The organism is Streptomyces sp. NPDC054849, assembly GCF_053610945.1.
The window spans coordinates 1-48,310 of sequence record NZ_JBSGZI010000060.1; the positions used below are offsets into that span (position 1 = coordinate 1).

Sequence of the window (48,310 nt, forward strand, 5' to 3'; positions counted from 1 at the left end):
GGCCGGCACCCCGCAGACGGGGTGCCGGCCCTCCGGCGTCAGCTCAGGCCCTGTCTGCGCCGCCGCACGCAGATGCCCCAGGGGATCAGCAGCATCGCCGAGAAGATGATGCCGGCGAGCAGGAGTTGCGCCTGGTCCTGTGGGATCTCCCCCTGGCTGGTCCGGATCACGAAGAGGGCGCTCAGCGCGGTGACGCCGCCCGACAGCAGTGCGGGAATGCCGAGGATCCACAGCAGGGCGGTGAACCAGCCGCGTCTGGGGGGCTCGGCCGGCTTCCGCTCGGCGGGCCGGGGGATGCGGGCCGGGTCGCGGGGCTGCATGCGGATCACGGAGGCGGGCGGGACGCCGGCGTCCAGCGGGGCCAGTTCGGCCGCCGTGATCCCGTACAGGGTCGGTTCCACGGTGAGGTTGAAGCCGTCGTGGCCGACGAGGTGGCGGGCGCCGTCGGGGTAGGCCTGCATCAGGGAGCACGTGGCGTACCGGACGGTGGTGCGACAGCCGGGGCCCGTCAGGCTGATGCCGTCGTCCGCCACGAGCACGGCGAAGCGGGGGTCCTCCAGCGAGGAGTAGCGCCGCCCGGTGACCAGGTCGGGGGACTGGGCGGGCGCGGGCGTGAGGCCGGCCCAGTCCAGCGCCCGGCCCGGTACCTGGACCAGGGCGTTCGCCCACAGCTCCCGTGCGGCGGCCTGGAGGTCGACGACGGTGACCGCCTCGATCTCGGCTCTGGCCTCGGCGACGGTGAGGTGCCGGTGGCGCAGCAACAGGTCCATGGCCTGCGCCGGGAGGTTGGCCGCGGCGGGCTCGGGGATGTCGAACCGGGCCAGCGCGGAGGCCCGTACGGACTTCAGGTCCGCCTCGTCGATGCGGCCGGCCCGCACCTTCGCGAGGACGTCCACGAAGGCGCCGACCATCGCGTCCTGCTTCTCCGGGAGGGCGTCGGCGTACGCGATGACGGTCGCGGAGCCGGTGTCGCGCGGGCTGTACTCGGCGGCCGCGGTGTACGAGTAGCCCCCCTTCTGGCGCAGCGCGCGGAACAGTTCCCTGCCCAGGATCTCGGTGAGCAGGTGAGCCGCGGTCGAACGGGCCACGACCGAGGTCAGCACGAGCCCGCCGGGCTCGCCCTGGAAGTACGCCGGGGTGGCGGGCAGGGCGGAGCTCGGCTCGGGGGTGGGATGCCACCTGCCGGTGGGGAGGGTGAGGTCGAGGCCTTCGGGGAGGGTGTCGCTGGTGATCCACAGGACCGCGTTCTCGGCGGTGAACCGGTCGGCGGCCCAGTCGCGGACGTCATGGACGGTGATCTTGTGGAGGCCGGCCTCGGTGTAGTCGGTGAGGCCGTGGGTGCGGGAGCCGTAGCGCCACAGGGCCATGCCGTGGCCCGGGCCGTGTCCGCGGCCCGCGGCCTCCGTGCGCAGGATCTCCTTCTCGGTCTCCAGCCGGTCCATGGGGAGATCGCGCAGGGCCGCGCAGACACCGTTGAGGTACTCGACCACGTCGGCAGGGGTGCCGGTGACGTGGAAGTGGGTGTACGTGGCGGCGGTGGCGCCGTTGTAGTGCAGGTCGCCGAGGCCGTGCCGGTGCAGGGCGAGGTGTTCGACGAGGTGGGTGATCCCGCTGGTGGCGAGGGTCTCGTCGGCGCGGCCCACGCGGAACAACAGACCCGCGGTGACGGGGCCGGAGCGCGGGGCCAGAAGGGTCCGGATGCCGTTCACGGTGGTGTGCGTGACGCCGTCGGGATCGGTGCCGGCGGTGCCCGCGGTAGTGGCCGCGGTGCGGGTCGCGGAGGTGGCCGTGGTGCTGGTCGCGGTGGTGGTCGCGGGGGTGTCCATGTCGTTGTCGTCCATGTCCGGGCCTCTCAGCCCTTGGCGAGCGCGGTCTTGCGGTGGCGGACGAATTCGGCCTCGTGATCGCCGTTGCCGAGGTAGCCCCACGGGAACTCGCTGGCGCGGTCGCCGAGGGCCCGGAAGTGCGGGGCCGCATCGGCGGGGCGGCCGGCGGCGCTGTGGGCTGCGGCAAAGGCGCTGTGGGCGTTGACCGCGTGGTGGGCGTCGGCCCGGAACGCGGGGTGGAGGACGGACCGCGCGGCGGCGTCGAGCAGTCGGGCGCGGTTGTCCGGTTCGCGCAGATAGCTTTCCGCGACGCGGGTGCCCTGCTTCTCCGCCAGCTCCAGGTACTGCTCCATCTGGGCGATCGCGGTCAGGGCCCCGCCGGGGCCGCCGGCCGGTGAGCTCTTCAGGCACTCCTCGGCGAACCCGTGCGCGGCCTCCCAGGTGCCGCCCCACTTGGGGCAGATCTGCTGGAGCAGCTGTGACTGGCCGCTGTAGTGGTGCGGGTGGTGCTCGGCGAGCCGGTCGTAGCGGCGGCGGGTCTCGCCGAGGCCCAGTTCGAGCCCGCGCGCGGTGATGACGCGCAGGTACCAGGCCAGGGCGTACTCGGGGTACTCGGCGAAGACGTCGATGAGCAGGATCTCGGCGCGCCGCAGGTACGTGTGGAAGTCCTGGAACTGCTGCTTCGACACGTGCTGGGCGCGGTGGCCCGAACGGATGCCCCAGCCGATCTGGATCAGCCGGTCTGCGAACAGCGTTCGTGGCAGCGGATCAACGGTGCGGCGCTCTGCGGCCCCCTGGAGGAAGCCCTCCGAGCCGGCGGTCTCCGCGACGGTCCGGCAGGCGAGGGCGCGGTCGTCCTCGTCGGAGAGCGTGGCGAATCCGGCGGCGGTGGTGTCCCAGTCCTTGCGCCGCACTGCGTTGCGCAGTGCGGCCAAGGAGGGGATGCGGTCGGCGGGTTCGAACACGGGCCGACCGGGAGGTGGGAGAGCTGGCACGGGCGGATCATATGATCGGCGGCGGATCTGGCCGACAGGGGGTTCCCGCCGCCCTCCGGGTCGGTCGTGCCTGATCAGCGCCTCGTGGGCCGTGCCGGACGCCCACCGGGTGGCTTCTGCCGCGCTCAGAGGCGGTGGGCCGCGCCCGCCGGGCTGGCGCCGCGGGTGTCCAGGAGCAGCTGGGCCTTCACGGCCAGGCCTTGCAGGTCGTACGTGCGGTGGTGCTGCAGCAGGATGGTCAGGTCGGCGTTCGCGGCGGCCTCGTACAGCGATTCGGCGCGGGGGACCGGCTGGTCCCTGACGCGCCAGCCCGTGATGTACGGGTCGTGGTAGCTGATGAGCGCCCCCAGGTCGAGGAGGCGGCTGGCGATCTCGCGGGCCGGGGAGCCCTCCTGGTCGGCGAGGTCGGGCTTGTAGGTGACCCCGAGGAGCAGGACCCGGGCGCCGCGGGCGGACTTGCCGTGCTCGTTCAGCAGGGTGGCGGAGCGCTGGATGACGTACTGCGGCATCCGGTTGTTGATCTCCTGCGCCAGGCCGACCATGCGCAGGGGGTGCCCGGGGGTGCGGGTGGTGTGCGGGAGGTAGTTCGGGTCGAGGGGGACGCCGTGGCCGCCGACCCCGGGGCCGGGGCGGAAGGCCTGGAATCCGTACGGCTTGGTCTCGGCGCAGCGGATGACGTCCCACAGGTCGACACCGAGGTCGTGGCAGAGCACGGCCATCTCGTTCATGAGGGCGATGTTGACGTGGCGGTAGTTGGTTTCGAGGAGCTGGACGGTCTCGGCCTCGCGCAGGCCGCGGGCGCGGACCACCTTCTCGGTGAGGCGGGCGTAGAAGGCGTGCGCGGACTCCGTGCAGGCGGGGGTGAGGCCGCCGATCACCTTGGGGGTGTTGGAGATGCCGTGCGTCCGGTTGCCGGGGTCGTGGCGGCTGGGGGAGTAGGCCAGGTGGAAGTCCCGGCCCGCCCGCAGCCCGGAGCCCGCTTCGAGGATCGGGCGGAGGTAGCCCTCGGTGACGCCGGGGTGGGCGGCCGATTCGAGGATCACGGTGGTGTGGGGGCGCAGCCGGGCGGCGAGCGCGCGGCCCGCCTCGCCGACGGCGGAGAGGTCCAGTGCGCGATCGGCGCCGAGCTGGGTGGGGGCGCAGATGACGGCCGTGCGGACCCGGCCGAGCTCGGCGGGGTTGGTGGTGACCCGGAAGCCGGCCGCCGACATGCGGCGGATCTCGGCGGCGGTGAGGGTGGAGTCCGTGACCGGACCGCTGTCGTAGCCGACCGTCTCGATCCCGGCGGCTACGGCCGCCTGGGCGAGAGGGAGGCCGAGATGGCCGAGTCCGATGACGGCGAGATCTGCGGGCATGGGGGTGCCGTCCCTTCCCTGACATGAGGGGGCTGCCGCGCAAGTCCTCCGGGGGGACAGGGGAGCTGGCGCAATGTCAGACTAGGCATATATATGACGGATATGTCGCATTCCGGGGTGATCGCCACCGTTGTGTTGTCCACAGGCGGTGGCTGATGTGGGTGCGGGCGGTCAGAATCGTGGGACGGGGGCATGTGAGCGGGATCTCACCCGCACCAACGGGAGGCAGCCGTGAGGACAGCGACACTGGGGCCGGTGCAGCGGGCCGAGGCCCTCGCCCAGATGGCCGAGCGGGAACTGGACGTGCTCGTGGTGGGCGCGGGCGTGGTCGGCGCAGGCACCGCGCTCGACGCGGCGACCCGGGGCCTGTCGACCGGTCTGGTGGAGGCGCGGGACTGGGCTTCGGGCACCTCCAGCCGGTCGAGCAAGCTGATCCACGGCGGCCTGCGGTACCTGGAGATGCTGGACTTCGCCCTCGTGCGGGAGGCGCTGAAGGAGCGCGGCCTGCTGCTGGAGCGCCTCGCCCCCCACCTGGTGAGGCCGGTGCCGTTCCTGTACCCGCTGCAGCACAAGGGCTGGGAGCGGTTGTACGCCGGCTCGGGCGTCGCGCTGTACGACGCCATGTCGGTCTCCAGCGGACACGGGCGCGGCCTGCCGGTGCACCGTCACCTGTCGCGCAAGCGCGCGCTGCGGGTCGCGCCGGCGCTGCGCAAGGACGCGCTGGTGGGGGCCCTGCAGTACTACGACGCCCAGATGGACGACGCGCGGTACGTCACCACGCTGGTGCGGACGGCCGCGGCGTACGGGGCGCACTGCGCCAACCGGGCGAGGGTCATCGGCTTCCTGCGTGAGGGTGAGCGGGTGGTCGGCGCGCGCGTGCAGGACGTGGAGGGCGGCGGTGAGTACGCCATTCGCGCGAAGCAGGTGGTGAATGCGACGGGGGTGTGGACGGACGACACCCAGGCGCTGATCGGGGAGCGCGGACAGTTCCACGTCCGGGCCTCCAAGGGCATCCACCTGGTCGTGCCGAAGGACCGGATCCATTCGAGCACGGGGCTGATCCTGCGGACCGAGAAGTCGGTGCTGTTCGTCATCCCGTGGGGCCGGCACTGGATCGTGGGGACCACGGACACCGACTGGGACCTGGACAAGGCCCACCCGGCGGCGTCGAGCGCGGACATCGACTACCTGCTGGAGCACGTGAACACGGTGCTGGCGGTGCCGCTGACGCGCGACGACGTCCAGGGTGTGTACGCGGGCCTGCGGCCGCTGCTGGCCGGGGAGTCGGACGCGACGAGCAAGCTGTCACGCGAGCACACGGTCGCTCACCCGGTTCCGGGGCTGGTGGTCGTCGCGGGCGGCAAGTACACGACGTACCGGGTCATGGCCAAGGACGCGGTCGACGAGGCGGTGCACGGGCTGGACCAGCGGGTGGCGGAGTGCGTGACGGAGGACGTGCCGCTGGTGGGGGCGGAGGGGTACCGGGCGCTGTGGAACGGGCGGGCGAGGATGGCGGCCCGGACGGGGCTTCATGTGGTGCGGGTGGAGCACCTGTTGAACCGGTTCGGCTCGCTGGCGGAGGAACTGCTCGACCTGATGGCCGCCGATCCGGGTCTGCGGGAGCCGGTGTCCGGGGCGGACGACTACCTGCGGGCGGAGATCGTGTACGCGGCCTCGCACGAGGGGGCGCGGCACCTGGACGACGTGCTGACGCGGCGGACGCGGATCTCGATCGAGACCTTCGACCGGGGGACGCGGTCGGCCCGGGAATGCGCGGAGTTGATGGCTCCGGTGCTGGAGTGGGACAAGCAGCAGATCGAGAAAGAGGTGGAGCACTACGAGAAGCGGGTCCAGGCGGAGCGGGAATCCCAGCGTCAGCCGGACGACCAGACGGCGGACGCGGCGCGGCTGGGGGCGCCCGACATCGTTCCGTTGTAACTCCGGGATCCGGAAGGGGGAACCGCGGACCCGGGGCGCCCGTCCGTTGCGGAGTGAGGAACAATGAGGGTTCCGCCGGGGTGGGTTACAGCACGCCCCGGCCGCCGGGTCGCTCAGCCGCTGGGGCAGGCGGAGCAGCGGCACGATCGCAGAGGGGACGCATGTCGAAGCCGGAGCACACCGAGTCACCTGCCGGGGCGCCTGCGGCGAAGCCTGACGATGCGACTGCGCCTGCGGCGAAGCCCGGGGCTGCGAAGCCGGGCTCGGGCAAGGGCGCGCCTGCGGCGAAGCCGGGCTTGAGCAAGGGCGCACCCGCGGTCAAGGCTGACGCGGCGAAGCCTGTGGCGAAGTCCGAGTCTGAGGATGCGGAGCCTGCGGTTGCCGTCGAGCCCGAGGACGCGAAGCCTGGGGCTGCGAAGCCGGGCTCGGGCAAGGGCGCGCCTGCGGCGAAGCCGGGCTTGAGCAAGGGCGCGCCCGCGGTGAAGGCTGACGAGGCGAAGGCTGGAGCCGAGCCTGCGGCTGCCGTCGAGCCCGAGGACGCGAAGCCCGGTGCTGAGGATGCGAAGGCTGCGGCTATGAAGCCGGGGCCGGGTGAGGCCGCGTCTGCGGGGGGGCCCGAGGACGCCATGTCCCCGGCCGCCGCGAAGCCCGTATTGAGCAAGGCCCAGCCTGTGGCGACGCCTGTGGCCGAGCCTGCGCCCGTGGCGAAGGCCGTCGTCAATCCCGTGGTCGAGAAGGCGGACGCCATGGCGGCCGCAGTCAAGGCCGCCGCCGCGAAGGCGGCCGCGGACGGGCAGGACGAGGGACGGTTGCTGGCCGGCCGGTACCGGCTGGGGGCTGTGCTCGGCAAGGGCGGTATGGGCACCGTCTGGCGGGCACAGGACGAGACCCTCGGCCGGACGGTCGCCGTGAAGGAGCTGCGCTTCAGCAGCGGGGTCGACGAGGACGAGAAGCGCCGCCTCATCACCCGCACCCTCCGCGAGGCCAAGGCCATCGCCCGGATCCGCAGCGGCGGCGCCGTCACCGTCTACGACGTCGTCGACGAGGACGGCCGGCCGTGGATCGTCATGGAGCTCATCGAGGGCCCCTCGCTCGCCGAGTTCATCCGGGAGAACGGCCCCCTCACCCCGCACCGCGCGGCCGAGGTCGGCCTTGCGATCCTCGACGTCCTGCGTGCCGCGCACGGCCAGGGCATCCTGCACCGCGACGTCAAGCCGTCCAACGTGCTCATCGCCGGCAACGGCCGTGTCGTCCTCACCGACTTCGGCATCGCCCAGGTCGAGGGCGACCCCTCCGTCACCTCCACCGGCATGCTCGTCGGCGCCCCCTCCTACATCTCCCCCGAGCGCGCCCGCGGTCAGAAGCCCGGCCCGCCCGCCGACATGTGGTCGCTCGGCGGCCTGCTGTACGCCTCCGTCGAGGGAGTGCCCCCGTACGACAAGGGGTCCGCCCTCGCCACCCTCACCGCGGTGATGACCGAGCCGGTGGATCCGCCGAAGAACGCCGGACCGCTGACCGAGGTCATCTACGGCCTCCTCGTGAAGGACCCGGCGCACCGCCTCGACGACGCTCGCGCCCGGGCGATGCTCAATGCCGTCCTCGCGGCGCCCGAACCCCAGAAGGCCCCCGTGGCGGCCCCGGCCGCCGAGGAGACCCGGCAGATATCGCTGGCGGACGCCAAGGAGGCCGCGGAGAAGGCATCCGCGGAGAAGGCGGCCGAGAAGGCGGCCAAGAAGGAACGCGAACGACGCGAGCGCGAGCAGCGCGAACGCACCCGCGCCGCGCTGAAGTCTGCCCGCAAGGCGGCGACGGCCGCGGCGGCCACGACGGCCGTCTCGGCCGCGGAGCCGCCGAAGGCCAAGCCGGGCACCGTCGCCGCGCCGCTCACGGACGTCATGCCGCGGCGCACCATTGCGCTGGCGATCGCCGGTGTGGTCGTGGTGCTGGCGGTGGTCGGCTCGCTGATCGCCTACGCATTCAGCGGCGACGGCAAGGGCACCAAGGACGAGGGCAAGGGCGGCCCGACTCCGCCGAGCGCATCGGCCGGGCAGACCCCCGGCGGGACCGCGCAGACCTCTCCGAAGCCCTCCCCGAACACCGGTGAGACGGGCGGCAACGCCAACGGCACCGCCGGTTCCGCGGCCGGTACCGGCGGTCAGCCGGGCGGCCAGGGTCAGCAGACCCCGGGTGCCGGCCAGGGGCAGGGCACCACCTCCGGGGGAGCGGGCGGCGCGCTCCCGGCGGGATACGCCCTGGTGCAGGACTTCGGGTTCCACTTCTCGATGGCGATGCCCGAGGGCTTCAAGCAGCTCGCCATAGCGGGTGAGAACTCCGGCGGCATATACAGCCGTGACGGGGGTTTCCCGCGGATCCAGGTCGACTACACCGCCAAGCCCGGCGACGACGCCCGCGCCGCCTGGGCGGCATCGGTCGCGGCGACGTCGGCGAGCAGCAAGAGCTACCGGCACATCCGGATCGACACGGTGGACTACCGGGGCTACCCGACCGTCGCGGACTGGGAGTTCGAGCGGGAGCAGAAGGGGATCAAGGTCCGGGTGCTCAACCGCGGCTTCAAACTGGACGCGACCCACGGCTACGCGATCATGATCAGCTGCCCCGCCGACCAGTGGGACGGCGCCGAGTGCACGCAGATGCGCGAGGTCGCCTTCCAGACCTTCCAGCCTCTCGGCTGACCTCGGGACGCGGGCGGCCCCGGCGACGTATCGTGGCAGCGGGGCCATTGGGGGGTCCGCCGCACTCGGGGGAGGCGATGTGGAGGAGTACGCGGGCCGGATCCTGGCCAACCGCTACCGTCTGCCGCTGCCGCCGTCCGACGCATACGAGCTGGTCGAGACGCGGGCCTTCGACACCCGCAGCGGTCAGGAAGTCCTGGTGCGGCAGCTGCCGTTACCGGAGGTCGTGGACGCTGAGCTGATGGACGGGCCGCGGGCCGTCCCGGCGGCGCGCCGCTCGCCCGCCGACCTGCCGGCCGTGCGGCGCGCGATCGAGGCGGCGCAGGCGGCGGCCTCGATCCCGGACCATCCCCGGCTGGACCAGGTCTTCGACGTGTTCGCCGAGGGCGAGTCGCTGTGGATAGTGAGTGAACTCGTCCCGGCCAGGCCGCTGGCCGCGCTGATCGCCGATGAACCGCTCAGTCCCTACCGGGCGGCTGAGGTGGCGTCGGACGTACTGACCGCGCTGCGGGTGCTGCACGCGCACGGCTGGACGCACCGGAACATCACCGTCCGGACGGTGCTGGTGTGTGACGACGGGCGGGTCGTGCTGACCGGCCTGGCGGCCGGCGCGGCGGAGGAGGCCCTGTGCGGGTACGACCCCGTGCCGAGCGCCGCGGACTTCGGCGCCGGGGCCGGGTGGGGTACGGCCCCGTCCGCGCCCCCGACTGAGCCTCTGCCTCCGACCCCGGCTCGGACCCCGATCTCGGCTCCGACTTCGACTTCGACTCCCTCTGCGGGCCGGGCCCCGGACCCGGCCGGTGGGGGTTTCACCGCGGGGCCGCTTGCCTCCGGTGGCGTTTCCGGCGCCGGACCGGTGGGCCAGGGGCCGGTCACCGCAGGCGATGAGGCGTGGAACGCGGCCCAGGGCGGCGGCGTCTCCCATACCGGCTCCACGGGCCACGGGCCCGCCAGCGGTGACGAGTTCGGTCGGGGGCCGGAATCCGGTGATCCGGGTACGGACTCCCCTACGGCGTCCTCCCGGTCGGGGATCGAGTATGCGCCGCTCGTGGCTCCGGGGTACGACACCGGCCCGCGGTACAACGACCACATCACCCCCGGACGTCCTGAGGCCCGGCCTGAGGGCCGGCCCGAGGCCCGACCCGAGGCCCGGCTCGAGCTCCAGGCCGCCGCGCGCGCCGGGGCCATCGCCGCCTACCGGGCCGGGGCGCGGGCGGCCGCCGCCCGGGTCACCGAGCAGCGCAAGGCCGGGGCCGGAGCAGGGGCCGACGCCGGTCCCGTGCCGGAGCGCAGGCCGGAGGGGTCGACCCTCCCACAGGGGTACTCGTACCCGTACGGCGGCCCGGAGACCGGCGCCGCCGCACCCTGGCACGGCGCGACGCCCCGCCGCCCGGCCCTGCCCGCGGCCCCCGGAGAGCCCGGCCGGCAGCCTCAGGCGGCGCCACCGACGAAACCGCGGCAGCAGGCCGAAGCACTGCCGGACGGGCAGTCCGCCGTCTGGCGGCAGGGCGAGCCGCAGCCGGACGGGCACGGGGGTGCCTGGCCGCTGCTGGAACCGCAGCCACAGCCACCGCGACAGCCACTCGCAGAAGCACAGCCGCAGCCACCAGCACAGCCGCAGCCACCAGCAGAGCAGCAGCCGTCGGCCGAACCGCAGCCGGCCGCCTGGGAGCAGGCCGATCCGGCGGCGCGGCCCGCGCTGCCCGCCCGACTGGCCCTGCCCCAGGGCTACCGTCAGGCCGAGGACCCGGACCCCGCGGCTGCGCCCGGGGCATTGCGGGCCCCGGGGCAGGCCGAGCGGGACCGCTCGCCCGTGGTACCGCCGCAGCCGTCCGGCCCCGGCCCGTGGGCCGCGGGTCCGCAGCCGCCCGGTACGGGCACCGGGCCGGGCCACGGCCTCGGGCAGGCGGAGTCCCACCGTGCGCCCACGGCGTCGGCGCAGCCGAACGGCGTCCGCGCAGCCTCCGCTGCAGACGGCTGGGCCCGTCCGCGGACCGGGCTGGACGCCGAGCGCGCGCGGCAGACGCGGATGGCCGTCGTCGGGGCCGTCACCGAGCGCTGGGCTCCCGAGCAGGCGGGCCCCGTGCACGGGCACTGGCAGCTCGCGCCGCCGGTGGGGCCGTCCACCGACCTCTGGGCGCTCGGCGCGCTGCTCTACCGGGCCGTGCAGGGGCACGCCCCGTACCCCGAGGACAACGTCGCCGAGCTCGTCGAGATGGTCTGTGCCGAGCCGCCCGCGTTCGCGGAGGAGTGCGGCGCGCTCCGCCCGATCGTGGAGTCGCTGCTGCGCCAGGACCCCACCGAGCGCCCCGACTTCGAGGAGCTCCGCGGCTGGCTGCGTTCGCTCGTACGGTCCGCGCCCGAGCCGGACGCCGGGTTCGGCGTGCTGCCGATGCCGGACGCGGACCCCGCGCGGCTGCCCGTCGTACGCCGCCGCGGCGAGATCCACGGACGGCACCGCAATACCGCGGCCCCCCGCAAGCCGCGCGCCCTCGGCCGGACCCTGCTCATCGGCATCCTGGCCCTCCTCGCCGGGGCCGTCGCGTACGCGATGCTGTTCATGCCCCGGGCGGCCACGCCGGAGGAGCCGGACGACAGCCGTGGGAGCACCGCGCAGGCACCGGCGAAGCCGAATCCCTCCCAGGTCCCCACCGGCACACCGGAGTCCAGGCCGGCGCCCCAGACGACGTCGCCCGCCGCATCGCAGGCCGCGCCCGTCCCCGCCCCGGCCGGCTACACCACCCAGCAGGACCCGGAGCACTTCGAGATCGCCGTGCCCGACGGCTGGGAGCGCCGCGGGATCAACGAGGCAGGTCAGGTGCGTTACACCAACGGGCAGTTCGTGCTGACCGTCGTCCCGGGCCGGGACAAGGTCCAGGGAAATCCGGATCCGGCGGGATACCAGAAGGACAAGGAGCCGGAGCTGACCCCGTACCGCACGTCCACCTGGTCGACCGTCGGCGACGTCAAGACCACCAAGGTCGGCCAGCAGCTGCGTGCGACGGGCCGGTACACCTGGATCGACGGGACCGGTCGCAACGTCTACGCCCGCAACTTCGTCGTCGCGCTGGGGGGCAGCTACCACGTCGTCTTGGTCACGGGTCCGGAGGACGAGCAGTCCAAGGTCACCGAAGTCTTCGAGAAGGCCACGGCGAGTTACAAGTCGGGTGGCTGAGTGGATCCTGACGACTGATCAGTACGGCGATTGCGTCACAGTGCCGTCTTTCGGCGCCCGGGCGGTTACGGCAGCCCCCGTGGGCTCCGTAATCTGGCCTGAAGTGCAGAGAGCGGCGGGATTTCGTGGAACAGCAGACAGGTGGGGGCGCCGTGTTGGCGGGCCGGTACCGGCTCGTCGAGCCGATCGGCCGGGGCGGCATGGGCAAAGTGTGGCGCGCGCATGACGAGCTGCTCCACAGGACCGTCGCCGTCAAGGAACTGACGGCGGGTCTGTACGTCGCCCAGGCCGACCGGGACGTCATGCACGCCCGGACGCAGAAGGAGGCCCGGGCCGCGGCCCGGATCCAGCATCCGGCGGTCGTCACCGTCCACGACGTGCTGGAACACGACGACCGCCCGTGGATCGTCATGGAGTACATCGACGGGCCCTCTCTCGCGGAGGCGGCCAAGGCGGCGGGGCGGATCGAGCCCCGCGAGGCGGCCCGGATCGGCCTGCACGTGCTGGGCGCGCTGCGCGCCGCGCACGCGGTCGGCGTCCTGCACCGGGACGTGAAGCCCGGCAACGTGCTGCTCGCCAAGGACGGCCGGGTCCTGCTCACGGACTTCGGGATCGCCGCGATCGAGGGCGACTCGTCGATCACGCGGACCGGCGAGATCGTCGGCTCCATCGACTACCTGGCCCCCGAGCGGGTCACCGGCGGGTCCCCCGACCCGGCCTCCGACCTGTGGTCGCTCGGCGCCACCCTTTACACGGCGGTGGAGGCCCGCTCGCCGTTCCGCCGTACGTCACCCATCTCCAGCCTGCAGGCCGTGGTGAACGACGAGCCGCCGGCGCTGCGCCAGGCCGGTGCCCTGGGACCGGTGATCACAGCCCTGCTGCGCAAGGATCCCGGGGAGCGGCCCTCGGCCGGGGAGGTCGAACAGCTGCTGCTGGAGGCGATGGAGGGCCGGGAGCCGAAGGCGGCGCAGGCGTACGTGCCGACGCGCGCGGTGACCCAGGACGAACTCGCCCCGGCGCAGGAGCAGCCCGGCGAGCCGGCTCCGCGCGCGGACGCCACACGGACGGCCGCGCTGCCGGACCCCCCGTTTCCCGCGACGACTGCGACGACCGCGGGCAGCGCGGGCACCGCGACCGCTCCTGCCACCTCGGCCACCTCGGCCACCTCGGCCGACCCGGCCCGGGGCTGGCTCAAGCGCGCCGCGGCCGTCGCCCTCGTGGCGGCGCTGCTCGGCGGCGGCGGCGTCTTCGGAGTGCTCAAGTACACCGGGGACACGGAGAGGGGCGGCGGCACGGACAAGAACGCGAGCGCCCCCGACCAGCAGGATCCGGGCGAGGCGGGCGGCCCGCCGCCCGGCTGGACCAAGGTCACCGACCCCATCGGCGGCTTCACCCTGTTCGTCCCGGAAGGCTGGAAGCGCCAGGCGAACGGCGACCAGATCGACTACACCCCGGACGACGGGAAGCACTTCATCCGGATCGCCGCCGACCCCAGCCCGGACTACAAGGACCCGTACGCGCACCTGCTGGACCTGGAGAAGCAGGTGGCGAAGCGGACCGACTACAAGAAGCACCAGCTGAACCAGAACACCTTCCGGGACAGCACCCGGGCCGCGCTCTGGGACTTCAGCTGGACGGAGAAGGTGAACCACCCCGGTCTGCGCCGGGCCAGGGAGCAGATGTACATCGCCCCGGACGAGACCGAGTACGCCATCTACATGTCGAGCCCGGTCGCCGACTGGGACACGACCCGCCAGCAGTTCGACATCGTGCTCAGCGGCTGGGAGCCGCCCGCCGAGAAGCCCTGAAGCCGGCATCGTGCCAGCGATCGCTGGCGGAAATGACAAAATCCGGTTACCGGCGGGTACCCAAAGCCTGTCCGGCGCAATACGCTCACCGGCATGACGGACTCGCAGGCCCCCGCCGCCCCCCTCCGGACCGCACCGCAGCCCACCAACCCGGTCGCCCCGGCACCGGCCGGCGCCCGCACCGCCGCCGACGTGGTCACGCCCGACCTGGTCGCCCGGCTGACCCGCGGAGTCATCGGATCCGGTCGCACCGCCAACCACACCCCCTTCACCGGGGACCGGCTGGCGGAGCTCCCCGAAGCCACCCCGGAGGACGTGGCCGAGGCTTTTGAGCGGGCCCGCGCCGCCCAGCCCGCCTGGGCGGCCGTCCCCGTACGCAAGCGGGCGGCGGTCCTGCTGCGCTTCCACGACCTGGTCCTGGCCCGGCAGGCCGAGGTGCTCGACCTGATCCAGCTGGAGACCGGCAAGGCCCGCCTGCACGCCCACGAGGAGGTCCAGGCGGTCGCCGTCTCGGCCCGCCACTACGGCCGCAGGGCTCCCTGGTACCTGCGCCCCAAGGGCCACACCGGCGCGATGCCCACCCTCACCAAGGTCACCGAGCTGCGCCAGCCGCGCGGAGTCGTCGGCCAGATCGCCCCCTGGAACTACCCGCTGGAGCTCTCCGTCGGCGACGCCCTGCCCGCCTTCGTCTCGGGCAACGCGCTCGTCATGAAGCCCGACACCGAGACCGCGCTGACCGCCCTGTGGGCCCGGGACCTGCTGATCGAGGCCGGGCTGCCCGCCGAGGTCTTCCAGATCGTCCTCGGCGAGGGCCCCGTCGTCGGCCCCGAAGTGGTGCGGCACGCCGACTACGTCTCCTTCACCGGGTCCACCCGCACCGGCCGCGAGGTCGCCCGGGGCGCGGCCGACCGCCTCGTCGGGGTCTCCCTCGAACTCGGCGGCAAGAACGCCATGCTGGTCCTGCACGACGCCGACATGGAGAAGGCGGCCGCGGGCGCCGTCCGCGCCTGCTTCTCCTCCGCCGGCCAGCTGTGCATCTCCATCGAGCGCCTCTACGTCCACGCCTCGATCGCCGACGCCTTCGTCGAGCGGTTCGCCGCCCGCACCAAGGCCATGCGGCTGGGCAGCTCGCTGGCCTACGGCGCCGACATGGGCTCGCTGGTCGGCGAGCGCCAGCTGGAGACCGTGCAGCGGCACGTGGACGAGGCCGTCGCCAAGGGCGCCACCCTCGTCGCCGGCGGCACCGCCCGCCCCGACATCGGCCCGCTCTTCTACGAGCCCACCATCCTCGACGGCGTCGAGGCGCCCATGGCGGTGTGCGGCGAGGAGACCTTCGGCCCGGTCGTCTCGATCTACCGCTTCACCGACGAGGACCAGGCGATCGCCGAGGCCAACGCCACCGCATACGGCCTGAACTCCAGCGTCTGGACCAAGGACTCCCGCCGGGGCCATGCCGTCGCCGCCCGGCTGCGCACCGGCACCGTCAACATCAACGAAGGCTACGCCCCCGCCTACGGCAGCGCCCAGGCGCCCATGGGCGGCATGAAGGACTCCGGCCTCGGCCGCCGCCACGGCTCCGAGGGCATCCTCAAGTACACCGAGGCCCAGACCGTCGCCCACCAGCGGCTGCTCCCGATGGCGCCCACGCTGGGCATGGACGACGAGAAGTACGCGGCGTTCATGACCCGCAGCCTCAAGGTCATGAAGGCTCTCCGACTGCGCTAAGGGGTATTCGTGTCGCACGACGACGCATCCGACGCATCCGACGACGCAGTCGACGGCTCATCCGACGCCGCTTACGACTACGACGTCATCGTCGTCGGATCGGGCTTCGGAGGGTCGGTCTCGGCCCTCCGGCTCACCGAGAAGGGGTACCGGGTCGGCGTCCTGGAGGCAGGGCGCCGGTTCGCCCGCGAGAGTCTGCCGAAGAACAGCTGGGACCTGCGGAACTACCTGTGGGCCCCGGCCCTCGGGCTGTACGGGATCCAGCGGATCCACCTGCTCGGCAACGTGATGGTGCTCGCGGGCGCCGGCGTGGGCGGCGGCTCCCTCAACTACGCCAACACCCTGTACGTGCCGCCCACCGCCTTCTTCGAGGACCGGCAGTGGGCGTCCATCACCGACTGGCGGGACGAACTCGCCCCGTACTACGACCAGGCCAAGCGGATGCTCGGGGTGCGCCTCAACCCGACCATGACCCCCTCCGACGTCCACCTCAAGGCGGCCGCCGAGAAGATGGGCGTGGCCGACTCGTTCCACATGGCCCCGGTCGGCGTGTTCTTCGGCGACGGCGACGACGCCGGGGGAGCGGTCATGGCCCGGCCCGGCGAGGAGGTCCCCGACCCGTACTTCGGCGGCGCAGGCCCGGCCCGCAAGGCCTGCACCGAATGCGGCGAGTGCATGACCGGCTGCCGGCACGGCGCGAAGAACACCCTGAACGAGAACTACCTGCACCTCGCCGAACGCGCCGGCGCGGTCATCCACCCCATGACGACCGTCACCGCGCTCTCCGACCACCCCGAGGGCGGCTACCGCGTCCGCACCGTCCCCACGGACGGCCGCCGCCGGGCCCGGGCGAAGGTGCTGCGCGCCCGGCACGTGGTCCTCGCGGCCGGCACCTACGGCACCCAGACCCTGCTGCACACGATGAAGGACCGCGGCGAGCTCCCGCGCCTCTCGGAGCGGCTCGGCGAGCTGACCCGGACCAACTCCGAAGGCCTGGTCGGCGCGCAGACCGACGACCGCCGCTACCGCAAGCGGCACGGCACGGGCCCCCGGTCACCGCTGGGAGACACTCCCGGGCGGGCCGACTTCACCCGCGGCGTGGCGATCACCTCCTCGGTGCACCCCAACGCCGTCACCCACATCGAGCCCGTGCGCTACGGCAAGGGCTCCAACGCCATGGGGTTCATGACCGTCCTCCAAGTCCCCTACAGCAGGCACCGGGTCCGCGCCTGGCTGGCGAGGACCGCGAAACACCCGGTACAGCTGGCCCGTTCGCTGTCCAACCGGCGATGGTCGGAGCGGACCATCATCGGTCTGGTCATGCAGTCGCTGGACAACTCGCTGACCACGTACCGCAAGCCCGGCGGGATCGGGAAGGGCCTGCTCACCGCCCGCCAGGGCCACGGAGCCCCGAACCCGGTACAGATCCAGGAGGCCACGCAGGCCGCGACCCTGCTGGCCGAGGAGATCAACGGCTTCGCGGGCAGCAACATCGGCGAGCTGATGGGGACGCCGCTGACCGCGCACTTCCTCGGCGGCTGCCCGATCGGGGCGTCCGCGCAGGAGGGCGTGGTGGACCCGTACCACCGGCTCTACGGGCACCCGGGCATCTCGGTGGTGGACGGCTCGGCCGTGTCTGCGAACCTCGGGGTCAACCCGTCGCTGACGATCACGGCGCAGGCGGAACGGGCGATGTCGTACTGGCCGAACAAGGGCGAGCGGGACCCGCGACCCGAGCAGGGGACGGCCTACGTCCGTCTGGAGGCGGTGGAGCCGGCCCGGCCGGCGGTCCCGAAGGAGGCCTTCGGCGCGCTGCGGCTGCCGTTCCTGGCGGTCCCGGAGCTTCCGCCGCGCCAGGCCGCGCCCGCCGAGAGGAAGAATCCGGAACCGGCCGGCTGACAGCGGTGGGTACCGCGCTCCCCCTCCGAGCGCGGTACCCACCGCGGTACATACGTGACAGATGTTCAGCCTTGAAGGTTGTACCGGAATCCCCCGGGTCCGGCTGTGGTGTCGATCACATGGTGAAGTGTGCAACTGCGACTGACGTTCGACGGTCAACGGCTGCATGAGAAAGCGCATCTCGTTGCTGGCTGCCTGTGGCCTCGTGGCCCTGGGGCTGTCCATCACTCCCGCACATGCCGCGGACCCCGACTTCACCCTGGCCGGACCGGCCGGGATCGGCCTGCGCCCGCACCCCGGTCAGGCCGGCGAGCCGCAGAAGACGTCCGTCCAGTTCCGGGTCGTCAACGACTCGGGCAAGGCGTTCGACCGCCAGAGCACCTTCACGATCGACCTGACCGCGCTCAAGGGCATCGCCGACGTCACGCTCGCGCAGCGGCAGGGCTCGGACTGCACGCTCACCGCCGCGGCGGTGACCTGCAAGCGCCGGGCGCTCTGGGCGGGCGAGACCACCGTCGTGGACCTGAACGTCAGCGCCGCCAAGGACGGCAAGGCCGGCGCGACGGCCGACCTGACGCTCACCGGCACCGCGCAGGGTGCCACCTTCAAGGCCGCCACCACCAAGGTGCGCGTCGGCGGCCCCGACCTGGTGATGGAGCCGGCCCGGCTCAAGGCGGAGCAGAAGCCGGGAGACAAGCAGGCCCTGCCGATCGTCTTCGCCAACGAGGGCACCGACTCCGTCCACGGCGTGGTGCTCGAAGTACGTACCACGCACGGCATCGGCCTGGTGGAGCAGTACGACAACTGCTCCTACTCCGAGGACTCGGCCGAGGGCCGGCCGCGGAGCACCGGCTGGAGCACGGTGCAGTGCCTGCTGGAGGGCGAGTACGAGCCGGGCGCGGTCTACGGGCTCGACGGCCCGCTGACCCTCAAGGCCGCCCCGCACGCCTTCCGCGACGGACTGACCTACGCGGTGTACGCGAACGGCGACCAGCCGAAGACCGGAAAGCTCGGCCGGCCCGCCAACGCCAAGAAGCTGACCGTGCAGAAGCGGGCGCCCAAGGTGTCCGTGCGGTCGGGGGACCTGGATCCCTGGAACAACGTCCAGGAGTTCGACTTTGCGACGAAGAACACCGCGGACCTCGTGGCCGCGCCGGTGTCCCTCAGGGGCAAGGCCGGCGAGACCGTGCAGGCCGACCTCGGCTTCCGCAACAACGGCCCCGCGTGGATCGCGTACCTGCGTGCCGATGAGGACGTCGCCCGTACGGACATCGTGATCCCGGCGGGCGCGAGGGTCACGAAGGTGCCGGCCGGCTGCAAGGGGGTCAACGCCGACGGCAGCCACCGCGAGCAGGTCCTGGGGGCGCCGCGCTACTTCTGCTCCACCGGCCACGTCGTCGGGGAGAAGGAGACGTTCGCCTACCCGTTCGAGCTGAAGATCGAGAAGGTCGTGACGGACGCCAAGGGCTCCGTCTCGGTCGGCCAGTGGACCCCGGGGGGCACCCAGGGCCAGCGCTGGGACCCGAACCACGCCAACGACAAGGCGACCTTCGTGATCAACGCGAAGGACGGCGGCGCCACGCCGACCCCGACCACCTCGGCCACGCCGACCCCGACGGCCTCCGCCACCCCGACCACGACCGCGACCCCGACCACGACCGGCTCGGCCACGCCGGGCACCGGCAGCGGCGCAGGGACGAACGGAGGCCTCGCCTCCACCGGCACCTCCGCCGGGACCCTCGCGCTCGGCGGGGCGGTGCTGGTCGCCGCCGGCGGCGCCCTGGTCCTGGCGTTCCGCCGCAAGGCCGCCGGGCGCGCGTAGCCCCGTACGCTCAGCCCCGCGCGCAGCCCCGTACGGGTCGCCGCGGACGCGCGAGCACGCAGAACGGCCGGCCCTGGGCGTCCCCAGGGCCGGCCGTCCTACGGGGTGACCGGGCTGCTGTCCCCTGCCGTCCGGTCACGCGAAGGAGCGAGGTCCCACGACGCACGCTCCACGGGGCGTGCGTCTCATCGCTCCCTGCGGAGCCACGCGTGGTGTTGCGGTTCCGCGGCTGGCTGACGCGGACAACCTCACCAACGAAGGGTCCGGCGGGGCGGTCACGGGCCGGACGGGTGACGAACAACCGTCACACGCGGCCCCGGCACAGCTCCAGCAGGGTCATGGCGAGAGCCGTGCCGGGCTTCCCGAGCGCGTCGCTCCAGTGAGAGAGCACCTCCATCTCGCGGGACAGGTGCACCCGGCGGCCGCCGGAGGCGATCCTGGCGTCCTGGATGACCGTGGAGACGGCCATCCGCTCCTGGATCAGGCCGATGATCCGGTCGTCGATGGCGTCGATGCGCATGCGGGAGTCGGCGATCAGCTGCTCGGGGGTGGTCGTGATCGTGGTCATGTCTCGTCTCCTGTGGGTTGTGCCGACGGGAGCGGAAACGCCGGAGCGCCCCGGTCCTGTCGGACCGGGGCGCTCTGGGAAGTCAGCGGCTCAAGCGAGCATCACGAGGACCCATGGCGACCGGACCGGCCGGTGCCATAGGTAAAGAGGAAGCTCAGCTGCTTGCGCATGGAACGGATTATTGCCTTCCGTGGCCCTCCGGGCCAAGTCGATTCGGATGGTGAGACGAAGAGGCCCCGGCGCCCCCCGTTAGAATCGACAAAACAGCCACCTCTTCCGCCGGAAGGCCGTCCCGTGCCAGAAGCACCCTCCGCCGCCCACGACAGCGCCCCGGACACGGTTCTCGTCGTCGACTTCGGCGCCCAGTACGCCCAGCTCATCGCCCGTCGCGTCCGCGAGGCCCGGGTCTACAGCGAGATCGTGCCGAGCTCGATGCCGGTCGACGAGATGCTGGCCAAGAACCCCAAGGCGATCATCCTCTCCGGCGGTCCGTCCTCCGTGTACGAGGCGGGCGCTCCGCAGCTCGACCGTTCCCTGTTCGAGGCCGGCGTCCCCGTCTTCGGCATGTGCTACGGCTTCCAGCTGATGGCGACGACCCTCGGCGGCCAGGTCGACAACACCGGTGCCCGCGAGTACGGCCGTACCCCGCTGGCCGTCTCCAGGCCCGGCTCCACCCTCTTCGAGGGCACCCCCGACAACCAGTCGGTGTGGATGTCCCACGGCGACGCCTGCTCCGCCGCCCCCGAGGGCTTCGCCGTCACCGCGTCGACGAACGTCGTCCCGGTCGCCGCCTTCGAGAACGACGAGAAGAAGCTGTACGGCGTGCAGTACCACCCCGAGGTGATGCACTCCACGCACGGCCAGCAGATCCTGGAGCACTTCCTCTACCGCGGCGCCGGCCTGGCCCCCACCTGGACCACCGGCAACATCGTCGAGGAGCAGGTCGCGGCCATCCGCGAGCAGGTCGGCGACAAGCGCGCCATCTGCGGCCTCTCCGGCGGCGTGGACTCCGCGGTCGCCGCGGCCCTCGTCCAGAAGGCCATCGGCTCGCAGCTGACCTGCGTCTACGTCGACCACGGCCTGATGCGCAAGGGCGAGACCGAGCAGGTCGAGAAGGACTTCGTCGCCGCCACCGGTGTGCAGCTGAAGGTCGTCGACGCGCAGGAGCGCTTCCTGAACGCGCTCGCCGGCGTCTCCGACCCGGAGACCAAGCGGAAGATCATCGGCCGCGAGTTCATCCGCGTCTTCGAGCAGGCCCAGGCGGAGATCATCGCCGAGGGCGGCGCGGACGTGGCCTTCCTGGTGCAGGGCACCCTGTACCCGGACGTCGTCGAGTCCGGCGGCGGCACCGGCACCGCGAACATCAAGTCCCACCACAACGTGGGCGGCCTCCCCGACGACATCGAGTTCGAGCTCATCGAGCCGCTGCGCCAGCTGTTCAAGGACGAGGTCCGGATGGTCGGCCAGGAGCTCGGCCTGCCGGAGGAGATCGTCCAGCGCCAGCCCTTCCCGGGCCCGGGTCTGGGCATCCGCATCGTCGGCGAGGTCACCAAGGACCGCCTGGATCTGCTGCGCGAGGCCGACGCCATCGCCCGCCACGAGCTGAGCGCGGCCGGCCTGGACCGCGAGATCTGGCAGTGCCCGGTCGTCCTGCTCGCGGACGTCCGCAGCGTCGGCGTCCAGGGCGACGGCCGCACCTACGGTCACCCGATCGTGCTGCGCCCGGTCTCGTCCGAGGACGCGATGACCGCGGACTGGACGCGCATGCCCTACGAGGTGCTCGCGCGGATCTCGACCCGCATCACCAACGAGGTGCCGGAGGTGAACCGGGTGGTCCTCGACTGCACGAGCAAGCCCCCGGGCACCATCGAGTGGGAGTAGTCCCCACCACCGCCGAACCGAAGCCGCCGCTCCCTGCGGAGCGGCGGCTTCGTCGTGCGTATGGCCACTTCGCCGGGGCGCGGGTACCTTGCGCCGCGACCCGAAGGCGACCTGGAGGAGGGGCCCATGCCGGATCAGCCCGCACCCGTTCCCGTCGAGCGGCTCGGCTTCGAGATGCCGCCCGTGCACGACACGGTCGAGGCGGCGCGGGCCCACCGCAAGGAGCGGCTCGCCGGGGCGCTGCGGCTCCTGGGGCGGCTCGGTTACGAGGACGGGGTGGCCGGGCAGGTCACCGCGCGGGACCCCGAGTTCGAGGACTGCTACTGGGTGAACCCGTTCGGGCGGGCCTTCGCCGCGCTCACCGCCGACGACCTGCTGCTGGTCGACGGGGACGGGCGGGTGGTCCGGGGCGGGCGCCGGGTCAACGAGCTGGCCTTCGCCGTGCACGCGGCGGTCCATCGGCAGCGCCCCGAGGTGGTGGCCGTGGTGCGCGCGCAGGCCCCGTACGGCCGTGCCCTCGCGGCCCTCGGCGAACTGCTGGCCCCGATCACGCAGGAGGCCTGCGCCTTCTACGAGGACCACGCGCTGCTGGACGAGTTCACCGGGGAGGGAACCGGCGCGGCCGCCCGGATCGCGCTCGCGCTCGGCCCGTACAAGGCGCTGATCCTGCGCAACCGGGGGCTGCTGACGGTCGGGGACTCCGTGGACGCCGCGGCCTGGTGGTTCATCGCGGCCGAGCGGGCGGCGCAGGTGCAGCTGATCGCCCGGTCGGCGGGGAAGCCGGTGCCGATCGACCACCGCGCCGCGGTCGCCACCCGCGAGCGGTTCGGGTCGGATCTGGCCGCCTGGGTGAGCTACCAGCCGCTGGCCGACGGAGCGGCGCAGCCGGTGGCGTCAACATCATGAACCGTTAATCACCTGCTCTGACATCGTGCGCAATCCGGAGCACTGCCGCAGTGGTGCACAATTCGCTGGCATTGCACCGAAGTTCAGAGAGGCGGCACGTACGTGGCTGTCCAAGAGATGTCCCGAGGTACCCATACCACCACCTGCGCCTGCGAGGAGTGCGCACGAGAAGGGCACCGCCGCGCGGTCCTCGCGTTCCTGGAGAAGCGCGACGAGTTCGCCGCCGGGCAGGGCGTGCCGGCCGCCGTGGCCCACTCGCTCGGCGCCTCGCGCCAGTGGGTCTCCGACGAGCTGACCCTGTCGGCCCGTACCGTCGCCGACCGGGGCCGGGAGGCCGGGAACTCCTGGCTGTACCTGTTCTCGCGGCGGGCCGTCCTCGCCGTGTGGATCGCCGCCGGCGTCCTGCTGGTGGTCCAGGTGGCCGCCGCGCTCGGCACCGGATGGTCCGCCGCGCGCACCGCCGGGCTGCTGGCCGCGCTGGCGCTGGCCGGGCTGCTCACGGTCGCGGCCCGCGCCCAGTCGGTGCGCGGAGGGCTGCTGGCGCCGCTGGTGGGCGAGGACAACCGGCTGTCCACCTCGAAGACGGTGCCGAGCGCCTGGGTGGTGCTGACGGCGTTCGCCACGCTGCTGCCCGCGCTGCGGCTGGCCGCATCGGCACCCGGGCCCGAGCGGCAGGCGCTGTACGCGGGCCTCGCGCTGGACCGGGCGCTGCCGCTGCTGACGGTGGTCTCGCTGACCTCGGCGGTGGCGGTGCTGGTGCGCCGGGTGGTCTCCGTACGGATCATGGGGCAGCGGCTGCAGAAGCTGCCGGCCGACCGGCCGCGCGGAGTGGACCTCCTGACGGACGATGCAGGCCGCGGCAGTTTCCCGGACGCGCAGTACGTGCTCGTCTCGACCGGGGTGCTGGCCTACGCGGCGGCGTCGCTGGCCCGCTTCCCCGACCGGCTGCCGCAGCTGCCCTGGGCGCTGGCCCTGCTCGTGGCGCTGTCGGCGGCGGTGTACCTGGCGGCGAAGTACGCGGAGGGCAGCCGTCCGCTCGTGCTGTCGGTGGTGCGCAGACGGGAGCCCGGGGACTTGGACGCGGCCGTCCGCACCGGGGACGACATCGAGATCCGGGGCGTGGGCTTCGTGCCGCCCGGGGCGCAGACGCCGGAGATGCTGGCCCGGCTGGTGGTACGGATCGGGGCGGTGCACGTGCACGTCCCGCTCGTGCCCGTGGCGGGAGGGTTCACCAACCCCTCCGACGCGGTGCTGACCGTGCCGGTGCCGGCGGAAGTGGAACCCGGGCGCATCGAGATCCAGGTGGTCACGGCCGCCGGAGTGGAATCCAACCGCTGCACCATCGACGTGGCCGAGTGATCGGGGTACACATGTCGCGTGACCCGAACCGATGTTCTTGACGCCCATGCCCCTCGCGACGCGGCGGGCCTGCGTGAGCTGGCATCCCGGCACGCGCTGCTGCCCCTGCGGATCTTCCTCGGCGTGACCTTCGTCTACGCCGGCCTGGACAAGCTGACCGACTCCGCCTTCCTCTCCGCCACCGGCGACGGCTCCATCGGCGACATGATGCGCGGGGTGCGCGACACCTCGGCCTTCCCCGCCCTGGTGGACCTGTCGCTGAACTCACCCGTCGGCTTCGCCGTCGCCCTGGCGATCGGGGAGATCCTCGTCGGCCTCGGGACCCTGGCCGGGCTGCTGACCCGTGTCGCGGCACTCGGCGGAGCGCTGGTCTCGCTCAGCCTGTGGCTCACGGTGTCGTGGGCGGTGACCCCGTACTACTACGGCAACGACCTGATCTACCTGATGGCCTGGACCCCGCTGATCCTCGCCGGCGCGCCCTACCTGTCGCTGGACTCCCTGATCCGGTCGCGCCTGTCCCGGCGGACGGCGTAGGTCACCATCCCCACCAGCGCGGCGAGCGAGAGCCCGCCCATGGTGAGCGGGATGACCGCGAACCAGGGCAGGTCCGCCCCGCCGGTGTTGTCGAGCAGGTAGAGCACGCCCGCCACCAGCAGGACCAGTCCCGCGATCAGCCGTCCCGGCTGGAACTCATGACGCCGCACGAGCCACCTCCACCTGTCCCACACCCGCACTGAGGTGCAGCTCGATCGTCCCGCCGGCCTCGGTGCCGGCGGGCGGCGGCAGGGTCTCCCGCCGGTTCTGCTCCCCGGCCCGCTCGATCCGGCCCGCGTAGTCCCCGGGCAGCTGGATGTCGCCGAGCCGCCGGATGGTGACGTCCGCCTGCGCGGTGACCTCCCGGGGCAGGATCACCTTGAGCCGGCCCGCGTCGATGGAGGCCTCGACCGCCACGGCCGTGCCCTTCGACACGTCCAGGCGGCTCAGGTCCAAGGTCGCCAGGCCGGTGCCCGCCTCGTACACGGGCCGTACGTCGGCCACCGCGGCCGGACGCCACGCGGCCTCCCGCCAGTCGGTGCCGATCTCGCGGGGCAGCGCCGCGGCGCCCGCGAGCAGGCCGGAGGTGAACACGGCCAGCACGACCGTGCCGAAGCCGGTGCGCCCCAGCAGGGAACTGACCGCGAGGCCCAGCCCGAAGACGATCAGGGTGGCGGAGAGCCCCGTCTGCAGGGCCTCGCCCAGCGGACGGCCCTCCCAGGTGACGGCGGTCGCCACGACCCCGGCCAGCAGGGCCAGCAGGAAGACCCGGCCGCCGATGCCGCCGCGCCGGCGGACCGGGGCCGCGGTCCGCTTCGCGGCCGAGCGCGGGCTGTCGGCGACCGCCGCCGGATCGGCTGTGTCGTCCGGCCCCCACAGATAGCCCGTCCCGCCGACCGGGCCGGTGGTGCCGTCCTTGACCAGCGGATCCCGCCACCAGGAGGGGCCGCCGGGGGTGGGCGGCGCCTTCGTCTCCGGCGGGGCGGGCGAGTGCGCGGTCCGGTGCGCGCCGCCCTCGGCGGGCGCCTCGGCCTCGGGCGCGTAGGAGTGCCGCCGCCGCTGCGACCAGTACGAGGCCCCGCCCAGCGCCAGGATGACCAGGACCGAGAAGACCGCCAACCCGCCGTTGTCCAGCATCGACAGGAACAGCGCGCAGCCCACGAGGGCGGCGAACACCGCCGCCAGCGTGGCGCCCTCGATCCGGCCGGTCAGCAGCTTCTTCACCTCGCTGTCGTCCTCGCCCTCCTGGGGCAGCAGCAGCCAGGCGAAGCCGTAGAAGATCAGGCCGACGCCTCCGGTGACCGCGAGGACACCGAGGACGATCCGGAAGACCACCGGGTCCAGTTCGAAGTACCGGCCCAGGCCGCCGCAGACGCCCGCGAGGACCTTGTCGCGCTTGCCGCGGCGCAGGGGCGGCCGCGGATCGGCGGCCTCGGGGGCCCCGGGGTCCGCCGGAGGGGCATCGTGTACTTCGGTCATGTGTCCATGGTGACGGGCCGTGGCGGAGTGCGGCACCGGGCCCGACCCTGGCGCAACCCTGATATCCCCCGGACAGAAGTGGGGGGCTGCCCTGATGCCGGGCCGCCGCTGCACATGTGACCCTTGGTGACATGCCCGTAGCCGCCGCTCCCCGTACGCCGCACGCATCCGATGCCGACGAACCGCCGCAGCGCAAGCTCTACCGCAGCGCCGACGGCCGGATGCTCGGCGGCGTCGCGCGCGGGCTCGCCGGGCACCTCGGGCTGCCCGTGGGCTGGGTCCGGCTGGCCTTCCTCCTCCTCTTCATGTGGGGCGACGGGCTGGGGGTGTTGCTGTACGCCGCGTTCTGGGTCTTCGTACCGCTCGGCGTCGGCGGCCGCGCCGGGCACCGCTCCTTCTTCGAGACCCTTCCCGACGGCAGCCGCCGGCTGCGCAAACCCGGCCGCGGGCAGATCACCGCGCTGATCGCCCTGTTCATCGGTGCGACGATCTTCATCTCCAAGGTCCAGCTCGGCGGTGCGTCCGGCCGGTACGTGTGGCCGACGCTGCTGGTCGGCGCCGGGGTGGTCCTCGTGTGGCGGCAGGCCGACAATGCCCGCCGCGCCCACTGGAACGAGGTCGCCGGGCGGCACGGGCGCCTCCTGCAGGCCGCCCGGGCGCTCGCCGGCGTCGTCCTGGTCGGTGTGGGCCTCACCGTCTTCATCGTCGTACGGGGCTCCGCCGCGCAGCTCGGCAACGTCCTCACCGCCACCCTCGCCGTCCTCGTGGGCGTCGCCCTGCTCGCCGGACCCTGGCTGATCCGGATGACCCAGGACCTCTCCGAGGAGCGTCTGATGCGCATCCGGGCCCAGGAGCGGGCCGAGGTCGCCGCCCATGTGCACGACTCGGTACTGCACACCCTCACCCTGATCCAGCGCAACGCGGAGGACGCCGGAGAGGTGCGCCGGCTCGCCCGAGCGCAGGAGCGCGAACTGCGGAACTGGCTCTACAAACCCGAGGGGACCGGCAAGGACGAGGCGGAGGAACCGGCCACCCTGGCGGAAGCCGTGAAGAAGACCGCCGCCGAGGTGGAGGACCACCACGGCGTCCCCATCGAGGTGGTGGTCGTGGGCGACTGCCCGCTCGACGAGCGGCTGGCGGCGCAGATCCAGGCCGCGCGCGAGGCGATGGTCAACGCCGCCAAGTACGGTGGCGAGGGCGGGCCCGTCCAGGTGTACGCGGAGGTGGAGGGGCAGGCGGTGTTCGTGTCCGTCCGGGACCGGGGACCGGGCTTCGACATCGACGCGGTACCGGACGACCGCATGGGCGTACGAGAATCGATCATCGGCCGGATGCAGCGCAACGGCGGGACCGCACGGCTGCGGTCCGCGCCCGACGGCGGCACGGAAGTCGAGCTGGAGATGGAGAGGGCGGCGAACGCAGCATGACCGAGTCCGCAGAGAACGCAGGCACGGGGGCGGCCCGGCAGGTCCGGGTGGTGCTCGTCGACGACCACAGGATGTTCCGCACGGGTGTACAGGCCGAGATCGGCGAGACCGAACGCACCGGGGTCGAGGTCGTCGGCGAGGCCGCCGACGTCGACCAGGCCGTCACGGTCATCACCGCCACCCGGCCCGAAGTGGTCCTGCTCGACGTGCACCTGCCGGGCGGCGGCGGCGTCGAAGTGCTGCGGCGCTGCGCCCCGCTGATGACGGCGGCGGAGCACCCGGTGCGCTTCCTGGCCCTGTCGGTGTCGGACGCGGCCGAGGACGTCATCGGTGTGATCCGGGGCGGTGCGCGCGGGTACGTCACCAAGACGATCACCGGCACCGACCTGGTGGACTCGATCTTCCGGGTGCAGGACGGGGACGCGGTCTTCTCGCCGCGGCTGGCGGGCTTCGTGCTCGACGCCTTCGCCTCGACGGACGCGCCGCCGGTGGACGAGGACCTGGACCGGCTCACCCAGCGCGAGCGCGAGGTGCTGCGGCTCATCGCGCGCGGGTACGCGTACAAGGAGATCGCCAAGCAGCTCTTCATCTCGGTGAAGACGGTGGAATCGCACGTCTCCGCGGTGCTGAGGAAGCTCCAGCTCTCCAACCGGCACGAGCTGACCCGGTGGGCGACGGCCCGACGACTGGTGTGACGCCGTCTCGCGTGACGCCGGGCGCGTGACGTCGGGGGCGTGACCTGCGGTGTGACCCACACCGCAGGCCGACCTGGCAACCGGAAGCCGAGACGCCGCACTCTAGGCTGGCGTGATGAGCTTGACCGGTACACCCTTCTTCGCGTCGGTGATCGCGCTGACCGCGATCGCCGTCATCCTTCCGCTGGCCGTGTGGAGCAAGGTGCGCGGCCCTGCCGTCGTACGCACTGCCGTGCGCGCCCTGATGGTGGTGTTCGCCCAGGTCACCGCCATCGCGGTGGTCTTCGTCGCCGTCAACAGGGCCGAGCACTTCTACGCCTCGTGGGGCGACCTGCTCGGCACCGGCACGTACGTGACGGCAGCGCCCGACCTCGGCCCGGACGGGCTCGGCGGCAAGAAGGCCGCGGAGGCGCCGAAGGTGCGCCAGGACTTCCAGCCCGTGGAGGGCCTCGGCGGGAGGGTCCAGAAGACCGAGCTCGACGGCAAGATCTCCGGGGTCAAGGGCGATGTCCTGGTGTGGCTGCCGCCGCAGTACGACGACCCGGCCTACAAGGACAAGAAGTTCCCGGTGGTCGAGCTCATCCCGGGCATACCGGGGACGGGGAAGTCCTGGTTCCAGGGGCTCAAGGCGCACGAGGTGCTGGAGCCGCTGATGAAGAGCGGCACGGTGCAGCCGTTCATCCTGGTCTCGCCGCGCGCCATGCTGCTCGGCAACGGTGACACCGGATGCGCCAACATCCCCGGCAAGGTCAACGCCGACAGCTGGTTCAGCGTCGACGTCCGCAAGATGGTCGTCGACAACTTCCGGGCCTCCGACGAGGCCCGCACCTGGGGCGTGGCCGGTTACTCGGCCGGCGCCTACTGCGCCGCCAAGCTGGCGATCGCCCACCCCGACCGCTACAGCGCGGCCGTCTCCCTGTCGGGCTACAACGACCCCGGCCAGGAGCCCTCCTCGCTGGTCGCCCAGGACCCGGAGCTGCGCCGCACCCACAACCTGCTGCACGTGCTCAAGACGCAGCCGACGCCGCCGGCCGTGTCGCTGTGGATGTCGGGCGCAGTGCAGGACGGCTACCTCTCGGGCATGGACGTCAAGGCCGCCGCGAAGCCGCCGACCTGGGTGCACGCGGAGAAGGTGGTCGGCGGCCACAACCTCGAATCGTGGTCCAAGCAGCTGCCGCAGACCTTCGGCTGGCTGAGTGGCGTGGTCAAGGCTCCTTAGGGCGTCCGATCGGTCCGCGCGGGTCCGGTCCGCGCGGGTGCGGTCCCGCGGGTCCTGGTCCGGTCCCGACGGGGGACAGGTGGCGGGTCACGCGGGGCGGGAGGCTCCGGCCCAGGGCATCGAGTCGATCGGTGCCAGCCGGACCGTCGATCCGGGGCGCGGGGCGTGGATCATCTGGCCGTTGCCGATGTAGAGGCCCACGTGGGTCACTCCGGAGTAGAAGAACACCAGGTCGCCGGGGGCCAGCTGGTCGCGGGACACGCGCCGGCCGGCGTTGATCTGGGTGTAGGTGGTGCGGGGCAGGGAGACGCCCGCCGAGCGCCAGGCCGCCTGGGTGAGGCCCGAGCAGTCGAAGGAACCGGGGCCCGTCGCACCCCACACGTACGGCTTGCCGATCGCCCCGTACGCGAAGGCCACGGCCCGGGCCGCGCGGGAACCGTCGGACGGCGCAGGGGGCGTACCGCCCTTCGCGACTGCGGGTGCGGCGGCGGGTGCGGCGGCGGGCGAGGCTCCGGATGCGGCGCCGGGGGACTGGGCCTCGTACGCGGCCCGCTCCTCCGCGGTGAGCTTGGCCAGCAGGCGCTTGGCGGTGTCGAGCTTGCCCTCGATCACGGCCTTGTGCTCGGCGAGCTCGTCCTGCCGGGAGCGCAGGTCGGCGAGCCGTCCGGCGGCCTGCTCCTTCAGCTTCCCGACCTCGTCGAGCCGGCGGCGCACGGTGGTGATCCCCGCGGCGTTGCGGTCCCCGGCGCGGGCGATCAAGGAGGACTGGGCGAGGTACTCCTGCGGGTCGTCCGCCATCGCGAGCTGCACGGCCGGGCCCAGGGAGCCGCTGCGGTACTGGGAGGCGGCGAGCGTCCCGAGCGCGCTGCGGGCGGTGTTGAGCTGGTCCGTCTTGCGGGCGGTCTCCTCGCGCAGGCCGGTGAGCGCGCGGTCGGCCTCATCGGCCTTCTCCTTCGCCCCGTTGTACCGCTCGGTTGCCGCCTCGGCCTCCTCGTAGAGCCGGTCCACCTCCGACTTGACCTGGGAGGGGGTGAGCCGGGGGTCGGCCTGGGAGGTGCCCTCGAAGGCGGTGGCGGTGGCAGCGCCCGCGAGGGCGAGGGTGGCGGCGGTCCGTACCCTGCCGCCGGAAAGCGGGCGCTGCCTGGGCTTTCGATGACTGGCCACGCGGCCCTCACGTCCTTCCTCTGCCGGTGCTTGGCAGGAGGACGCTAGACCCGGAGGTAACGGGCGGATGACGCAATGATCGTAAGTGGCCTGATGTGACTGGAGGTGGCCGCTCGGGACCGGAGCGGATCGGTCCGGTGCGGATCAGTGCCAGAGAACGGCGATGAAGACGTTGACCATGGTCAGCCCGCCCACCGCGCCGAACAGGGCCTTCTCCACCCGCTCCTCGTCGCGCTTGACGTAGACGAGGGCGAGGATCACGAAGAGGAGGGCGAGCTTCACGCCGATCTTGACGTTGTCGACGGGCGTGCCGTCCATCTCGTTGAAACCGACGAGCAGCACGCCGGTGACGAGCATGGTGAGCGCACCGTGCAGCATGGCGGGCGTGAAGCGGGCCGTGCCGGCACTCATCGCCTTCATCTGGGTCAGGAAGCCACCGAGGAGCGAGGCGATCCCGATGATGTGCAGGCCGACGAATACATCGATCAGTACGTCCATGGTCGCCGAGCGTACGGGGTGGCCGTACGGCACCTGCGGGCGGGCGGCCACCCGCAGAACCGCACCGGAATCTCCGTACGAGATCTGCGTACAGTGGCGTCCATGGCCGCCGCTGCTGAGCTTCCCCACCCCGCCGCCGACCGGATCGCACTGGTCGACGTCCTGGCGGCGCTCGGACATCCCGTCCGGCTGGAGATCGTCCGCAGGCTCGCCTCCGGCGAGCACGCCTTCTGCGGCGAGGTCGTCCCGGACCTGCCCAGGTCGAGCGTCACGCACCACCTCAGGACGCTGCGCGAGAGCGGCGTGATACGCCAGCGCCCCCAGGGCCGCAGGCTCTCCCTCGCACTGCGGCGCGACGACCTGGACCAGCGCTTCCCCGGCCTGCTGGAGATCGTGCTGGGTGACGCGTTCCCGCCGAGGGATTTTCCGGGGGCGCAGCCGGCTGTCGGTCCCGCACCCTAGACTCGGATTGCGATGAGCAGCCTCTTTGACGACAGTTTCCTGGCGGACCTCACCCCCTCGGACGAGGTCCCGCCGCCGCCCGAGGACCACGCCGCCCCCGAGGCGGGCGCGGACGACCTCTTCGGGGGGCGGTTCGACGTACCCATGAGCGGGGACGCGTACTACCGGGACGGCGCCCCCAGGCCCGTCATCGACCCGGCGACGCTCCTGGACGGGCTCAACGAGGAGCAGTGCGCTGCCGTGGTGCACGCGGGATCCCCGCTGCTCATCGTGGCCGGCGCCGGCTCCGGCAAGACCCGGGTGCTGACCCACCGCATCGGACACCTGCTGTCCGCGCGGGGCGTCCACCCCGGCCAGATCCTGGCGATCACCTTCACCAACAAGGCCGCCGGCGAGATGAAGGAGCGCGTCGAGGGCCTGGTCGGCCCGCGCGCCAACGCCATGTGGGTCTCCACCTTCCACAGCGCATGCGTGCGGATCCTGCGCCGCGAGTCCAAGCGGCTCGGCTTCACGTCCTCGTTCTCGATCTACGACGCGGCCGACTCGAAGCGCCTGATGGCGCTCGTCTGCCGCGACCTGGACCTGGACCCGAAGAAGTTCCCGCCGAAATCCTTCACCGCCAAGATCTCGAACCTGAAGAACGAGCTGATCGACGAGGAAGCCTTCGCCGACCAGGCCGTGGACGGCTTCGAGAAGACGCTGGCCCAGGCGTACGCGATGTACCAGGGGCGGCTGCGCGAGGCCAACGCCCTCGACTTCGACGACATCATCATGACGACGGTCCACCTGCTCCAGGCCTTCCCGGACGTCGCCGAGCACTACCGGCGCCGCTTCCGGCACGTCCTCGTCGACGAGTACCAGGACACCAACCACGCGCAGTACACCCTGGTGCGCGAGCTGGTGGGTACCGGCTACCCGGACCTGCCCCCCGCCGAGCTGTGCGTGGTGGGTGACGCCGACCAGTCGATCTACGCCTTCCGCGGTGCGACCATCCGCAACATCCTCCAGTTCGAGGAGGACTACAAGGACGCGACGACGATCCTGCTGGAGCAGAACTACCGCTCGACGCAGACGATCCTCTCGGCCGCCAACGCCGTCATCGAGCGCAACGAGAACCGCCGCGCCAAGAACCTGTGGACCCAGGCCGGCACGGGTGCGGTCATCACCGGCTACGTCGCGGACACCGAGCACGACGAGGCGCAGTTCGTCGCCGACGAGATAGACCGGCTGACGGACGCCGGGGACGCCAAGGCGGGCGACGTCGCGATCTTCTACCGGACCAACGCGCAGTCGCGCGTGTTCGAGGAGATCTTCATCCGGGTCGGGCTGCCCTACAAGGTCGTCGGCGGCGTCCGCTTCTACGAGCGCAAGGAGGTCCGCGACGTCCTCGCGTACCTGCGCGTCCTCGCGAACCCGGAGGACAACGTCCCGCTGAGGCGCATCCTGAACGTGCCCAAGCGCGGCATCGGCGAGCGCGCCGAGGCGATGATCGACGCCCTCGCGATGCGCGAGAAGATCACCTTCCCGCAGGCCCTGCGGCGGGTGGACGAGGCCTTCGGCATGGCTGCACGCTCCACCAACGCGGTGAAGCGGTTCAACGTGCTGATGGAGGAGCTGCGCACGATCGTCGACTCGGGCGCGGGCCCGGCGGTGGTCCTGGAAGCGGTGCTCGAGCGTACGGGTTACCTCGCCGAACTCCAGGCGTCGACCGACCCGCAGGACGAGACGCGCATCGAGAACCTGCAGGAGCTGGCGGCGGTTGCGCTGGAGTTCGAGCAGGCGCGCGAGGCCGCTGTGGCCGAGGCCGCCGAGACCGGGGCCCCGGCTCCCGGTTCCGGCACGCTGGCCGAGTTCCTGGAGCAGGTCGCGCTCGTCGCCGACTCCGACCAGATCCCGGACGAGGACACCGACGGCACGGGCGTCATCACGCTCATGACGCTGCACACCGCCAAGGGTCTCGAATTCCCGGTGGTCTTCCTGACCGGCATGGAGGACGGGGTCTTCCCGCACATGCGGGCGCTGGGTCAGACCAAGGAGCTGGAGGAGGAGCGACGGCTCGCGTACGTCGGCATCACGCGGGCGCGCGAGCGGCTGTACCTGACCCGGTCGAGCATGCGCAGTGCCTGGGGCACGCCGTCGTACAACCCGCCGTCGAGGTTCCTCGAGGAGATTCCGGCGGAGTACCTCCAGTGGAAGCGGACGGGCGCGTCCCAGAAGCCGGCGGGGCCGATGCGGAGCTCGGGGTACGGGTCGTCCGGTGCGGGCAAGACGACGTTCGGCACGTCGCCGGAGGCGTTCCTGTCCTCGTCGCGCACGAAGTCGGGTCCGTCCGGATTCGCGACGCGACGGGCCGCGGACAAGCCGGTCGTCGCCCTGGTGGTCGGTGACCGGGTCACGCACGACCAGTTCGGGCTCGGCACCGTCATGGAGGTCAAGGGAGCGGGCGCCGACGCGCAGGCGACCGTCGACTTCGGGGACGACAAGCCCAAGCGGCTGCTGCTGCGTTACGCGCCGGTGCAGAAGCTCTGAGGACGGCGGCGGGCGGCTGCGGGGCCGGGCGGTAGTCCGGCCGCGGCGTGGCTGCCCGCCGGGGCGTTCGCCGTGCTGGGCGTTTGCTGGCTGGGCGGTTGACCTGTCGGCCGGTCTGCATGCCGACAGGCTGGCTGCCGACTGCTCTGGCTGCGTGCCGGGTGGGTGCGTTGCCCGACCGCGTACGGGCCGGGCCGCGGGCTACCGCGGGTCCAGGCCGTGGCTGCGGAGCCACGCGAGGGGGTCGATCGCGGACCCGCCGCCGGGCCGGACCTCGAAGTGGAGGTGCGGGCCGGTGGAGTTGCCGGAGTTGCCGGAGTACGCGATGACGTCGCCCGCCTTGACCTTGCCGCCACGGATCTTGGTGGAGCTCAGGTGGCAGTACCAGGTCTCGGTGCCGTCGGGCGCGGTCACTATGGCCATGTTCCCGTAGGCGCTGTTGTACTGGGTGCGCACCGTGCCGTCGGTGGCCGCCATGACCGGGGTGCCGTAGGACACCGGGAAGTCGATGCCGGTGTGCACCGACATCCACATGCCGCCGGCCTGGCCGAAGTTGGCGCTGAGGCCCCCCTGCGAGACGGGGAGGGCGAACTTGGGGCGGGCGGCCTCCTTGGCCGCGGCCTCCTCCGCCTTCTTCTTCTTCTCCTCCACCTGGCGCTGCTGCAGGTCGATGCGCTCCTGCGTGCGGCTCGCGCGGTCCGCGAAGTCGCCCGCGTCGGCGCTGAGCGCGACCAGCTGGGTGTCGAGTTTGGTGTTCGCCGCGACCGGCTTCACCGAGGCCGGGTCGGGCGCGGCCATCGTGGTGGTGTCCTCGCCGGGCTTCTCCGTGCCGGTGAGTCCACCGACGGAGGCGGCCGCGACGCCCGCGACGCCCATCACGCAGGCGGAGGGCACGGCCACGGTCAGCAAGGCGGAACGCTTCGCCGGGTTGCGGCGACGGCTGCTGCTCGCCTTGGCGCCGCCCCGGCCGTTCCCCTTGGCGGCGGTCCGGCGCGCGGCGCGCGGAGCGGCGGTCACGGGCATGGCCTGCGTGGGGAGGTCGTGGACCTGGTGGAGCTCGTGGACTTCGGCCAGTTCGACGACGTCGTGGTCCTCGTGGTCCTCGTGGACCTCGTGTCCCTCGTGTCCGTCGTGTCCCTCGGGTGTGTCGTCGGAGAGCACCTGGAAGACGGCGGTTTCGCTGTATGTGCCGCCCGCGGTCGCCGTCTCGTACCCGCCCTCGAACCCGTTCTGGATCCCGGACTCGAACCCGTTCTGCCCGGAGTCGACGACTGAGGCCGGGGCCTCGTAGGCGTAGCCGACGGAGGTCGCCCCGTACGTGTACTCCTGCTGCGCGGGCTGGTACTCGTACCCGTAGGCGGCGTCGGGCTGCGCCGGGGTCTGCGAGGCGGTGTTCCAGGCGGTGGCGTCGTAGGCGCCGGTCTCGGTGCCCGTGGTGCCGTAGCCCGGCATCGCCCAGTGCCCGGTCTGCTCCGCGGAGGCGTCGTAGCCGTAGGAGGCCGGCTGGTATTCGGTGTAGCCGGAGTGGTCCGTGCCGGGCATGTTCCAGGCGCTCGCGTCCCAGCTCCCGGTGGTGTCCTCGGGGGCGGCCTGGGACGGGATCGTGGACAGATATCCGTCCTGCCCGGTCCACGCGGTGGTGTCGTACGCGCCGGTCTCGTAGGAGCCGTAGGCGGCGTAATTGACCCCCTGGCCCTGCGTTTCATAGGAAACGTAGGTCGAGTCACCAGCGAAAGCGGTGGTGGAAAGGCCGTCGTACCCAGCATCCGGGTACGGGCCCGACGAGGGGCGGTCGTTCACCAACTTCTCTTTCGCCTCGGCAGTGGGGCCTGGGTGGCCGGGAACTCGAAGTTCACCGGAGGAGAGCAGTGGCGTGACTGTACCCGGCGGTTACTCGCCAGGACAATCTTCGCCGGGTTTCCAGATCCCCGGAACCGGGCATTCGGCCGCCTTTCGGTCGCCGAAAGACGCACCCTTGGCCTTGAGTTCGAAATTAGTTCGACTGGCGGTCGTCGGCGGGCTAGGCGACGGAGGCGGCGTCCAGGCTCGCGACGGCGGCGGGCCCGGGCCCGTCGAGGGCGCGCCGGACCGCGGCGATCACGGTGGGGTGAGCGGGAAGCGCGAGGTGCCCGATCCCGGTGACCTGCACGTTCTCCACACGCAGATCAGGGTGCTCGATCCGTGCGGTCGCAACCGGAGCCATCAGCGCGTCGAATTCGCTCCAGAACGCCACATATCGGGTGGCGCAGCCGGGCGCGGGCGCGGCCAGCTCGGCCAGCACCTCGGAGTCCGGGCGCATCTGCCGCACCAAGGGGTGCGCGTTCATGAAGGGGGCGACCCGTGTGCCGGAATGAGGGGTGCCGAGCGTGACGAGGGTCCGGACACGGGTGTCGCCGCCCAGACGCTGCACGTAGTACCGGCCGACCAGCCCGCCCAGGCTGTGCCCCACCAGATCCACCCGCTCGTGTCCGGTGCGCTCGCACAGCTCCTCGACGCGCCGGGCGAGATGGCGGGCCGTGACGCGCAGGTCGAGGGTGAAGGGCGAGTAGTTGTACGCCTCCACGTGCCGCACGCCACCGGCCCCGAGGGTGCGGCGCAGCACGACGAAGACGGACCGGTTGTCGGTGAACCCGTGGAGGAGGAGGACGGGCGGCCGTGTCGCGGGGGCGCCGGAGACGACCTTCTCCTGGCACACTCCGGTGGGATACAGCAGGAGGTGCCCGCCGAGCACCATCACCTCGAGCGCGCCCGCCCGCAGCGCGGCGCCGGACAAGGGCATGGACATGGGTATGGACAGCCCCATCGACGGCCTCCCCTGAGCCTCTTGGGACCGCGGCCGTTGCGTCACCGTGCCGTGCGGCTGTCGGCACGGTGGCGCAATGCCGTCCCACGTGTGATTTCCCCCTCGTGATGGACCGCGAAACGGCGGCGTGCGCGATGCTGTACTTAACGTTCGTTCACTCGGGAGGCAGTGCGATGGGTGTGACCGGTCCGATCCGTGTGGTGGTGGCCAAGCCGGGTCTCGACGGCCACGACCGCGGGGCCAAGGTGATCGCGCGGGCGCTGCGGGACGCGGGCATGGAGGTCATCTACACCGGCCTCCACCAGACCCCCGAGCAGATCGTGGACACCGCGATCCAGGAGGACGCCGACGCGATCGGCCTCTCGATCCTCTCCGGGGCCCACAACACGCTCTTCGCGCGCGTGCTGGAACTCCTCAAGGAGCGCGACGCGGAGGACATCAAGGTCTTCGGCGGCGGCATCATCCCGGAGGACGACATCGCCCCCCTCAAGGAAAGGGGCGTGGCCGAAATCTTCACCCCGGGCGCGACGACGACGGCGATCGTGGACTGGGTCCGCGCTCACGTCCGCCAGTAGCCGACGGCAGGCGGCTCACGTCCGGCTGCGCCGCCGCCTATGGCGGGGTGCAGCCGCCGCAACCTCGCGCCTTGAACGCCGGGGAGGCTGGATCGCAGCCTCCCCGGCGTTCCGGGGCGCGGGAGCAGCTCCGCAACGGCCGCCCGCACCCGCCCGGTGGTGCCTACGACGCCAGCTCCGACAGCATCGCCTCGCGCAGGCGAAGCGTGGCGACCAGCCGCTGGAACGCCTCGGCCCAGTACGCGGCGGCGCCCGGAGCCGCGTCCGGCAGATCCTCCGCGGCCGTGGTCAGGGCCTCCAGCCGGCCCGCTTCCACGGGATCGAGGCAGCGTTCGGCCAGGCCCATCACCCCGCTGAAGCTCCACGGGTAGCTGCCCGCATCGCGAGCCGTGTCCAGCGCGTCCACGACCGCCCGGCCCAGAGCCCCTGCCCATGGCACCACGCACACCCCGAGCAGCTGGAACGCCTCCGACAGCCCGTGGGCCCGTATGAACTGCGCGACCCACTCCGCCCGCTCCGCGTCCGGCAGCGTCTCCAGGAGCTTGGCCCGCTCCGCGAGCGACGCGGTGCCCGGGGCCGCCGCGGGCGGTGCGGACGCCGGGCCGAGCAGGGCCCGCGACCACTCCGCGTCGCGCTGGCGCACCGCGGCCCGGCACCACGCCGCGTGCAGTTCCTCCGTCCAGCCCTCGCCCGCGGCCACCGGCAGCGCCACTATCTCCGCCGGGCCGAGCCCGCCGAACCGCTCGCGCCAGCACGACAGCGGCGCCGCCTCGACGAGTTGGCCGAGCCACCAGGCACGCTCCCCGCGACCGGCGGGCGGTCGCTTGACCACTCCGTCATGGAGCATCTCCGCGTCGCACTCGGCCGGCGGGGTCACCCCCTCCGGACCCATGCAGGCCAGCGCCCGCTTCGCCATCCGTCCCGCCAGTGCCGATGTCGGAAGTGCCGACAGCAGCTCGGCGGCGGTCGCACGGACATTGCGGCTGCGGTCACTCAGCGCCGCCTCCAGGAAGGGTTCGTCCTCCGTCGACAGTCCCACGCGCAGTGAATCGAGGAACATCAGCCGGTCCTCGGCCCGTTCGGTGGCCCACGTCGTCGCCAGCAGCCGCGGCGCCGCCGTCGCCTCGTGGGCCCGGACGGCGCCCAGCAGAGCCACCCGCTCCGCGAACAGTCCCTCCTGCCACAGCCGTTCTACCCCCGCCCGGTCCGTGACGTCCGGCAGCTCGCCTGCGCCGCCCACCCCGCCGCGCAGGGCGAAGCGCCAGTCCGGATTCATCCGGGCCAGCCAGAGCCCCCGCGTCCCGGCGAGGGCCAGCGCCTGCGGCCGCAGGTCCGTACGGGCCCGGGCCGCGTCCAGCAACGCCGGTACGAGCGCGGCCGGCGAACGGTAGCCGTGCCGCCCGGCCGCGGCCAGCCACTGGGGCAGCAGCTCCGTCAGATCCGGGGCGGCCCCACGGCGCCCGCCGCCGTTGACCGCGCCGGTCCGGCCGGCCAGCAGCTGTGCGAGCCGGCGGCGGGCCGCCTCCGGAGGCGCCGGGCGGGGGTCCCGGGGCGCGGGCTCCGGGCGCGGACGCGCCTCGGCCGGCCGCAGCCCTGCCCGGCGCCGCACGGTGTGCACCGCCGCCGCGTCCAGCAGCGCCTCCGGCGAGCCGGCCGGGCCCCCGCCCCGGCGCCGGCCGGTGCCCAGCAGTGCGGCGCCGACCAGCTCCTCCCACTCCCCGTACCCCTCGTCACCCTTGCCCATCGGGCCCCTCCCTCGTTCGTCCTGCGTCGCGTGCTGTCGCTCCGGTCCCGTCCCCTCCACGGGACCGGAGCTGTCGATGTCCCCCTGCATGCACCTGCGTTCAGCTGGCGTGGTTGTCGTTCATGCAAGCCCCCCGGCCTCTCGTCACCACAACGCCGGCGCCCCCGCGCCGCCGCATCCTCGTCGTGCCGCGCGGGCGCCCCCCGGCGCCGTGCGCGTCCCCTCCCCGCCGCCCCTTGAAGGACGGCATACGGGCCCCCAGGCCCCCAGTGATCTCTCCTTGTGTTTCTCCGCCCCTGCTCAGGTCAGGGCGACCGGCTCCGGCGAGTGTGGCTGCCAGGCCGTCAGCGGAATGAAGCCGCGGTGGCCGCATTCGCCGAACACCGTCACCGGGCCCCCGCCCGACAACGCGGCCAGCTGCCACAGACCCCCGCGGGAGCGGCTGCCGGCCCCCGTGAGGGGCACCGGCAGGGCGGAGGTGCCCTCCGCGTCCGCCAGCTGCCAGCCGAGCTCTCCCGGTATCGGGACCACCGGTCCGAGCACCACCGGCCAGGACTCCAGCCACGGGTCCTCCCGCAGCGCGGCCCCGTACGCCTCCAGGGCCGCCCCCGTGCTGATCCCGGACGGAACCTCAGCGGACGGCACGGCCGCCGCGAACCTCTCCCCGAGGTCCGCCCGCAGTCCCGCCGACCCGGGCCGGAAGCGCATTTCCGCCTCCAGCACCAGTCCCACCGGCAGTGCCAGCCCCGGTGGCCGCCCAGGCGGTCCGAAGTCGAGCACCATGGCGGGCCGCCCGCCCGCCAGCCCGCGCAGCCATATCCGGCGGGTGGTGAGCCGTCCGTCCGCGGACGCCGAGTCGTACTGGGCCAGGACCAGCCAGTGGTCCCGTACGGCCTCCCCCTCCCCGGAGGCCGGTAGTCCGACCCGGCTGCGCACCGTGGCCGCCAGCGGTTCCGGCAGCCCGGCCACCCCCAGCCAGGCCCGGTCCAGCAGGTGCAGCAGCGCCGCCTCCTCCAGCATCCGGGCGGGCCAGCCGGGGCCGCAACTGGGTATCGTCCCCAACTCCCGTACCCGCACGGCCAGTCCGGGTGCCTGCGCGTCGACCATCCGGGCGGCGGTCTCCTCCCACGCCGCGTATCCCGCCTGCTCCTGGCCCGCGAGGCCGCTGCGCAAGAGGTCGGCCAGCCGCTGCTCCAACTCGCAGACGCCCGCGCCGATGCGCGCCGCACGCCGCTCGGCCCGCCGCCGCGCCGCCTCCTCGTCCACCGGCCCGCCCGCCCCGGCGGCCGGCCGCGCGGCCTTCGCCGCCCGCTCCGACAGCCACTGCGCGGCCCAGTCCGGTGCCTGCCCCGGCTCGCCGACCCCCTCGGCGGACCAGAGCAGCAGCAGCCCCAGCGCGTGCTTGCACGGGAACTTCCGGCTCGGACAGGAACACTTGTACGCCGGCCCCGTCAGGTCCACGACCGTCCGGTACGGCTTGCTCCCGCTGCCCTTGCACAACCCCCACACGGAACCGGAAGCGGAACCTCCGATCTGCGACCACGGCCCCGCTCCGCCGAGTCTGCCCCCCGCCTTGCGTGAGGCATCGTCAGGAGCCAGAACCAGTACCTGTTCCGCTGTCCAGCGGACCCCCTGCTCAGTCATGTGAACCACCGTAGAGAACCCCACTGACAATCGCGCTGACCTGCAACGACGTTCAAAACGGGGCCCGTTGTCAGTGGCGTGGTGCACCTTGGATGCAGCAGTCGGAAGCGGCTGCCGAGCATTGGAGGGGGACCATGACCACGCCCGCGAACAGCACCGGCGCCGAGGCGCTGCGACCGCACGCAGAAGACGCCTTCGCCCACGAACTGAAAGCCCTGGCGGCCGCCGACGACCGGCCCCGCCCGACCCGCTGGAAGCTCTCCCCGTGGGCCGTCGCGACGTACCTGCTCGGCGGCACGCTCGACGACGGCACGGTGATCACACCCAAGTACGTGGGACCGCGCCGCATCGTCGAAGTCGCCGTCACCACCCTGGCCACCGACCGTGCCCTGCTCCTGCTCGGCGTCCCCGGCACCGCCAAGACCTGGGTGTCCGAACACCTCGCCGCCGCGGTCAGCGGAGACTCCACCCTCCTCGTCCAGGGCACCGCCGGCACCCCCGAGGAGGCCATCCGGTACGGCTGGAACTACGCCCGGCTGCTCGCCCACGGCCCCAGCCGCGAGGCCCTCGTCCCCAGCCCCGTCATGCGGGCCATGGCCGACGGCATGACCGCCCGCGTCGAGGAGCTCACCCGCATCCCCGCCGACGTGCAGGACACCCTCATCACCGTCCTGTCCGAGAAGACCCTCCCGATACCGGAGCTCGGCGACGAGGTGCAGGCCGTGCGCGGCTTCAACCTCATCGCCACCGCCAACGACCGCGACCGCGGGGTCAACGAGCTGTCCAGCGCGCTGCGCCGCCGCTTCAACACCGTGGTCCTGCCGCTGCCCGCCACCGCCGACGCTGAGGTCGACATCGTCGCCCGCCGCGTCGACCAGATGGGCCGCGCCCTCGACCTGCCGGCCGCGCCCGAAGGGCTGGAGGAGATCCGCCGCGTCGTCACCGTCTTCCGCGAGCTGCGCGACGGGGTCACCGGCGACGGCCGGACCAAGGTGAAATCGCCCAGCGGCACCCTGTCCACCGCCGAGGCCATCTCCGTCGTCACCGGCGGCCTCGCCCTGGCCGCCCACTTCGGGGACGGCGTACTGCGCCCCTCCGACGTGGCCGCCGGGATCCTTGGCGCCGTGGTCCGCGACCCGGCCGCCGACAAGGTGGTCTGGCAGGAGTACCTGGAGGCCGTGGTCCGCGAGCGCGACGGCTGGAAGGACTTCTACCGGGCCTGCCGGGAGGCGACGGTATGAGCCCGAGCCTGAAGGGACCGCTGCTGCTGGGCGTACGGCACCACGGGCCCGGCTCGGCCCGCGCCGTGCGCGCCGCCCTGGAGGAGGCACGCCCGGCGGCCGTCCTGATCGAGGGACCGCCCGAGGGGGACGAGCTGCTCGCGCTGGCCGCCGACCCCGGGATGCGGCCGCCCGTGGCGCTGCTCGCGCACGCCGCGGACGATCCCGGCCGGGCCGCCTTCTGGCCGCTGGCCGGCTTCTCCCCGGAGTGGGTGGCGATCCGCTGGGCGCAGGAGACCGGCGTACCGGTGCGCTTCATGGACCTGCCGGCCGCGTACTCGCTGGCCGTTGAAGGGGCGACGGACCACCCCGAGTCCGATGCGGTCAGGCTGGACCCCCTCGCGGTACTGGCCGAGACCGCCGGGTACGACGACCCGGAGCGCTGGTGGGAGGACGTGGTCGAGCACCGGGGCGCCGGAGGCGTACGGGAGGAGGTGCTCGGCGCGTTCGAAGCGCTCGGGGATGCGATGGGAGCCCTGCGCGAGGCCTACGGCGACGGCGGCCACCACCGCGACCTGGTGCGCGAGGCGTACATGCGCCAGCGGATGCGGGCCGCCCGCCGGGAGTTCGGCGACGCGTACGCCGTGGTGTGCGGGGCCTGGCACGTCCCGGCGCTGCGGGCGAAGACCACCGTGGCCGCCGACAAGGCGCTGCTGACCGGCCTGCCGAAGGTCAAGGTGGAGACTACCTGGGTGCCCTGGACCCACCGCCGGCTCGCCCGGGCCGGCGGGTACGGCGCGGGGATCACCTCGCCCGGCTGGTACGCCCACCTCTTCTCGGCCGAGGACCGGCCCGTGGAGCGGTGGCTGACCAAGGTCGCCGGCCTGCTCCGCGCGGAGGACCGGCAGGTCTCCTCGGCGCACGTCATCGAAGCGGTCCGGCTGGCCCAGACCCTGGCCGCGATGCGGGGAAGACCGCTGCCCGGTCTGACGGAGACCCTCGAAGCGGTCCGGGCGGTCATGTGCGACGGCTCCGACATACCCCTCGCGCTGATCGAGGACCGGCTCGTCGTCGGCGACGTGCTCGGCGAAGTCCCCGACGGTGCGCCCGTCGTCCCGCTCCAGCGGGACCTGACGCGGCAGCAGCGCTCCCTGCGGCTCAAGGCCGAGGCACAGGACCGCGAACTGGAACTCGATCTGCGCAAGGACACCGACTCGGCGAAATCCCTGCTGCTGCACCGGCTGCGGCTGCTCGGCATCGAGTGGGGCACCCCCACCGCCTCACGGGGAAGCACCGGGACCTTCCGGGAGACCTGGCGGCTGCGGTGGGAGCCGGAGCTGTCGGTGCGCGTCGCCGAGGCCGGGATCTGGGGCACCACCGTCCTCGCGGCGGCCACCGCCAAAGCCGAGGCGGACGCCGCCGGAGCCGAGGAGCTCGGCGAGGTGACGGCCCTGGCCGAACGGTGCCTGCTGGCCGGACTGTCCGACGCACTGCCCGCCGTACTGCGGGCTCTCGCGGACCGGGCCGCGCTGGACACCGACGTGGCGCGGCTCGCCAAGGCCCTGCCGGCGCTGGCCCGTTCGCTGCGGTACGGAGACGTGCGGGGCACCGACGCGACGGCGCTCGGCACGGTGGCGGCCGGACTCGCCGAGCGGATCTGCGTGGCGCTGCCGCCGGCCTGCACGGCCGGTCTCGACGCCGACGCGGCGGCGGAGATGCGCGGCCACGTCGACGGGGTGCACGGGGCGGTCGCGCTGCTGGCCGATGCGGACGGGGGACTGCGGGACCGCTGGTCCGCGGTGCTGCGGACGCTGGCGGGCCGGGACACCGTGCCGGGCCTGATCCGCGGCCGGGCGGCCCGGCTGCTCCTCGACGACGGGCGACTGCCGGCCGAGGAGACGGCCCGGCTCATGGGGCTCGCGCTGTCCCCGGCGGCCGCCCCGGCCGATGCGGCGGGCTGGATCGAGGGCTTCGCGGGCGGGAGTTCGGGCGGGGGGACGCTGCTGGTGCACGACGACCGGCTGCTGGGCCTGATCGACGCCTGGCTGGTCGGCGTGCCGGAGCGGGCCTTCACGGACGTGCTGCCCCTGCTGCGGCGGACCTTCGGGGCGTACGAGCCGGGGGTGAAGCGGACGCTGGGCGAGCTGGTCCGGCGCGGGCCCGGTGGACCGGCGGCCGCGGTGCCCGGCTCCTCGGCGCCGGCGGGCTTCGCCCCGGAGCTGGATCCCGTGCGGGCGGAGGCGGTGGTGGAGGTGGTGCGGATGCTGCTTTTGCCTCCCGGCGGGGTCGCGGTGGCCTGAGGGGTCGTCGCCGGTGGCTGGGTGCGGCGCCGTTGCCGGGGGCGCTGCCCCCGGACCCCCGCGCCTCAAACGCCGGCGGGGCTGAAAAGAGCGCCTCAAACGCCGGCGGACTGAGAGGCGCCGGGCGGGCTGAGAGGGGCCGGGCCCGGCGGTGGGCGAGAGGGGCCGAGCGGGGCGAGAGCGGCCGGGTGGGCGAGAAGGGCTGGCCCGGGGGAGGCGGGCACGCCGGGGCTGAGGCGGGCCGGGCCCGGCGGTGGGCGAGAAAGGGCGAGCGGGGCGAGCGGGGCGAGCGGGCCGGGGTGGGCGAGACGGCCGGCTCGGCGGTGGGCGAAAGGGGCCTGGCGGGGATGTGAGGGGACTGCTGGGCCGAATGTGTGGGTCGGATGGATGGGGCCGGTGTGAAGGCCGGCGGATACGACGAGTGCAGGGGGACAGGTAGATGACCGGTACGGACATGACCGCGGGAGCGCATGACACCGCCGACCCCGCCGGAGGCGAGCGGCTGCGGCGGTGGCGGATGGTGCTCGGCGGGGGAGAGGCCGATGGCACCGGGTGTGCGCTGACCGGGCGGGACGCGGCGATGGACGCCGCGCTCGGCGCGCTGTACGGCGGGGGCGGTGAGGCCGGGTCCCGCAGGACGTCGGGGGCGCGGTCGGCCGGGCTCGGCGGGTCCGCGCCGAACGTGGCCCGCTGGCTCGGGGACATCCGTACGTACTTCCCGAGCTCCGTGGTCCAGGTCATGCAGCGCGACGCGATCGAGCGGCTCGGCCTGTCCACGCTGCTGCTGGAGCCGGAGATGCTGGAGGCCGTCGAGCCGGACGTTCACCTGGTCGGCACCCTGCTCTCCCTGAACAAGGCGATGCCCGAGACGACCAGGGAAACGGCCCGGGCGGTGGTCCGCAAGGTGGTCGAGCAGCTGGAGAAGAAGCTCGCGGCCCGCACCCGGGCCACGCTGACCGGCGCCCTCGACCGCTCCGCCCGGATCAGCCGCCCCCGCCACCACGACATCGACTGGAACCGCACGATCCGGGCCAACCTCAAGAACTACCTGCCCGAGTACCGCACCGTCGTCCCCGAACGGCTGATCGGTTACGGCCGGGCCGCGCAATCGGTGAAGAAGGAGGTGATCCTCTGCATCGACCAGTCGGGTTCGATGGCGGCCTCCGTCGTCTACGCCTCCGTCTTCGGTGCGGTCCTCGCCTCGATGCGCTCGATCGCCACCCGTCTGGTCGTCTTCGACACCGCGATCGTCGACCTGACCGACCAGCTCGACGACCCGGTCGACGTCCTGTTCGGCACCCAATTGGGCGGTGGCACCGACATCAACCGGGCCCTCGCCTACTGCCAGTCGAAGATCACGCGACCCGCCGACACCGTCGTCGTCCTCATCAGTGATCTCTACGAGGGCGGCATACGCAACGAAATGCTCAAGCGGGTCGCCGCGATGAAGGGGGCGGGGGTCGAGTTCGTGACCCTGCTGGCGCTGTCCGACGAAGGCGCCCCGGCCTACGACCGCGAGCACGCCGCAGCCCTTGCGGCGCTTGGGGCGCCGGCCTTCGCCTGCACCCCCGACCTGTTCCCGGAGGTGATGGCCGCGGCGCTGGAGAAGCGGCCCCTGCCGACGCCCTGACGCACTCGTCGCGGCCCGTCGTGTGAATCGGTGAATCACACGAACTTCCCTTTCAACCGTGAGGCGATCTGTGACAGGTATCACCGCTCAGGTGTGATCTGCGATTTAGGGACCTACGGCCCTCGGGGATAACCTGCGGGACGGACATGCCGCGTCCACGGTCACCGTGTGCGCCTTCCTTGTGACAGCGCCGTCACGTTGCCCTCCGCGGCACGCCCACGCAGATAGCAGACAACCGCGAATCACTGCGAATCTTTAAAAAAGACAAGGGACGGACGCGCGTGGACCTGTTCGAGTACCAGGCGAGGGACCTCTTCGCCAAGCACGGTGTACCGGTGCTGGCCGGTGAAGTCATCGACACGCCTGAGGCGGCTCGCGAGGCCACCGAGCGGCTGGGCGGCAAGTCGGTCGTCAAGGCGCAGGTGAAGGTCGGCGGCCGCGGCAAGGCCGGCGGCGTGAAGCTGGCCGCCACCCCGGACGAGGCCGTCGCCCGGGCGACGGACATCCTCGGCATGGACATCAAGGGCCACACGGTCCACAAGGTGATGATCGCCGAGACGGCTCCGGAGATCCTCGAGGAGTACTACGTCTCGTACCTCCTCGACCGGACCAACCGCACCTTCCTCGCCATGGCGTCGGTCGCGGGCGGCATGGACATCGAGCAGGTCGCCGAGGAGACCCCGGAGAAGCTCGCCAAGGTCCCGGTGAACGCCAACGAGGGCGTGACCATCGAGAAGGCCCGCGAGATCGTCGCCCAGGCGCAGTTCCCGGCCGAGGTCGCCGAGAAGGTCGCCGAGGTCCTCGTGACCCTGTGGGACACCTTCATCGCCGAGGACGCGCTCCTCGTCGAGGTCAACCCGCTCGCGAAGGTCGCCTCCGGCGACGTCATCGCGCTCGACGGCAAGGTCTCGCTCGACGAGAACGCCGAGTTCCGCCAGCCGGGCCACGAGGAGTTCGTGGACCACGCTGCCGCGAACCCGCTCGAGGCCGCCGCCAAGGCGAAGAACCTCAACTACGTCAAGCTCGACGGTGAGGTCGGCATCATCGGCAACGGCGCGGGTCTCGTCATGAGCACCCTCGACGTCGTCGCCTACGCCGGCGAGAACCACGGCGGCGTCAAGCCCGCCAACTTCCTGGACATCGGCGGTGGCGCCTCCGCCGCCGTCATGGCCAACGGTCTCGAGATCATCCTCGGCGACCCGGACGTCAAGTCCGTCTTCGTCAACGTCTTCGGTGGCATCACCGCGTGTGACGAGGTCGCCAACGGCATCGTCCAGGCGCTGCAGCTGCTCGAGGACAAGGGCGAGGCGGTCACCAAGCCGCTGGTCGTCCGTCTCGACGGCAACAACGCCGAGCTGGGTCGCAAGATCCTCTCGGACGCCAACCACCCGCTGGTCCAGCGCGTGGACACCATGGACGGCGCGGCCGACAAGGCCGCCGAGCTCGCGGCTGCGAAGTAAGGGCAGAGGTCACAGACTCACATGGCTATCTTCCTCAACAAGGACAGCAAGGTCATCGTCCAGGGCATGACCGGTGCCACGGGCATGAAGCACACCAAGCTGATGCTGGCTGACGGCACCAACATCGTCGGCGGCGTGAACCCGCGCAAGGCCGGCACCACCGTCGACTTCGACGGCACCGAGGTCCCGGTCTTCGGTTCCGTCGCCGAGGCGATGGAGAAGACGGGCGCCAACGTCTCCGTCCTCTTCGTCCCGCCGGCCTTCGCCAAGGCCGCCGTCGTCGAGGCCATCGACGCCGAGATCCCGCTGGCCGTCGTCATCACCGAGGGCATCGCGGTGCACGACTCCGCCGCCTTCTGGGCGTACGCGACCGCCAAGGGCAACAAGACCCGGATCATCGGCCCGAACTGCCCGGGTCTGATCACCCCCGGCCAGTCCAACGCCGGCATCATCCCGGGCGACATCACCAAGCCCGGCAAGATCGGTCTCGTGTCCAAGTCGGGCACGCTGACCTACCAGATGATGTACGAACTGCGCGACATCGGCTTCACCTCCGCCGTCGGCATCGGTGGCGACCCGGTCATCGGCACCACGCACATCGACGCTCTGGAGGCCTTCGAGGCCGACCCGGAGACCGAGCTCATCGTCATGATCGGCGAGATCGGCGGCGACGCCGAGGAGCGTGCGGCGGACTTCATCGCGAAGAACGTCACCAAGCCGGTCGTCGGCTACGTCGCGGGCTTCACCGCCCCCGAGGGCAAGACCATGGGCCACGCGGGTGCCATCGTCTCCGGTTCCTCGGGTACCGCGCAGGCGAAGAAGGAGGCCCTCGAGGCCGCCGGTGTGAAGGTCGGAAAGACGCCGACCGAGACCGCGAAGCTGGCGCGCGAGATCCTGAACGCCGCTCAGTAAGCAGTCGCCGTACGGATGTCCGTACGCGTGCACGGATGTACGGGCGTGGCCCGCACCCTTCGGGG

Annotated in this window: 34 protein-coding genes; 22 read left to right on the forward strand and 12 right to left on the reverse strand. The window is 72.7% G+C overall.

Going from position 1 to position 48,310, the window contains the following annotated elements:
• Nucleotides 1-38: 38 nt before the first annotated feature.
• The 3 genes from ACWGIF_RS23900 to ACWGIF_RS23910 form a co-directional block, all read right to left on the reverse strand.
• A complete protein-coding gene (locus ACWGIF_RS23900; RefSeq protein WP_453500518.1) occupies nucleotides 39-1,841 on the reverse strand; it encodes a M16 family metallopeptidase in 1,803 nt (600 codons plus the stop codon).
• 11 nt (nucleotides 1,842-1,852) lie between these two features.
• Complete coding sequence (locus ACWGIF_RS23905; protein WP_453500519.1) at nucleotides 1,853-2,821, reverse strand: hypothetical protein; 969 nt, start codon at nucleotides 2,819-2,821, stop codon at nucleotides 1,853-1,855.
• 125 nt (nucleotides 2,822-2,946) lie between these two features.
• Nucleotides 2,947-4,176, reverse strand: a complete 1,230-nt coding sequence (locus ACWGIF_RS23910; protein WP_453500520.1) for a nucleotide sugar dehydrogenase — start codon at nucleotides 4,174-4,176, stop codon at nucleotides 2,947-2,949.
• A 231-nt stretch (nucleotides 4,177-4,407) separates the two neighbouring features.
• Between ACWGIF_RS23910 and ACWGIF_RS23915 the strand changes: the two genes are divergently transcribed.
• The 7 genes from ACWGIF_RS23915 to ACWGIF_RS23945 all read left to right on the forward strand — a co-directional run bounded on the left by ACWGIF_RS23915 (nucleotide 4,408) and on the right by ACWGIF_RS23945 (nucleotide 19,236).
• A complete protein-coding gene (locus ACWGIF_RS23915; RefSeq protein ID WP_453500521.1) occupies nucleotides 4,408-6,114 on the forward strand; it encodes a glycerol-3-phosphate dehydrogenase/oxidase in 1,707 nt (568 codons plus the stop codon).
• 161 nt (nucleotides 6,115-6,275) lie between these two features.
• Nucleotides 6,276-8,807, forward strand: a complete 2,532-nt coding sequence (locus ACWGIF_RS23920; RefSeq protein WP_453500522.1) for a protein kinase domain-containing protein — start codon at nucleotides 6,276-6,278, stop codon at nucleotides 8,805-8,807.
• 79 nt (nucleotides 8,808-8,886) lie between these two features.
• Nucleotides 8,887-11,982, forward strand: a complete 3,096-nt coding sequence (locus ACWGIF_RS23925; RefSeq protein WP_453500523.1) for a protein kinase — start codon at nucleotides 8,887-8,889, stop codon at nucleotides 11,980-11,982.
• A 125-nt stretch (nucleotides 11,983-12,107) separates the two neighbouring features.
• Entirely contained in the window at nucleotides 12,108-13,790 is a 1,683-nt protein-coding gene (locus tag ACWGIF_RS23930) for a serine/threonine-protein kinase (protein ID WP_453500524.1), read from the forward strand.
• Between the two features lie 93 nt (nucleotides 13,791-13,883).
• On the forward strand, nucleotides 13,884-15,515 hold the full coding sequence (locus ACWGIF_RS23935; RefSeq protein ID WP_453500525.1) for a succinic semialdehyde dehydrogenase: 1,632 nt from the start codon (nucleotides 13,884-13,886) through the stop codon (nucleotides 15,513-15,515).
• Nucleotides 15,516-15,524: 9 nt separating this feature from the next.
• Nucleotides 15,525-17,414 (forward strand): GMC oxidoreductase, encoded by a 1,890-nt coding sequence (locus tag ACWGIF_RS23940; RefSeq protein ID WP_453500526.1) that lies wholly within the window; start codon nucleotides 15,525-15,527, stop codon nucleotides 17,412-17,414.
• Nucleotides 17,415-17,580: 166 nt separating this feature from the next.
• On the forward strand, nucleotides 17,581-19,236 hold the full coding sequence (locus ACWGIF_RS23945; protein ID WP_453500527.1) for a peptidase: 1,656 nt from the start codon (nucleotides 17,581-17,583) through the stop codon (nucleotides 19,234-19,236).
• A 304-nt stretch (nucleotides 19,237-19,540) separates the two neighbouring features.
• Here ACWGIF_RS23945 and ACWGIF_RS23950 read toward each other — a convergent pair whose 3' ends face one another.
• Entirely contained in the window at nucleotides 19,541-19,804 is a 264-nt protein-coding gene (locus ACWGIF_RS23950) for a chorismate mutase (RefSeq protein ID WP_453500528.1), read from the reverse strand.
• 294 nt (nucleotides 19,805-20,098) lie between these two features.
• Here ACWGIF_RS23950 and guaA point away from each other — a divergent pair, with 294 nt between their 5' ends.
• The 4 genes from guaA (at nucleotide 20,099) to ACWGIF_RS23970 (ending at nucleotide 24,484) form a co-directional block, all read left to right on the forward strand.
• Nucleotides 20,099-21,685, forward strand: a complete 1,587-nt coding sequence (gene guaA / locus ACWGIF_RS23955; RefSeq protein WP_453500529.1) for a glutamine-hydrolyzing GMP synthase — start codon at nucleotides 20,099-20,101, stop codon at nucleotides 21,683-21,685.
• A gap of 126 nt (nucleotides 21,686-21,811) precedes the next feature.
• Nucleotides 21,812-22,591, forward strand: a complete 780-nt coding sequence (locus ACWGIF_RS23960) for a class II aldolase/adducin family protein (RefSeq protein ID WP_453500530.1) — start codon at nucleotides 21,812-21,814, stop codon at nucleotides 22,589-22,591.
• A gap of 102 nt (nucleotides 22,592-22,693) precedes the next feature.
• A complete protein-coding gene (locus ACWGIF_RS23965; protein WP_453500531.1) occupies nucleotides 22,694-23,950 on the forward strand; it encodes a hypothetical protein in 1,257 nt (418 codons plus the stop codon).
• Nucleotides 23,951-23,968: 18 nt separating this feature from the next.
• Nucleotides 23,969-24,484, forward strand: a complete 516-nt coding sequence (locus ACWGIF_RS23970; protein ID WP_453500532.1) for a DoxX family protein — start codon at nucleotides 23,969-23,971, stop codon at nucleotides 24,482-24,484.
• On the opposite strand, the gene ACWGIF_RS23975 is transcribed toward ACWGIF_RS23970, so the two are convergent.
• Both ACWGIF_RS23975 and ACWGIF_RS23980 read right to left on the reverse strand, forming a co-directional pair.
• Complete coding sequence (locus tag ACWGIF_RS23975; protein ID WP_453500533.1) at nucleotides 24,430-24,654, reverse strand: hypothetical protein; 225 nt, start codon at nucleotides 24,652-24,654, stop codon at nucleotides 24,430-24,432. The two genes, ACWGIF_RS23970 and ACWGIF_RS23975, sit on opposite strands and share 55 nt — an antisense overlap.
• A complete protein-coding gene (locus ACWGIF_RS23980) occupies nucleotides 24,641-25,963 on the reverse strand; it encodes a PspC domain-containing protein (RefSeq protein ID WP_453500534.1) in 1,323 nt (440 codons plus the stop codon). The genes ACWGIF_RS23975 and ACWGIF_RS23980 overlap by 14 nt, the downstream gene beginning before the upstream one ends.
• 131 nt (nucleotides 25,964-26,094) lie before the next feature.
• Between ACWGIF_RS23980 and ACWGIF_RS23985 the strand changes: the two genes are divergently transcribed.
• The 3 genes from ACWGIF_RS23985 to ACWGIF_RS23995 all read left to right on the forward strand — a co-directional run bounded on the left by ACWGIF_RS23985 (nucleotide 26,095) and on the right by ACWGIF_RS23995 (nucleotide 29,304).
• Nucleotides 26,095-27,390: an ATP-binding protein gene (locus ACWGIF_RS23985; RefSeq protein ID WP_453500535.1), complete on the forward strand. Its 1,296-nt coding sequence runs from the start codon at nucleotides 26,095-26,097 to the stop codon at nucleotides 27,388-27,390.
• Complete coding sequence (locus ACWGIF_RS23990; protein ID WP_453500536.1) at nucleotides 27,387-28,085, forward strand: LuxR C-terminal-related transcriptional regulator; 699 nt, start codon at nucleotides 27,387-27,389, stop codon at nucleotides 28,083-28,085. The genes ACWGIF_RS23985 and ACWGIF_RS23990 overlap by 4 nt, the downstream gene beginning before the upstream one ends.
• Before the next feature lie 115 nt (nucleotides 28,086-28,200).
• Complete coding sequence (locus ACWGIF_RS23995) at nucleotides 28,201-29,304, forward strand: alpha/beta hydrolase (protein WP_453500537.1); 1,104 nt, start codon at nucleotides 28,201-28,203, stop codon at nucleotides 29,302-29,304.
• 87 nt (nucleotides 29,305-29,391) lie between these two features.
• Here ACWGIF_RS23995 and ACWGIF_RS24000 read toward each other — a convergent pair whose 3' ends face one another.
• Together ACWGIF_RS24000 and ACWGIF_RS24005 are read right to left on the reverse strand one after the other, a co-directional pair.
• Nucleotides 29,392-30,468, reverse strand: coding sequence for an NlpC/P60 family protein (locus tag ACWGIF_RS24000; protein WP_453500538.1), 1,077 nt, complete (start codon nucleotides 30,466-30,468; stop codon nucleotides 29,392-29,394).
• 144 nt (nucleotides 30,469-30,612) lie between these two features.
• Nucleotides 30,613-30,966: a hypothetical protein gene (locus tag ACWGIF_RS24005; protein ID WP_453500539.1), complete on the reverse strand. Its 354-nt coding sequence runs from the start codon at nucleotides 30,964-30,966 to the stop codon at nucleotides 30,613-30,615.
• Nucleotides 30,967-31,068: 102 nt separating this feature from the next.
• Between ACWGIF_RS24005 and ACWGIF_RS24010 the strand changes: the two genes are divergently transcribed.
• Both ACWGIF_RS24010 and pcrA read left to right on the forward strand, forming a co-directional pair.
• On the forward strand, nucleotides 31,069-31,428 hold the full coding sequence (locus ACWGIF_RS24010) for an ArsR/SmtB family transcription factor (RefSeq protein ID WP_453500540.1): 360 nt from the start codon (nucleotides 31,069-31,071) through the stop codon (nucleotides 31,426-31,428).
• Between the two features lie 12 nt (nucleotides 31,429-31,440).
• Nucleotides 31,441-33,957, forward strand: coding sequence for a DNA helicase PcrA (gene pcrA, locus ACWGIF_RS24015; protein WP_453500541.1), 2,517 nt, complete (start codon nucleotides 31,441-31,443; stop codon nucleotides 33,955-33,957).
• Between the two features lie 201 nt (nucleotides 33,958-34,158).
• Here the strand turns inward: pcrA and ACWGIF_RS24020 are convergent, their stop codons facing one another.
• Nucleotides 34,159-35,757: a M23 family metallopeptidase gene (locus tag ACWGIF_RS24020; protein WP_453500542.1), complete on the reverse strand. Its 1,599-nt coding sequence runs from the start codon at nucleotides 35,755-35,757 to the stop codon at nucleotides 34,159-34,161.
• A 220-nt stretch (nucleotides 35,758-35,977) separates the two neighbouring features.
• The gene (locus tag ACWGIF_RS24025; protein ID WP_453500543.1) at nucleotides 35,978-36,760 is read right to left on the reverse strand and encodes an esterase/lipase family protein; all 783 of its coding nucleotides are present in this window, start codon (nucleotides 36,758-36,760) and stop codon (nucleotides 35,978-35,980) included.
• Between the two features lie 173 nt (nucleotides 36,761-36,933).
• Between ACWGIF_RS24025 and ACWGIF_RS24030 the strand changes: the two genes are divergently transcribed.
• Nucleotides 36,934-37,335, forward strand: coding sequence for a cobalamin B12-binding domain-containing protein (locus ACWGIF_RS24030; RefSeq protein ID WP_453500544.1), 402 nt, complete (start codon nucleotides 36,934-36,936; stop codon nucleotides 37,333-37,335).
• 163 nt (nucleotides 37,336-37,498) lie between these two features.
• Here the strand turns inward: ACWGIF_RS24030 and ACWGIF_RS24035 are convergent, their stop codons facing one another.
• Complete coding sequence (locus tag ACWGIF_RS24035; RefSeq protein ID WP_453500545.1) at nucleotides 37,499-39,079, reverse strand: DUF5691 domain-containing protein; 1,581 nt, start codon at nucleotides 39,077-39,079, stop codon at nucleotides 37,499-37,501.
• Between the two features lie 300 nt (nucleotides 39,080-39,379).
• A complete protein-coding gene (locus ACWGIF_RS24040; protein WP_453500546.1) occupies nucleotides 39,380-40,723 on the reverse strand; it encodes an SWIM zinc finger family protein in 1,344 nt (447 codons plus the stop codon).
• Nucleotides 40,724-40,857: 134 nt separating this feature from the next.
• On the opposite strand from ACWGIF_RS24040, the gene ACWGIF_RS24045 reads away from it, so the two are divergent.
• The 5 genes from ACWGIF_RS24045 to sucD all read left to right on the forward strand — a co-directional run bounded on the left by ACWGIF_RS24045 (nucleotide 40,858) and on the right by sucD (nucleotide 48,245).
• Entirely contained in the window at nucleotides 40,858-41,964 is a 1,107-nt protein-coding gene (locus tag ACWGIF_RS24045; protein WP_453500547.1) for an ATP-binding protein, read from the forward strand.
• Nucleotides 41,961-44,243 carry a DUF5682 family protein gene (locus ACWGIF_RS24050; protein WP_453500548.1) on the forward strand — a complete coding sequence of 761 codons (2,283 nt, stop codon included), beginning with the start codon at nucleotides 41,961-41,963 and terminating at the stop codon, nucleotides 44,241-44,243. Before ACWGIF_RS24045 ends, ACWGIF_RS24050 begins: the two co-directional genes overlap by 4 nt.
• Nucleotides 44,244-44,682: 439 nt before the next feature.
• The gene (locus ACWGIF_RS24055) at nucleotides 44,683-45,873 is read left to right on the forward strand and encodes a VWA domain-containing protein (RefSeq protein WP_453500549.1); all 1,191 of its coding nucleotides are present in this window, start codon (nucleotides 44,683-44,685) and stop codon (nucleotides 45,871-45,873) included.
• A 281-nt stretch (nucleotides 45,874-46,154) separates the two neighbouring features.
• Nucleotides 46,155-47,333, forward strand: coding sequence for an ADP-forming succinate--CoA ligase subunit beta (gene sucC, locus ACWGIF_RS24060; protein ID WP_453500550.1), 1,179 nt, complete (start codon nucleotides 46,155-46,157; stop codon nucleotides 47,331-47,333).
• A 21-nt stretch (nucleotides 47,334-47,354) separates the two neighbouring features.
• Nucleotides 47,355-48,245: a succinate--CoA ligase subunit alpha gene (sucD, locus tag ACWGIF_RS24065; protein ID WP_030710487.1), complete on the forward strand. Its 891-nt coding sequence runs from the start codon at nucleotides 47,355-47,357 to the stop codon at nucleotides 48,243-48,245.
• The last annotated feature ends 65 nt before the right edge of the window (nucleotides 48,246-48,310 follow it).

Coding starts and splice junctions, on each gene's coding strand:
- ACWGIF_RS23945 (WP_453500527.1), top strand. CDS start 17,581: ATGAGAAAGCGCATCTCGTTGCTGGCTGCCTGTGGCCTCGTGGCCCTG.
- ACWGIF_RS24055 (WP_453500549.1), top strand. CDS start 44,683: ATGACCGGTACGGACATGACCGCGGGAGCGCATGACACCGCCGACCCC.
- ACWGIF_RS24025 (WP_453500543.1), bottom strand. CDS start 36,760: ATGGGGCTGTCCATACCCATGTCCATGCCCTTGTCCGGCGCCGCGCTG.
- ACWGIF_RS24045 (WP_453500547.1), top strand. CDS start 40,858: ATGACCACGCCCGCGAACAGCACCGGCGCCGAGGCGCTGCGACCGCAC.
- ACWGIF_RS23935 (WP_453500525.1), top strand. CDS start 13,884: ATGACGGACTCGCAGGCCCCCGCCGCCCCCCTCCGGACCGCACCGCAG.
- sucD (WP_030710487.1), top strand. CDS start 47,355: ATGGCTATCTTCCTCAACAAGGACAGCAAGGTCATCGTCCAGGGCATG.
- ACWGIF_RS24030 (WP_453500544.1), top strand. CDS start 36,934: ATGGGTGTGACCGGTCCGATCCGTGTGGTGGTGGCCAAGCCGGGTCTC.
- ACWGIF_RS23960 (WP_453500530.1), top strand. CDS start 21,812: ATGCCGGATCAGCCCGCACCCGTTCCCGTCGAGCGGCTCGGCTTCGAG.
- pcrA (WP_453500541.1), top strand. CDS start 31,441: ATGAGCAGCCTCTTTGACGACAGTTTCCTGGCGGACCTCACCCCCTCG.
- ACWGIF_RS23900 (WP_453500518.1), bottom strand. CDS start 1,841: ATGGACGACAACGACATGGACACCCCCGCGACCACCACCGCGACCAGC.
- ACWGIF_RS24005 (WP_453500539.1), bottom strand. CDS start 30,966: ATGGACGTACTGATCGATGTATTCGTCGGCCTGCACATCATCGGGATC.
- ACWGIF_RS24040 (WP_453500546.1), bottom strand. CDS start 40,723: ATGACTGAGCAGGGGGTCCGCTGGACAGCGGAACAGGTACTGGTTCTG.
- ACWGIF_RS23910 (WP_453500520.1), bottom strand. CDS start 4,176: ATGCCCGCAGATCTCGCCGTCATCGGACTCGGCCATCTCGGCCTCCCT.
- ACWGIF_RS23990 (WP_453500536.1), top strand. CDS start 27,387: ATGACCGAGTCCGCAGAGAACGCAGGCACGGGGGCGGCCCGGCAGGTC.
- ACWGIF_RS23985 (WP_453500535.1), top strand. CDS start 26,095: ATGCCCGTAGCCGCCGCTCCCCGTACGCCGCACGCATCCGATGCCGAC.
- ACWGIF_RS24035 (WP_453500545.1), bottom strand. CDS start 39,079: ATGGGCAAGGGTGACGAGGGGTACGGGGAGTGGGAGGAGCTGGTCGGC.
- ACWGIF_RS23920 (WP_453500522.1), top strand. CDS start 6,276: ATGTCGAAGCCGGAGCACACCGAGTCACCTGCCGGGGCGCCTGCGGCG.
- ACWGIF_RS23995 (WP_453500537.1), top strand. CDS start 28,201: ATGAGCTTGACCGGTACACCCTTCTTCGCGTCGGTGATCGCGCTGACC.
- ACWGIF_RS23980 (WP_453500534.1), bottom strand. CDS start 25,963: ATGACCGAAGTACACGATGCCCCTCCGGCGGACCCCGGGGCCCCCGAG.
- ACWGIF_RS24010 (WP_453500540.1), top strand. CDS start 31,069: ATGGCCGCCGCTGCTGAGCTTCCCCACCCCGCCGCCGACCGGATCGCA.
- ACWGIF_RS24050 (WP_453500548.1), top strand. CDS start 41,961: ATGAGCCCGAGCCTGAAGGGACCGCTGCTGCTGGGCGTACGGCACCAC.
- ACWGIF_RS23950 (WP_453500528.1), bottom strand. CDS start 19,804: ATGACCACGATCACGACCACCCCCGAGCAGCTGATCGCCGACTCCCGC.